The 55743-nt window shown below is 62.4% G+C and carries 53 protein-coding genes, 1 pseudogene and 1 riboswitch (2 of these 55 running past the window's edge); of the genes and pseudogenes, 29 read left to right on the top strand and 25 right to left on the bottom strand.

What is annotated here, in order from left to right:
• Positions 1-904: the 5' portion of a LacI family DNA-binding transcriptional regulator gene (locus CO676_RS10600; RefSeq protein WP_014764447.1), read on the bottom strand. 119 nt of this gene lie to the left of the window's left edge; the window shows 904 of its 1023 coding nt (coding positions 1-904); it begins with the start codon at positions 902-904; its stop codon lies beyond the left edge, outside the window.
• A 141-nt stretch (positions 905-1045) separates the two neighbouring features.
• Between CO676_RS10600 and CO676_RS10595 the strand changes: the two genes are divergently transcribed.
• A complete protein-coding gene (locus CO676_RS10595) occupies positions 1046-2335 on the top strand; it encodes an ABC transporter substrate-binding protein (RefSeq protein ID WP_014764448.1) in 1290 nt (429 codons plus the stop codon).
• Between the two features lie 66 nt (positions 2336-2401).
• On the opposite strand, the gene CO676_RS10590 is transcribed toward CO676_RS10595, so the two are convergent.
• On the bottom strand, positions 2402-3295 hold the full coding sequence (locus CO676_RS10590; RefSeq protein ID WP_014764449.1) for a LysR substrate-binding domain-containing protein: 894 nt from the start codon (positions 3293-3295) through the stop codon (positions 2402-2404).
• A 232-nt stretch (positions 3296-3527) separates the two neighbouring features.
• Here CO676_RS10590 and CO676_RS10585 point away from each other — a divergent pair, with 232 nt between their 5' ends.
• From CO676_RS10585 to CO676_RS10565, 6 genes are all read left to right on the top strand, one after another.
• Positions 3528-4517: an ABC transporter substrate-binding protein gene (locus CO676_RS10585; RefSeq protein WP_097520789.1), complete on the top strand. Its 990-nt coding sequence runs from the start codon at positions 3528-3530 to the stop codon at positions 4515-4517.
• A gap of 44 nt (positions 4518-4561) precedes the next feature.
• Entirely contained in the window at positions 4562-5092 is a 531-nt protein-coding gene (locus tag CO676_RS35995; protein ID WP_245424292.1) for an MATE family efflux transporter, read from the top strand.
• Between the two features lie 106 nt (positions 5093-5198).
• Positions 5199-5921: an MATE family efflux transporter gene (locus tag CO676_RS35990; protein WP_348628062.1), complete on the top strand. Its 723-nt coding sequence runs from the start codon at positions 5199-5201 to the stop codon at positions 5919-5921.
• Positions 5918-6928 carry an iron ABC transporter permease gene (locus tag CO676_RS10575; RefSeq protein ID WP_097520787.1) on the top strand — a complete coding sequence of 337 codons (1011 nt, stop codon included), beginning with the start codon at positions 5918-5920 and terminating at the stop codon, positions 6926-6928. Before CO676_RS35990 ends, CO676_RS10575 begins: the two co-directional genes overlap by 4 nt.
• A complete protein-coding gene (locus CO676_RS10570; RefSeq protein ID WP_097520785.1) occupies positions 6925-7962 on the top strand; it encodes an iron ABC transporter permease in 1038 nt (345 codons plus the stop codon). Before CO676_RS10575 ends, CO676_RS10570 begins: the two co-directional genes overlap by 4 nt.
• Before the next feature lie 8 nt (positions 7963-7970).
• On the top strand, positions 7971-8777 hold the full coding sequence (locus CO676_RS10565; RefSeq protein WP_097520783.1) for an ABC transporter ATP-binding protein: 807 nt from the start codon (positions 7971-7973) through the stop codon (positions 8775-8777).
• Positions 8778-8801: 24 nt separating this feature from the next.
• On the opposite strand, the gene CO676_RS10560 is transcribed toward CO676_RS10565, so the two are convergent.
• Positions 8802-9356 carry an alpha/beta hydrolase gene (locus CO676_RS10560; RefSeq protein WP_097520853.1) on the bottom strand — a complete coding sequence of 185 codons (555 nt, stop codon included), beginning with the start codon at positions 9354-9356 and terminating at the stop codon, positions 8802-8804.
• Between the two features lie 161 nt (positions 9357-9517).
• Here CO676_RS10560 and CO676_RS10555 point away from each other — a divergent pair, with 161 nt between their 5' ends.
• Complete coding sequence (locus tag CO676_RS10555; protein WP_014764456.1) at positions 9518-10327, top strand: DUF2189 domain-containing protein; 810 nt, start codon at positions 9518-9520, stop codon at positions 10325-10327.
• Positions 10328-10421: 94 nt separating this feature from the next.
• Here CO676_RS10555 and CO676_RS10550 read toward each other — a convergent pair whose 3' ends face one another.
• From CO676_RS10550 to CO676_RS10520, 7 genes are all read right to left on the bottom strand, one after another.
• The gene (locus CO676_RS10550; RefSeq protein ID WP_097520781.1) at positions 10422-10727 is read right to left on the bottom strand and encodes a PilZ domain-containing protein; all 306 of its coding nucleotides are present in this window, start codon (positions 10725-10727) and stop codon (positions 10422-10424) included.
• 146 nt (positions 10728-10873) lie between these two features.
• Positions 10874-12181, bottom strand: coding sequence for an adenylosuccinate lyase (gene purB, locus CO676_RS10545; protein ID WP_097520779.1), 1308 nt, complete (start codon positions 12179-12181; stop codon positions 10874-10876).
• Between the two features lie 67 nt (positions 12182-12248).
• Positions 12249-12779: a hypothetical protein gene (locus CO676_RS10540; protein WP_179875444.1), complete on the bottom strand. Its 531-nt coding sequence runs from the start codon at positions 12777-12779 to the stop codon at positions 12249-12251.
• Positions 12776-13519, bottom strand: a complete 744-nt coding sequence (locus tag CO676_RS10535) for a DUF2259 domain-containing protein (protein WP_097520775.1) — start codon at positions 13517-13519, stop codon at positions 12776-12778. The genes CO676_RS10540 and CO676_RS10535 overlap by 4 nt, the downstream gene beginning before the upstream one ends.
• Positions 13519-14193, bottom strand: a complete 675-nt coding sequence (gene rpe / locus CO676_RS10530) for a ribulose-phosphate 3-epimerase (RefSeq protein WP_097520773.1) — start codon at positions 14191-14193, stop codon at positions 13519-13521. The genes CO676_RS10535 and rpe overlap by 1 nt, the downstream gene beginning before the upstream one ends.
• A gap of 73 nt (positions 14194-14266) precedes the next feature.
• Complete coding sequence (locus tag CO676_RS10525) at positions 14267-15277, bottom strand: P1 family peptidase (protein WP_179875443.1); 1011 nt, start codon at positions 15275-15277, stop codon at positions 14267-14269.
• Complete coding sequence (locus CO676_RS10520) at positions 15274-16362, bottom strand: branched-chain amino acid ABC transporter substrate-binding protein (protein ID WP_097520771.1); 1089 nt, start codon at positions 16360-16362, stop codon at positions 15274-15276. Before CO676_RS10520 ends, CO676_RS10525 begins: the two co-directional genes overlap by 4 nt.
• Positions 16363-16520: 158 nt before the next feature.
• On the opposite strand from CO676_RS10520, the gene CO676_RS10515 reads away from it, so the two are divergent.
• From CO676_RS10515 to CO676_RS10485, 7 genes are all read left to right on the top strand, one after another.
• The gene (locus CO676_RS10515) at positions 16521-17048 is read left to right on the top strand and encodes a flavin reductase family protein (RefSeq protein WP_097520769.1); all 528 of its coding nucleotides are present in this window, start codon (positions 16521-16523) and stop codon (positions 17046-17048) included.
• A gap of 23 nt (positions 17049-17071) precedes the next feature.
• Positions 17072-18001, top strand: coding sequence for a MoxR family ATPase (locus CO676_RS10510; protein ID WP_097520767.1), 930 nt, complete (start codon positions 17072-17074; stop codon positions 17999-18001).
• A 4-nt stretch (positions 18002-18005) separates the two neighbouring features.
• Complete coding sequence (locus CO676_RS10505; protein ID WP_097520766.1) at positions 18006-19250, top strand: VWA domain-containing protein; 1245 nt, start codon at positions 18006-18008, stop codon at positions 19248-19250.
• A gap of 99 nt (positions 19251-19349) precedes the next feature.
• A complete protein-coding gene (locus CO676_RS10500; protein ID WP_097520764.1) occupies positions 19350-19682 on the top strand; it encodes an XdhC family protein in 333 nt (110 codons plus the stop codon).
• Between the two features lie 4 nt (positions 19683-19686).
• Positions 19687-20391 (top strand): XdhC family protein, encoded by a 705-nt coding sequence (locus tag CO676_RS10495; protein ID WP_014764468.1) that lies wholly within the window; start codon positions 19687-19689, stop codon positions 20389-20391.
• On the top strand, positions 20388-22004 hold the full coding sequence (locus CO676_RS10490; protein WP_097520762.1) for a molybdopterin-binding/glycosyltransferase family 2 protein: 1617 nt from the start codon (positions 20388-20390) through the stop codon (positions 22002-22004). Before CO676_RS10495 ends, CO676_RS10490 begins: the two co-directional genes overlap by 4 nt.
• Positions 22005-22007: 3 nt before the next feature.
• Positions 22008-22325 (top strand): TfoX/Sxy family protein, encoded by a 318-nt coding sequence (locus CO676_RS10485; protein ID WP_097520759.1) that lies wholly within the window; start codon positions 22008-22010, stop codon positions 22323-22325.
• 8 nt (positions 22326-22333) lie between these two features.
• Here CO676_RS10485 and CO676_RS10480 read toward each other — a convergent pair whose 3' ends face one another.
• The 5 genes from CO676_RS10480 to CO676_RS10460 all read right to left on the bottom strand — a co-directional run bounded on the left by CO676_RS10480 (position 22334) and on the right by CO676_RS10460 (position 27197).
• On the bottom strand, positions 22334-22741 hold the full coding sequence (locus tag CO676_RS10480) for an NUDIX domain-containing protein (protein WP_097520757.1): 408 nt from the start codon (positions 22739-22741) through the stop codon (positions 22334-22336).
• 10 nt (positions 22742-22751) lie between these two features.
• Positions 22752-24257, bottom strand: coding sequence for a DEAD/DEAH box helicase (locus tag CO676_RS10475; protein ID WP_097520755.1), 1506 nt, complete (start codon positions 24255-24257; stop codon positions 22752-22754).
• A gap of 199 nt (positions 24258-24456) precedes the next feature.
• Complete coding sequence (locus CO676_RS10470) at positions 24457-25794, bottom strand: M23 family metallopeptidase (protein WP_097520753.1); 1338 nt, start codon at positions 25792-25794, stop codon at positions 24457-24459.
• A gap of 91 nt (positions 25795-25885) precedes the next feature.
• Complete coding sequence (locus CO676_RS10465; protein ID WP_097520750.1) at positions 25886-26713, bottom strand: ferritin-like domain-containing protein; 828 nt, start codon at positions 26711-26713, stop codon at positions 25886-25888.
• Between the two features lie 7 nt (positions 26714-26720).
• On the bottom strand, positions 26721-27197 hold the full coding sequence (locus CO676_RS10460; RefSeq protein WP_097520748.1) for a peroxiredoxin: 477 nt from the start codon (positions 27195-27197) through the stop codon (positions 26721-26723).
• Between the two features lie 414 nt (positions 27198-27611).
• Between CO676_RS10460 and CO676_RS10455 the strand changes: the two genes are divergently transcribed.
• Positions 27612-30998, top strand: a complete 3387-nt coding sequence (locus CO676_RS10455; protein ID WP_097520746.1) for a DUF3971 domain-containing protein — start codon at positions 27612-27614, stop codon at positions 30996-30998.
• A 46-nt stretch (positions 30999-31044) separates the two neighbouring features.
• On the opposite strand, the gene tyrS is transcribed toward CO676_RS10455, so the two are convergent.
• On the bottom strand, positions 31045-32298 hold the full coding sequence (tyrS, locus tag CO676_RS10450; RefSeq protein ID WP_097520744.1) for a tyrosine--tRNA ligase: 1254 nt from the start codon (positions 32296-32298) through the stop codon (positions 31045-31047).
• 131 nt (positions 32299-32429) lie between these two features.
• Here tyrS and CO676_RS10445 point away from each other — a divergent pair, with 131 nt between their 5' ends.
• Positions 32430-33584, top strand: a complete 1155-nt coding sequence (locus CO676_RS10445) for an anhydro-N-acetylmuramic acid kinase (protein ID WP_097520742.1) — start codon at positions 32430-32432, stop codon at positions 33582-33584.
• A gap of 102 nt (positions 33585-33686) precedes the next feature.
• Positions 33687-34883: a GGDEF domain-containing protein gene (locus CO676_RS10440; RefSeq protein WP_097520849.1), complete on the top strand. Its 1197-nt coding sequence runs from the start codon at positions 33687-33689 to the stop codon at positions 34881-34883.
• 70 nt (positions 34884-34953) lie between these two features.
• Here CO676_RS10440 and CO676_RS10435 read toward each other — a convergent pair whose 3' ends face one another.
• Positions 34954-35631: an alpha/beta hydrolase gene (locus CO676_RS10435; protein ID WP_014764480.1), complete on the bottom strand. Its 678-nt coding sequence runs from the start codon at positions 35629-35631 to the stop codon at positions 34954-34956.
• Positions 35632-35855: 224 nt separating this feature from the next.
• On the opposite strand from CO676_RS10435, the gene CO676_RS10430 reads away from it, so the two are divergent.
• From CO676_RS10430 to sufA, 7 genes are all read left to right on the top strand, one after another.
• A complete protein-coding gene (locus tag CO676_RS10430; protein ID WP_097520740.1) occupies positions 35856-37022 on the top strand; it encodes a cysteine desulfurase family protein in 1167 nt (388 codons plus the stop codon).
• A 154-nt stretch (positions 37023-37176) separates the two neighbouring features.
• Entirely contained in the window at positions 37177-38646 is a 1470-nt protein-coding gene (gene sufB, locus CO676_RS10425; RefSeq protein WP_097520737.1) for a Fe-S cluster assembly protein SufB, read from the top strand.
• A 76-nt stretch (positions 38647-38722) separates the two neighbouring features.
• Complete coding sequence (gene sufC, locus CO676_RS10420; RefSeq protein WP_014764483.1) at positions 38723-39478, top strand: Fe-S cluster assembly ATPase SufC; 756 nt, start codon at positions 38723-38725, stop codon at positions 39476-39478.
• Between the two features lie 22 nt (positions 39479-39500).
• Positions 39501-40778 (top strand): Fe-S cluster assembly protein SufD, encoded by a 1278-nt coding sequence (gene sufD / locus CO676_RS10415; RefSeq protein ID WP_097520735.1) that lies wholly within the window; start codon positions 39501-39503, stop codon positions 40776-40778.
• A 12-nt stretch (positions 40779-40790) separates the two neighbouring features.
• Positions 40791-42032, top strand: coding sequence for a cysteine desulfurase (locus CO676_RS10410; protein WP_014764485.1), 1242 nt, complete (start codon positions 40791-40793; stop codon positions 42030-42032).
• 10 nt (positions 42033-42042) lie between these two features.
• Entirely contained in the window at positions 42043-42423 is a 381-nt protein-coding gene (locus CO676_RS10405; RefSeq protein ID WP_014764486.1) for an SUF system Fe-S cluster assembly protein, read from the top strand.
• Positions 42424-42521: 98 nt separating this feature from the next.
• Positions 42522-42914 (top strand): Fe-S cluster assembly scaffold SufA, encoded by a 393-nt coding sequence (gene sufA, locus CO676_RS10400; RefSeq protein WP_014764487.1) that lies wholly within the window; start codon positions 42522-42524, stop codon positions 42912-42914.
• 103 nt (positions 42915-43017) lie between these two features.
• On the opposite strand, the gene gcvP is transcribed toward sufA, so the two are convergent.
• Genes gcvP through gcvT form a run of 3 tightly spaced genes read right to left on the bottom strand, consistent with a single transcriptional unit; the run spans position 43018 to position 47424 of the window.
• Positions 43018-45882, bottom strand: coding sequence for an aminomethyl-transferring glycine dehydrogenase (gene gcvP, locus CO676_RS10395; protein ID WP_097520733.1), 2865 nt, complete (start codon positions 45880-45882; stop codon positions 43018-43020).
• Positions 45882-46244 carry a glycine cleavage system protein GcvH gene (gene gcvH / locus CO676_RS10390; RefSeq protein ID WP_097520731.1) on the bottom strand — a complete coding sequence of 121 codons (363 nt, stop codon included), beginning with the start codon at positions 46242-46244 and terminating at the stop codon, positions 45882-45884. Before gcvH ends, gcvP begins: the two co-directional genes overlap by 1 nt.
• Before the next feature lie 16 nt (positions 46245-46260).
• The gene (gene gcvT / locus CO676_RS10385; RefSeq protein ID WP_179875442.1) at positions 46261-47424 is read right to left on the bottom strand and encodes a glycine cleavage system aminomethyltransferase GcvT; all 1164 of its coding nucleotides are present in this window, start codon (positions 47422-47424) and stop codon (positions 46261-46263) included.
• A gap of 117 nt (positions 47425-47541) precedes the next feature.
• A riboswitch (glycine riboswitch) is annotated at positions 47542-47629 on the bottom strand.
• A 161-nt stretch (positions 47630-47790) separates the two neighbouring features.
• Here gcvT and CO676_RS10380 point away from each other — a divergent pair.
• The 3 genes and pseudogenes from CO676_RS10380 (at position 47791) to CO676_RS10365 (ending at position 50533) form a co-directional block, all read left to right on the top strand.
• Complete coding sequence (locus CO676_RS10380; protein ID WP_097520729.1) at positions 47791-48192, top strand: hypothetical protein; 402 nt, start codon at positions 47791-47793, stop codon at positions 48190-48192.
• Between the two features lie 78 nt (positions 48193-48270).
• On the top strand, positions 48271-49248 hold the full coding sequence (locus CO676_RS10375) for a DUF1775 domain-containing protein (RefSeq protein ID WP_097520727.1): 978 nt from the start codon (positions 48271-48273) through the stop codon (positions 49246-49248).
• 341 nt (positions 49249-49589) lie between these two features.
• Positions 49590-50533 (top strand): annotated as a pseudogene (locus CO676_RS10365) (alpha/beta hydrolase).
• A gap of 787 nt (positions 50534-51320) precedes the next feature.
• Here CO676_RS10365 and CO676_RS10360 read toward each other — a convergent pair.
• From CO676_RS10360 to otsB, 4 genes are all read right to left on the bottom strand, one after another.
• Complete coding sequence (locus tag CO676_RS10360; protein ID WP_245424291.1) at positions 51321-51755, bottom strand: GNAT family N-acetyltransferase; 435 nt, start codon at positions 51753-51755, stop codon at positions 51321-51323.
• Positions 51756-51833: 78 nt separating this feature from the next.
• Positions 51834-51995 (bottom strand): hypothetical protein, encoded by a 162-nt coding sequence (locus CO676_RS10355; RefSeq protein WP_014764496.1) that lies wholly within the window; start codon positions 51993-51995, stop codon positions 51834-51836.
• A gap of 309 nt (positions 51996-52304) precedes the next feature.
• Complete coding sequence (gene otsA, locus CO676_RS10350) at positions 52305-53678, bottom strand: alpha,alpha-trehalose-phosphate synthase (UDP-forming) (protein ID WP_097520843.1); 1374 nt, start codon at positions 53676-53678, stop codon at positions 52305-52307.
• 46 nt (positions 53679-53724) lie between these two features.
• Positions 53725-54522 carry a trehalose-phosphatase gene (gene otsB / locus CO676_RS10345; RefSeq protein ID WP_097520725.1) on the bottom strand — a complete coding sequence of 266 codons (798 nt, stop codon included), beginning with the start codon at positions 54520-54522 and terminating at the stop codon, positions 53725-53727.
• Positions 54523-54721: 199 nt separating this feature from the next.
• On the opposite strand from otsB, the gene CO676_RS35185 reads away from it, so the two are divergent.
• A complete protein-coding gene (locus tag CO676_RS35185) occupies positions 54722-54886 on the top strand; it encodes a hypothetical protein (protein ID WP_097520723.1) in 165 nt (54 codons plus the stop codon).
• Positions 54887-55132: 246 nt separating this feature from the next.
• Here the strand turns inward: CO676_RS35185 and CO676_RS10335 are convergent, their stop codons facing one another.
• Positions 55133-55743 carry the 3' portion of a vitamin B12-dependent ribonucleotide reductase gene (locus CO676_RS10335; RefSeq protein WP_097520841.1) on the bottom strand. 3181 nt of this gene lie beyond the right edge of the window, so only the last 611 of its 3792 coding nucleotides appear in the window; its start codon lies beyond the right edge, outside the window; its stop codon occupies positions 55133-55135.

The following is a 55743-nucleotide window of genomic DNA, read 5'->3' as shown; positions in this document are numbered from 1 at the left end:
GACCAAGGGCGACGCGGTCGACACGCATCGTCGCAAGCCGGGGATTGGCCATCTCGGCGCAAGGCAGGTCGTCGAAACCGATGACGGCGAAATCCTCGGGCACGCGCCGGCCGATCTCCGTGACCGCCTCGAGAACGCCAACGGCGATAAAGTCGTTCATGCAGAACGCGGCGGAAAATCCGCCGTCCTCCGCGAGCGCGGCGAGCGTTGCCGCATGCGCCTCGACGCTGGAATTGCTCTCGAACGGCAGGCGGATGACGCGCGCTTCGCCCCCATCAACCGCGGCGACTGCCGCCTCGAAGCCGCGAACGCGCTCGCGGATCGTGTGCCGATGCGATCCGGTCAGGTGCAGTATGCGGCGATGGCCTGCATCGATTAACCGCTGCGTCGCCGCGTAGGCGCCGAAGAAGTTCGCGGGCGAGACACCGTCGAAACGCATCTGCACATCGGTGCCATTGACCAGAATGACAGGGGTGCCACTGTCCTCGAGCCATTTGCAAAGGACATCGGCCGGATCGATCCCCACCAGGAAGAGCCCTTCTGCGCCGACGGCCTGGAGGTGCTCGCGCACAATTTCCGGCGTCGCTTTCGCCTCCCGGACAAGGCGAATATCGAACGGCATGCCCAATTTGGCCGCCTCGGAACGTAGGCCCTCGACGATGCCCTCATAGAAGACGCTGAGCCCTCCGGTCACGCCATTGCTCGCAATCAGAGCCAGTGCTCCCGGAACCGAAGGCGCCTTTATCGGATAGCCGAGGTCGCTCGCAACCTGGAGGATCTGCCGGCGAACGTCCTCGCTGATGCCCGGTTCGTTCGCAAGGACGCGCGAGACGGTAGAAATGGAGACCCCGGCGCGGGTTGCAATGTCCGCTTGCCGGAGCCGTTTGGAAGATGTGTCTGTCATATCGCAAACATCGCGCAATCTATGCAAATTTGCAAGATTAAAACAAATTCTTGCAAAAGGTAGTTTCTTGCATAAGCTTGCCCGACTTGGTTCCGCCCCGCGCTGGAGGAGAGCGCGAGGCAACGACAGGAGGAGAACGGCATGCTACTCAATCGACGCACATTCCTGCTCGGGTCGGCAGGCACGGCCGCCGCCGGCATCGCGCTCGGGGCAAACTCACCCTTCGCGGCCGAAAACGTGCAGCTACGCGCCATGTGGTGGGGATCCAATGATCGCTCGAAGCGAACGCTGAGCGTTGCCAAGCTGTTCCAGGAGAAGAACCCGGACATATCGGTTGTCGGCGAGAGCCTCAGCGGCGACGGATACTGGACCAAACTCGCCACCCAGATGGCCGGCCGCGCGATCGCCGACGTTTTCCAGCTCGAGCCGAGTACGATTTCCGACTATTCCAAGCGCGGCGCCTGCCTCGCCCTCGACCCGTTCATCCCATCGACATTGGACGTCGATGCCTTCGGCAAGGATGTGCTGAAGCTGACGACGGTGGATGGCAAACTCTGGGGCGTCGGGCTCGGCCTCAACTCCTTCGCATTGTTCTATGACGCCGACGCCTTCGCGAAAGCAGGAATCACGCCTCCCGGGGTTGATACGACCTGGTCCGAATATGCCGACATTGCGATCGAGATGACCAAAGCCGCCGGCAAGAAGAACGTGTGGGGCGGGCCATACGGAGCCCGCTATGCCTATGTCTTCGACGCATGGCTCAGGCAACGCGGAAGCAGCCTCTACACGGAGAGCGGCCTCGGTTTCGGCGTCGATGAAGCCAAGGAGTGGTATGCCTATTGGGAGGATCTGCGCAAGCGCGGCGGTACCGTCGGCGCCGATATCCAGACGCTCGATCAGAACACCATTGACACCAATTGCCTGTCGCTCGGCTACTCGGCCATGGGCATGGCCTATTCCAACCAGATGGTCGGCTATCAGCTCATCATGAAGAGCAAGCTCGGCATCGGCATGTTGCCGCGCGCCGAAAAGGGCGGACCTTCCGGCCACTATTATCGCCCGGCCTTGATCTGGAGCATCGGCGCGACGACCAAGCATGGCGAGGAAGCCGCGAAGTTCATCAATTTCTTCGTCAACGACCCGGAAGCCGGCAAGATCCTCGGCGTCGAGCGCGGCGTGCCGATGTCGCGCAAGGTGCGCGAGGCAATCCTGCCGTCGCTCAACCCGACGGAAACGGAAACAGTAAAATACATCAACGCGCTGAAGGACCAGGTGGGCAGCTATCCGGCGCCCGCACCGCTCGGCTCGACGGAGTTCGACCAGCGGGTGCTTCGCCCGATCGCCGACGAACTGGCCTTCGAACGCGTTTCGATCGCGGACGCGGCGACCCGCTTGGTCGAGGAGGGCAAGGCTACGGTTCGCGCCGGCTGACACCCAATTAGCAGATAGTCGCGGCGGATCGGGGCGGTCGCTCCGACCGCCACGCCTACAGCTCGCTCACTGTTCGCCGACAGTTTCCCTCCAGCCTGACAGCCACTCGTTGAAGGCAACCGATGCCGGGGTCCCCGCGGCGATCGAGATCTCGTAGGCTCCGACGATCGGATTAACGCCGGGGCACAAAGCGACCAGCTGTCCCTCCCGCAACGCTCGTTCGATCAGCGCGGGGCTCGCCTGGCCTATGCCGAGGCCGGATATGCAGGCGTCGATTGACGCTTCGTCGGTGTCGAAGGCGATGCTGCCCCCACGCGGTTTGAACGCCATCTGTGCTGCGCCGCACCAGCGTTGCCATGACCAGGCATCCGCCGTGTCGAGCAGGAGCGGCAGATCGAGGAGGTCCTGCGGCTGGACATGGGACCCCGATCCGCTGATCAGCAGCGGCGAACAGACGGCAATCGACCTGTCGAGCAAGAAGGCGGACGGGAAGTCGGCTTCCGCCGTACCGCGCCTATAGGTGATGACCACGTCGGGCACACCGGTCGCACCGAGTGCCAGCGACTCGATGATGAGATCGACGTTCGGATTTTCATGACGGTACGAGCCGAGCCGCGGGATCAGCCAGCGCCGTGCCAACGTTATCGGCGCCTGTATGACCAATCGCGCCCGATCGGGCTGCAGCGCGCGCGTACCGTTTTCGATCGTCGCGAGGGCGGCGCTGACATGGGTCAGGTATTGCCGCCCGATTTCCGTCAGCGAAATCGCATTGTGGCTCCGATGAAAGAGCAAGACACCGAGCGCGTCTTCCAGCGCCTTGATTTGTCGGCTGATCGCGCCCGGGGTGAGGTTCATCTCGCGTGCGGTGAGTGTCAGACTGCCAGTGCGCGCGGCGCTCGCGAAGGCCGGCAGGGTCGCAAGCGGAGGTAGTTTGAAGCGCTGCGTTTGAGAATTTCTCATGCCGGACTGAAAATCTTTCGCTTGCAATTAACTTGACCATGACTATCCAGATTCCGGCCTGACAGCAACGGATATCTGAAAGTCGCCAGCTTTGAAGACCGTACAGGAGATCGCGCAGCCTTCTCGCGCCGCATGTGAGCCGCAGGGGCCAGATTGCGCGTCACGCAAGCGCCGCCCCTTTGACCGAGTGTCCGTTTCTGAACCCAAGAATTTCTCATCCGGAGAGACCGTCATGTTTCCGAGCCTCACCACTTTCAAAAATTCGGCCGTACTCGGCCGCCTTTTTGCTGCAAGCCTCGCACTCTCCGCTTGTATCGCGGCCCCATCGCACGCCGACGACGCCTTCAACGTCATTGACGACCGCGGTGTCGCCGTCGCCGTCCCGGTACAACCGAAGCGAATCGCTTCGGTTTCTTATTTCGCCGCAGATGTTGCGCTGGCGCTCGGCATCAAGCCGGTCGCCGCCACCTATATGGTCGAGGGCAGGAGCCCTGATTTTCTCGGTGGCCATCTCGACGGGGTGAAGCAGATCGGTCAGCGAGCGACGCCCAATCTCGAGCTTCTCGCAGAGGCGAAGCCGGACGTCACGGTTGCCATCCGCCGCTATACGGAGGGCAACGCCGATCAGTACCAGAAGATCGCGCCTTATCTTGCCTACAGCCTCGAGCTCTTCGCCGATAGCGACCGGACCATCGGCCAACTCGCAACCATCCTAGGCGATACCAAGCGCGGGCAGGAGTTGAACGCCGAGTTCAAGGCCGATCTCGCGTCGTTCGGCGAAAAGGCGCCGAAGGACAAGCATCCGCGCTTCGTGGTGATGTGGGGCGGCGATACCCCATGGGTTTTCCGTTCGGAAAACATGACGGCAGCGATCCTCGTCGCCCTCGGCGCGGAAAACATTGCCGGACAAAACCCGACCCCGTCGGTACCGGACAACTGGGGCATGGAGATGAGCCTCGAAGCCATGCTGGAGAAGGACCCGGAAGCCATCTTCGTCTATGACTACGGTCCGGATCGTCCGCATGAAAACAACCCGATCTGGCAGCAGCTCTCGGCCGTCAGGAATGGACGGGTCCACTATGTCGGCGATCACTGGGTCGAGGCGCATGGGCCGATTGCTCGCGAGATGGTTCTGCGCGAGGCAGCCCATTTCCTCTATCCGGACGTTTTTCCGGCCATCGATGTCAAGGTCGAGGCCCGCAAGATCATCCCGCGACAGTGAATTGATCAGTCGATGGCCGCGAAAGCGGCCGGGCCAAACCGGATATGCCTGCCGTGCCGCTTTCCCGTCCCACCTTCCGCCAGGCGCGCCGCATCGGCGCGCTCGCTATGCCACTGTCCGCAGTGCAATTGGCCCAGGTCGCCATTTCCACCACGGACATGATCATGCTGGGCTGGGTGGGCGGCTCGGCGCTAGCCGCCGGGGCGCTCGGCTTTACGCTGTTCAATCTGCTGCGCACGATGGGGTTCGGGCTCATCGTCGGCACGTCGAACCTTGTTGCTGAAGAAAGTCGTGTCGGCATGTTCCGCGCGCATCTCCTCGCGGGACTTGCCATCGCCACCGGTGCGGCCGTCATCGGCGCGCTGGCTTTGATTGCAGGCGGCTTTCTTCTTCACGGGTTCGGACAGGACGAGAATGTCGCAGAACTTGCAGCGCGCTATCTGCTCTTCGTGGCCCCCGGGCCTGTTCCCCCTGTTCTGGTTCTACGCCTACCGTGGCGTGGTCGTTGGTGGCCGGCGCGCCACTCTGTTGCTCTCGATCACCCTGGGCACGGTTGTGGTAAACGCGGTGCTTGACTACGGCTTTCTGTTTGGCGCGTTCGGATTGCCCTTCCTCGGTGTCCCCGGCGTCGCCGCGTCGAGCTCCATTTCCTATTTGGTGCAGTTCCTCGCAATCGCTTCGATGACCCACGGAACGACCCGTTTCATCAGGGAAAAATCCGCAGCCGAGATCGGTTCGTCAGTAAGGCGAATTCTGAAGATCGGAATGCCCACCGCGGGATCCTATGCCTCCGAAGCGGGGTTCACGACGCTCATTGTCCTGATGGCAGGCACTTACGGGGCGGCGGCGCTTGCGGCGCACGCGGCCGTCAACCAGATCATCTATGTCGTCTTCATGCTGTCGATCGGCCTTTCGCACGCCACATCCATCGGCGTCAGCGAAGCGATCGGCGCGCGCGACGGCTTGTCTGCGCTCGCTGCCGGTCGCAGCGGCCTCTGTCTAGGGCTTTCGATCGTGTCGGCCTTTTCAGTCCTGTTGCTGCTTTTCCCATCCGAGGCCTTGGCTCTCTTTTCCATAACGCCGCAGGGCGACCCTCGTCTGCATCAAATCGCAACCGGGCTTCTGTTCGCAGCGGCGTTTTTTCAGGTTTTCGATTTCCTGCAGAACATCGCCATCGGAGCGGTCCGGGGTATCGGCCGCGCGGGGCAGGGGTTCTGGATCACGATCGGAAGCTACTGGATCGTTGGAGCTCCGACAGCATGGCTGGTGGGCTATCATGTCTACCCAGGCATCTTGGGAGTCTGGATCGGCATGGGCGTAGGACTGGCCGCGGCAGCGGCGGGCATGGTGTTCCTGTTCGAGCGGGGCGTTATTCCCACTACCGCCGCGGAACCAGCCCGATGAAAGACATTTCCCGCTCGGCTCTTTTGACAGTGATCATCTCGGCAATAACCTTTGCCGTCGCGATGCTCGGCCTGCTGATCGGCGCAAAGCCGATGACGCTTGCACAGGCCTTGACGGCGGTCGCTTCGCCCAATGATGGGACCGATGGCATCATCGTCTGGACCCTTCGCATGCCGCGCAGCATCGCCGCTTTTCTCGCTGGCGGCGCGCTCGCCGTTTCCGGATTTCTGCTCCAGTCGATCACCAGGAACCCGCTGGCGGCCCCCGACCTGACCGGCGTTTCATCGGGCGCCGTCGCCGCGATCGTCAGCACCTTCGTCTTCTTTCCGGCCATATCGTCGTTCTACTACCCGGCGATCGGCATGGCCGGCGGACTCGCGGCTGCCTCGATGACGATCTGGGTTGCGCGCGGCGCTCGGGCGTCGCCGCTCCATATGGCCCTCGGAGGCATCACCGTTGCCTTGTTCCTCAACGCGGTCACGACCTACGTGCTCCTCAGGGGCGGCCCGCAATCCCCCTCGGTGCTGTTTTGGCTGTCGGGAGGCTTGCAGGGCAGGTCCTGGCCGCAGATCGTCTACATGTTGCCTTGGATAGTTTCCAGTCTTGCGGTGGCGCTCGCCAGTCACCGGGTCATCGGCGTGTTGATGCTCGGAGACGAAGCCGCTGCCGGCTTGGGTGTCAATCTGTCGGTCTGGAAGCCGGTGCTGTTGCTCGCAGCGATCGGGCTCGTGGCCGGCGTCACGCCGGTCGCGGGACCAGTCGCCTTTGTGGGCCTTGCGGCGCCGCATCTCGTGCGGCTCCTGCGTCCGCAGGACAGCTTCTCGTCGATCCTGCTCAATATCGCCATCGGCGGCGGCCTGCTCCTGACAGCCGATGTGGTGGCACGCTCGGTTGCGGCGCCGCGCGAAATTCCGGTCAGCATACTCACTGCGCTGATCGGTGGTCCGATCTTCATCTATCTGGCGCAGCGTCGCGACATCTCGATCGGCAAGGGAGCAATCGAATGACTGTTGCTCCCGTCTCCGATGCAAATCGTTTCGGCAGCAGGGAGATCGCCGGCCTGATCGCGGGCGCTTTCGGCCTCATCATTCTTTCCGTCTTCTTGGGCGTCGTGGATCTGCCCGCTGCGGAGATCATGGCGGTCCTGACCGGGCAGGGGTCGGATCAAGGAAACCTCATCATTGCCACGATCCGTATCCCGAGGATCGTCACCGGCATTCTCGCGGGCATGCACTTCGCCGTTGCCGGCATGTTGCTGCAAACGATCACCCGCAATCCGCTTGCAGATCCGACGATCATGGGAATTTCACAAGGCGCGACGGTCGCGGTGACGATCTTCCTGTTCTTTGCCGTCTACCGCCTGAACTCGGATTCCAACACGCTTTACGCCTTGCCCGTCGGCTGGCTGCCACTCATAGGATGCGCAGGCGGGCTCCTCGGGGGCGCCCTGATCTATGCCCTGGCGCTCGGCAAAGGTTTGAGCGCCTTGAGGCTGACGCTCTGCGGCATTGCGATTGGGGCCTTCCTGCATGCGATCGCCATGGGCATCGTGGTTGGCTGGGGCAGCGCCCGCATCGAGATTGTCATGCAGTGGCTTTCCGGCAGTCTCTATGCCCGAGGCTGGGAGCATGTGCTGTTTCTCCTGCCGTTCACAATCGCGGGACTGTTGGCTCTTCCCTTTGTGCAGCGCCCACTCGCCATGCTCCAGTTCGAGGAGGATGCGGCCCGCTCCTTCGGTCTATCCTATCGCCTGTGGTTCAGCCTTGTTCTTGCGGTTGCCTGCATGCTGGCGGCAAGTGCGGTCGGTGCCGTCGGCCCGCTGATCTTCGTTGGACTTGTGGTGCCGCACATGGCGCGCTTCGTCGCTGGCCGGCATTTCCATCTCGTTCTGCCGCTCTCCGCGCTCGTCGGTGCGGTGCTGGTGACGGCTGCCGATCTCGCTGGACGCCTGGTCGGTGGCCCGGAGGAAATCCCCATCGGTGTCGTCACCGCCTTTGCCGGTGCGCCCATTCTCCTAACTCTGTTGCGACGTCACCAGTGAGGCCCGCCATGCTCCTGTCCGCCAGAAACATCACGGTTCGGTATGGCGAACTGACCGCTCTCAACGATTTTTCCATCGATGTTGCTCCCGGCGAAATCATCGCGCTCATCGGGCCGAACGGTTCCGGCAAAAGCACAGCCCTCCATGCCCTTGCCGGTCTCAACCGACCGTCATTGGGAAGCGCGATGATCGAGGGCCGTGGCGTAGGCCAGTGGAAGAGACGGGAGCTGGCGAAAAGATTGTCCTTCCTGCCGCAGGCGCCGCTGTCGCCGGAGAACATGACGGTCGAACAGCTCGTGCGGCAGGGGCGCTTCGCCCATCTGGGCCTCTTCGGAGGCTTCTCCTCCCGAGATCAGCAGGCGGTCTCGTGGGCATTGAAGCAGACGGGATTGGGCGAACTCGCTGAGCGGCGCCTCGATGCGATATCTGGCGGGGAAAGACAACGCGCCTGGATCGCTGCCGCCCTCGCGCAGGAAGCGAGGATACTCCTTCTCGATGAACCGACATCCTTCCTCGATATCGGTCATCAGGTCGAGGTTCTCGAGCTGGTTTGCCGGCTCGCGCGAGAACGCCAAGTGGCGGTCGTCCTCTCCATCCACGACCTCAATCATGCGATGGCGATCGCTGACAGGATCGTTCTCATGACGAGAGGCGAGGTGCGATTCACCGGCGATGCAACCGCACTTGCGCGAAGCGGACTGATCCAGGAGGCCTTCCAGGTCGAGGGTGAATTCATGCTTGCGCCCGCTGACGGTAGGCCACCCCATTTCCAGGTCCGAATCGCGGCCCGGAATGATTCAGCGGCTGCTGCGTGAGAACGGTCTCGGTCGTCCGGCCGCTCAGGCCTGGAGGCGGGTAAGGAATTGGGCGAATACCATCGTGCCTTCCGGCCATGGCCCGTGGCCGGATTCGGTATTGATGTGGCCCGCCTCGCCGGCGTCGATGAGCATCGATCCCCAGGCATTGGCGATGTCGCCCGCCTGCTCGTAGGAGCCGAAGGAATCGTTGCGGCTGGCGATCACAAGTGATGGAAAGGGCAGCGGGTCGCGCGGATAGGGCCCGAAGGTCATCAGATGCTTCGGGCGGATACTCGGATTGGCGACGTCGGGCGGGGCGACAAGAAAGGCGCCCGCAATCTTCTTCTTGCAATGCGGGAGCGCATGAACGGCAGTGGCGACGCCCAGCGAGTGGGCGATGATCACCACCGGCCTCGTTGCGGCATTGATTTCTTCGATCATCCGCGCCACCCAATCCTCGCGCACCGGCTTCGACCATTCCGCCTGCACGACTCGGCGCGCGGTCGACAGCTTCCGCTCCCAACGGCTTTGCCAATGGTCCGGTCCGGAATTGGTATAGCCCGGAACGATGAGGATATGCGCTTCTGAAACCTTCATGATCGCCGCGATTTGGCGACGAAAAGAGCCGAAGTCAAGGCACAGGCGACAAGGGTTGCATTTTCTGTATAATCCGAGATGGCGGTCGCGGTTCGCATCGGCCATCTTCTTGCCGCCGCTGCGGATCCATGGCTGCTCTGGTTCGTTGAGGAGTGTGAGCCATGACAACCTTCCATGTCCTCTCGGGGGCGAACGAAAGCGCCGTTCATCCCGAGATACGAAAGATTGGCATTGCAGATGTGTTCGACGCGCTGCGTCTCGGGTTCGATGATTTCCGCGAGAAGCCGTCGCATTATGTTTTTCTGTGTCTCATCTATCCTATCGCCGGCGTCGTGCTGATGACCTGGAGCGCGGGGGCGAACATGCTGCCGTTGCTCTATCCGCTCGCATCCGGCTTTGCCCTCATCGGGCCTGTCGCGGCCATCGGTCTTTATGAGATCAGCCGGCGCCGCGAACTCGGCATGGACGCGTCTTGGCCGCATGCGCTGCGGTTGCACCGCAATCCGGCAATTCCGTCGATCCTGGCGGTGGCGGCCCTGTTGTTCGTCATTTTTGTCGTCTGGCTCCTGGTCGCCCAGGGCCTCTATGTAACGATGTTCGGCGCAACGCCGCCGAACTCCATCGCCGAATTCTGGAATGGCATCATCGGCACGGAGCAGGGCTGGAACCTGATCCTCATCGGCAATGCGGTTGGGTTTGTTTTCGCGGTGATCGTGCTGTCGATCAGCGTCATCTCTTTCCCGCTGCTGCTAGACAGGGATGTCGGCGCCTTTACGGCGATCGAGACCTCGGTAAGAGCAACCCTCGCCAATCCGGTGCCGGTCGCCTTGTGGGGGCTGATCATCGCGGTCGGCCTGGTGATCGGGTCGATCCCGGTCTTTGTTGGTCTAGCAGTTATCATGCCGATCTTCGGCCACGCCACCTGGCATCTCTATCGGAAATTGGTGGAGCCGGCCCAGCCGATCCACTAGTGCATGTTGCCCAAAAGTGCGCAGCGGTTTTGGGGCTACGACATGCATAAACAAGAACCTAAAGCAGGACGGCCGGCCATTGCCGGCCGTCGGCTTACCGGAAAAATTTATAGTAGGACGAGATTTGCGCGGCCGTGTTCGATGACAGCTTGAGCTTGATGCCGATCCTGTCGCCGCGGCACCACCGCACCATGCCGGTGAGGAAGCCTAGCTCCTCGCTGCGGATCGTCACTTCCTGCCCCGTCCGGGCGCCGATATCGAACAGCAGCTGAAAGCAAATTCCTTCGTCGGAAAGATCCTTCACGACGCCCTTGCAAGAGCCGGTCTTGCAACTGACCGTCCCGGTTATTTTCGTGTCAGTGCGGGCGGATGCGCGCTGAACGCTCTCCTTATGCGCCATAGCTTCCTCGAAACCTGATTGTTAGAACGTTCAGATTCCATGCGAGCGCTGAAGGGTCCGCTAATAAAATCGCCCGCATTTGAAGCGAGCGATCAAATGCGGGTCGATTCCGCGCCTAGCTTTCGAGTGGCACTCGGAGAGTGCGGTCAGACCGCGCCGAACACCCGTCGGAAAATCGTGTCGACGTGCTTGGTGTGATAGCCGAGATCGAATTTCTCGCGGATGTCCTCTTCGGAGAGCGCCGCGCGGACTTCCTGGTCGGCCAGCAGTTCCTCCAGGAAATCCTTGCCTTCTTCCCACACCTTCATGGCATTCCGCTGCACGAGGCGGTAGGCGTCCTCGCGAGAAACGCCGGCCTGGGTGAGGGCGAGAAGCACCCGCTGCGAATGAACAAGCCCGCGGAACTTGTTCATGTTCTTCATCATGTTCTCGGGATAGACGAGGAGCTTGTCGACGACGCCGGTCAGCCGCGCCAGGGCGAAATCGAGCGTCACCGTCGCGTCCGGTCCGATCATCCGTTCGACCGAGGAATGCGAAATATCGCGCTCGTGCCAGAGAGCAACGTTTTCCATCGCCGGAACGACGAAGGCGCGAACCATGCGGGCCAGGCCCGTCAGATTTTCGGTCAGCACCGGATTGCGCTTGTGCGGCATGGCCGAGGAGCCCTTCTGTCCGGGCGAGAAATATTCCTCCGCCTCCAGCACCTCGGTGCGCTGCAGATGGCGGATTTCCGTCGCGAGACGCTCGATCGAGGACGCGATGACGCCGAGGGTGGCGAAGTACATGGCATGGCGGTCGCGCGGGATCACCTGCGTGGAGACTGGCTCCGGCTTCAGGCCTAGCGCCTTCGCGACATGTTCCTCGACGCGCGGATCAATGTTGGCGAAGGTCCCGACGGCACCGGAAATCGCGCAGGTCGCGATCTCCTCGCGGGCGGCGAGAAGGCGCTCTTTGCAGCGGTCGAATTCCGCATAGGCGAGCGCCAGTTTGACGCCGAAAGTGGTGGGCTCCGCATGGATGCCGTGCGAGCGGCCGATTGTCACCGTATCCTTGTGTTCGAAGGCGCGGCGCTTCAGCGCCTCGAGCAGCCTGTCGAGGTCGGCGAGCAGGAGATCCGTGGCACGGACGAGCTGCACGTTGAAGCAGGTGTCGAGCACGTCGGACGAGGTCATGCCCTGATGCACGAAGCGGCTGTCCGGGCCGACGAATTCGGCAAGATGGGTGAGGAAGGCGATGACGTCGTGCTTGGTGACCGCTTCGATTTCGTCGATGCGCGCCACATCGAACTCAGCCGCGCCGCCCTTTTCCCAGATGGTCTTGGCCGCTCCCTTGGGGATCACACCGATTTCGGCCAGCGCGTCGCAGGCGTGCGCCTCGATCTCGAACCAGATGCGGAACTTCGTTTCCGGCGACCAGATGGCCACCATTTCCGGCCGGGAGTAACGGGGGATCATAGGCTCTGTGCTTTCATTCAGTGGAGGATGGCGTGCCATCTATCAAAGATGCGACGGAAGCTCAACGTTATTGCGGACGCGCCAGCCCCAGGCTCGCCAACAGAAGAGCGACAGCCCCGAGGGGCAGGTATAGCCTGACGCCTAGCACCAGAAACTGGTAATAAGCGGAAAGCGACGTGAACAGTGCCTGGTACAACCAGACGCGCGAGCCGGTCGCCGCATGCCACTGCGAATAGAAGAGCCGATAATCGAGCGCGAAGAGCAGCGCCGTCACCCCGATGGTGCCGGCGATCAGGCACAGGAGATAGGCCGCGAATCGCGTTTCGATGGTGCGATCCTGCGCCAGGCAGCGGCCCGCGAAAAGCGAGAGCGGCCAGGCGATGAGGCCGCCCGAGGCGTAGAGCAGCAGGATGCTTTCGAGGTGGAATGTTGCGTCATGCTCGCGCAGCCAGAGCGCGTACCAGGCCGAAAACGCCATCGCCAGCCCCCAAGCGGGCGCACCGATGAATGTTTCCCGCCATGACGGAATGGCACGAAGCATGCGCGCCCGTGTCGGGCGATTGGCAGGAGCGAACCCGCTCGGGCGGGCCTCTTTCATCGTCCGGGCCAGGTCGGAACCGCGATCCAGCGCCCGTCGGTTGTGCCTTCGAAACCAAGGGATTTGACCAGAACCATAACGACATGCACTTGCGAGCCGTCATCATTGATGTGAGTCACCACCCCGCCGATGCGGTAGCCGGTCGGGCAGTGACGGCTTTCCGGAATGCGGGCATCGTCCTGCAGCACCTCGGACACGGGTTGCCCGGCATTCTCCGCCATAACGAGACGAAAGCCTTTGATCGCTTTCTGGAGATCCTTGCAGATGCCCTGAGCCTCGAAGGTCTTTTCTTCGAGTTTGAGCTCAAAAGTCTTTCGAAAAGGCGGGTCGGCCGCAAAAGCATCGTATCTCAGCCTGTGCTCCGCCGCATCTGCCTCGGTCACCGGGTTGTAGGCGGCAAGCAATCCAGGCGTATCGAGAAGACGGTAGGCGTCGATCAGCGGCGCCGCCCGCTGACGTGCGTTGCGGCGAGCCTCGGGCAGGGCACCGCCATCCTCCTCGACGCGGGCGCGCACGGGGGCGCCTGGGAGAAAAGTGTCGGTCTGCGTGTCGAGGACGTATATCGTCGAATACGGAAAGCCGGAGCCGTCCTGAATGCCATATTCCTCGAAGCCGAAGACCTTGCCGTCCGAAGAAAAGCCGATCGGCTGAAAACTGGCATAGTCGCCGGCGAGCGCGGGCGGCGCGGCAAGCGCCGTCGCGATCAGGGCTGCAGTCGCGATTGCCGCCCGCAAGCTCATCAGCGGCCCTTCTCGGCCGGCGTGCGGATCGCTTCGATGGCGGTGCGGTAGGCCTCGACGGAGCCGCCCTTGAAAATGGCCGAGCCGGCCACCAGCACGTTGGCGCCCGCCCGAGTGACGACGCCAGCGGTTTCGGGCGTGATGCCGCCGTCCACCTCGATCTCGATCGGCCGGTCGCCGACCATTGCCTTGATGCGGCGGATTTTTTCTTCCATCGCGTAGATGAATTTCTGCCCGCCGAAGCCGGGATTGACCGTCATCACCAGGATGAGATCGACGCTGTCCAGGACATATTCGAGTGCGCTTTCGGGCGTAGCCGGATTGAGCGAGACGCCGGCCTTTTTGCCGAGCGCCTTCACGGTCTGCAAGGAACGGTGCAAATGCGGGCCCGCTTCGGCATGGACGGTGAGGATATCGCAGCCGGCCTTGGCGAAGGCTTCGAGAAAGGGGTCGGCCGGCGCGATCATCAGGTGGCAATCGAACGTCGCGTCCGTGTAGGGGCGCAGCGACTTGATCACATCGGGGCCGAAGGTGATGTTCGGCACGAAATGGCCGTCCATGACGTCGAGGTGGATCCAATCGGCGCCGGCATCCACGACATCGCGGACCTCCTGGCCGAGTTTGGAGAAGTTGGCCGCCAGAATTGATGGGGCAATGCGAGTGGGGTGGGTCATGAACAGCCTCCGGTCTTTCCCGCGCCCATAGCATTCCGCGACCGGGCGAACAACATGCGAGGGCGGGCCTCGGTTATTCTGGCGGTGCCGACCAGGCCGGCTTGAAATCGCCCGCGGCCGCCGTCGCATCGTGGACGCCACGCGCGATCGCCCGTGCCATTGTTGCCGCCGCCGCGGCGCTGAGATCGATGAAATCCTCCAGAAGGGGTTGCTTGCCGCTCGCACCCGTCGCGAGCGCAAACACAAGATCGCCGTCGAGCGGTGTGTGGGATGGCCACAGCGCGCGGGAGAAGCCGTCATGGGCGGCAATCGCCAGGCGCTTCGCCTCGGCCTTCGAGAGAACCGCGTCGGTGGCGATGACCGCAATGGTCGTGTTGGCGGTTGCCGCCTTCGGCTCGCGGAACTTGAGCCGCGGCTGCGCCGCATCTTGCGGCCAGGGCGAAGGCATCCCGATCCCGCCGAACTCGCCATCCATTTCAAAGGGTGCGGCCCAGAAATGCCGCGTGTCGCCGATCGTGGCCGAGCCGAGCGCGTTGACGGCGACGAGTGCGCCGACGGTGATGCCGTTTGCAAGGATCGTCGAGGCGGAACCGAGGCCGCCCTTGAGGGTTGCCGTCAGTGCCCCTGTCCCGGCTCCGGCGCTGCCGGTCGTGAAGGTCTCGGCCGCAGCGCGTGCAGCCTCATAGCCGAGTTCGCGATAGGGCGAAAATTGCCCCCAATCCTTCTCGCCGCCGTTCGTCAGATCGAAGAGGATTGCCGCCGGAACGATCGGAATCCGATGGGGGCCGACGGGAAAGCCGCGGCCCAGTTCGCGAAGTGCCGCCTGCACGCCCGAGGCCGCATCTAAGCCAAAGGCCGAGCCGCCCGATAGCACGATCGCGTCTACGGTCTGGACCGTATTGTGCGGAGCGAGGAGGTCGGTTTCGCGCGTTCCCGGTGCGCCCCCCAGAACCTGGACCGCAGCCGTGGCGGGCGGATCGCAAAGCACCGCCGTCACGCCGGATTTCAGGCGGTGATCCTCGGCATTGCCGACTAGGACCCCCGCCACATCGGTGATCAGGTTGTTCCGTCCCTTGCGCATCATTGCGCCTTGCCTGCATCCGGGGCGGCCACGAAGCGGCCGTCCTGCCATCGCATCAGCCTATAGGAACTCTCGGCCCGTTCATGTGTGCTGTTGAAGTGGATCGGCCCGAGGACAGTTGCATAGGGCCCTTTCAGCAGAGCATCCAGGACAACTTTGTCATCGTTCTCCGCTTGATCTTTCGCCTGCTCGAGAAGCGACATCGCCGCGAAGGCGGGGAGGACGTAACCGTCTGGTTCAATGCCGGCGGCGCGCATTGCCGCGACGACCGGTGCGGCTTCGCTCGACCGGGCCGGATCGGCAATGGTGACGGCCAGCACGCCATTCTCGAGCGGCACGTCAAGATCCGCGGCATTCAGCGTATCGCCGCCAAGCAATGTTATCGGAATATTCTCCGACTTGGCGTCGCGGGCGATTACCGCGGTGTCGTTGCGGTCGCCGCCGGTGAACACATGCGTTGCGCCGCTTTTCGCCAAGCGTCGAACGAGGCTCACCTGCTGTTCCTGCGACGGGCGGTAGGTGTCGGTGAAAACCGGGGTGATGCCGATCTCGGCAAGAGCGTTGCGCACGCTTTCGACAAGTTCGCGGCTGTGGATCGTTCCGTCGTCGATGAGCGCGAGCGGCCTGTCTCTCCAGTTCGTGACGATAGCATCGGTGATCGCCGCGGCTTCCGCTTTGCCGTTCGGCGCCAGGCGAAAGAGCGGCCACTTCTTCTTGAGAGCGTCCTCCATGAGAATATCCGAGCGCACGCTGAGCGTGATTGCGGGAATGCCAGCCTCGGCGAGGGCCGGCAGCGCCGCTTCCAGGCTCTCGGTGCAGAGAAAGCCGATTGCAGCCTCAGCACCGCTGGCAAGCAGCGCCTTCGTCAGGGCCTCGCCGCCTGCCGGATCGCAGCTTTCCGCGATGGGGACGATTTCGCTCCCCCGATCACCTGCCTGGAAGGCGGCGCCATCGGTAATCTGTTTCCCGAGGGCGGCGAACGGGCCGTCGGCAGGAGCGACGACGGCAACCTTCAGTCCGGCGCCAAGCGCCGGGGAGGTCAGCGTCAGTCCGGCGACAAAAAGGGTCGTACCAATTGATTTCAGCATGTTTTTTCCCGTACCGCACGCCATGTTTTAAGGAAGTGGCACAACTCGTCAAAGGAAAAGATCGGGCTGAGACCCACGATCACCCTGTCTGCGTCATCCGCGTGCGCGCATCGGCAAGAATCTCGGGCGCCCTAGTTTCATATTTTCGGCGACAGTCTATGTATGTGCGAAATACCGATCCGGAGCGTGATGTGTTGGAGAAGACCCGGCTGGACCCGATAAGCTATCGCGATACGATGAGCCGCCTGTCTCATCACGTGCAGTTGATCACCGCTGCGGATGATATCGAGCGGCGCGGGGTCACCATCACCGCCTCTTGTTCGGTGTCGGACGATCCTCCGACAATTCTCGCTTGCCTCAATGCTGCAAATCCTCGCAACGATATCTTCTCCCGCAGCGGCGGCTTTGCACTGAACATCCTCGGTGGGCAGCATGTCGCCCTCGCGCACGCCTTCTCCGGACGCGACCAGCTCGATATGGACCGCCGGTTTGCGCTCGGCCGCTGGACGCGGCTTGCTACCGGAGCGCCGATTCTCGCCGACGCCATTGCCGCCTTCGATTGCCGTCTGATCGAAGTGAAGATCATGGCCACCCACGCGATCCTCTTCGGCGAAGTGGTCGATGTGCACATCGGCGAAAAGACACCACCGCTCATTTATGTGGACCGGGGATATCGCACGCTATAATTTTCCTCGACCGAGGAGGGAACATGGCGACACTTGAGACAGGCAGGATGCCCCAGTCCATCGACGAGACGATGGCGCTGCTGGAGGCTGAGAACTACCTCGCCGGGACTGCCCTCGCGACGGTTCTCTTTCTTGCACTCAGAATGAAGCGCCCACTGTTCCTCGAAGGAGAGGCGGGTGTCGGCAAGACCGAGATCGCCAAGGTGCTCGCCCGTTCGCTCGATCGACCGCTGATCCGGCTGCAGTGCTACGAGGGGCTCGACGTCGCATCCGCCGTCTATGAATGGAACTACCCGGCGCAAATGCTGGAAATCCGCCTCGCGGAGGCCGCCGGCATGGTCGACCGGCAAAGGGTGGAAAGCGACATCTTCTCGGAACGGTTCCTCATCCGCCGCCCCGTGCTTCAGGCGATTTCGGCGAGTGTCGGCCGTGCGCCGGTGTTTCTCATCGACGAGCTCGACCGTACCGACGAGGCTTTCGAGGCCTTTCTGCTGGAGGTGCTTTCCGACTTCCAGGTGACAATTCCCGAGCTTGGAACGATCCGGGCGGACGAGCCGCCGATCGTCATCATCACCACCAACCGTACGCGCGAAATTCACGACGCCTTGAAGCGCCGCTGCCTCTATCATTGGGTCGACTACCCCAATGCGGCGCAGGAGCTAGAGATTATCCGGCGCAAGGTGCCGGGCTGCAACGCGGCCCTTTCCCGGGAGATCGTCGCCTATGTCCAGAGACTCCGGACGGTCGATCTCTTCAAGAACCCGGGCGTCGCGGAGACGATCGATTGGGCGACGGCGCTGACCGAGCTCGATACGCTGGCGCTCGATCCGGAGAGGCTGGCCGGTACGCTCGGCACCCTCCTCAAATATCAGGATGACATTGCCCGGATAGACGGCGCGGAGGGGCGTAGGTTGCTTGAAGAGGTCAAGCGCGAACTCACGGCACAGGGCTGACACCATGACCGGCGAGCCTGATGCCGCGAGAGACGACCGGCGCCCGGAGGAGAGCGGGCAGTTTGCCGACAACATCGTCTTCTTCGCCCGGGCGCTGCGACGAGCCGGCATGAGGATCGGTCCAACCGCGATTGCGGATGCCATCGAGGCGGTCGGCGCAATCGGCATCGGATCGCGCCGCCAGTTCTACGCCGCGCTTCAATGCACGCTGGTGAAGAGGCATGAGGACCAGCCGCTCTTTGATGAAGCGTTCCGGCTGTTCTGGCGCAAGCGCGATCTCGTCCGGAAGATGATCGCGCTGTTGTCGCCCGTCGCTCCGGCAGGTGGGAGAGAAGATCGACGGCGGCGCGCCGGCGAGGCACGCCTCAGCGAAGCGCTCCTCAGCGGACGGGACGACGCCCGGCCGCCCCGTGAGGAACAGGAGATCGAAATCGACGCGCGCTATACCGCGTCGGGTCGGGAGATCTTTCGCAAGGCGGATTTTGCGCAGATGACTGCAGCAGAGATCGCTGAGGCACGAAGGGCGATGTCATCGCTGCTCTTGCCGTTCGATCGGGTGAAGACGCGGCGCTTCCGTTCTTCCCGTCGGCCGGCCCGGATCGACCCGCGGGCCACCATGCGCGATGCCATGCGGTACGGTGGCGAGTTCATCATGCCACGTTTCCGGGAATCTCGCCTCAGGCACCCGCCGCTCGTCGTTCTTGCGGATATTTCAGGTTCGATGACACAGTACACGCGGGTGTTCCTGCATTTTCTGCATGCCCTGACAGAGCAGCGGCACCGCGTGCAGACCTTTCTCTTCGGCACGAGGCTGACGAATGTCACCCGCCAAATGCGCAACCGCGATCCCGACGAGGCACTCGACGAATGCGTGGCGGCGGTCAGGGACTGGTCGGGCGGCACGCGCATCGGCGAAACGCTGCACGAGTTCAATCGTCGATGGTCTCGGCGCGTCCTTGGGCAGGGAGCCATTGTCCTGTTGATCACCGATGGCCTCGAGCGCGACGACACGGCGCAGCTCGAGGTCGAGATGGACCGCCTGCATCGCTCCTGCCGCCGGTTGATCTGGCTCAATCCGTTGCTCCGCTTCGAGGGCTTCGAGGCACGGGCGCGCGGTGTCAGGGCGATGCTGCCGCATGTCGATGAATTTCGCACTGTGCACAATCTGAAATCCGTCGCCGAACTGGTGAAGTCCCTGTCGGGCGAAAAGAGCCGCGATGCGGACCCAAGACGCTTTCTTTTGGCGTGAGCGCGCGCCGGCGCACGCCACTTGAAGCAGCACGACGATGTGGGTTGAATCACGCCTTGATCGTCATGATCTAAGAAGGACGAGCGGGAGTGCCCCAATATGACGAACGAAGCGAACATCCGCGATCCGCTGGAGATTGCGGAGGCATGGCATGGGCAAGGCCGCGCCGTGGCACTGGCAACGGTCATAGAGACCTGGGGTTCGGCGCCACGCCCGGTCGGCAGCCATCTGGTGATTGACGGCGAAGGGAACTTCGAAGGATCTGTTTCGGGGGGCTGCGTCGAAGGTGCCGTCGTCGGCGAAGCGGCCGATGTAATCGTGTCGGGTGTCCCCAGGATCCTCGAATTCGGGGTCGCTGACGAAACAGCATGGCGTGTCGGCCTTTCCTGCGGCGGGCGAATCCGTGTCTATCTCGAGCGAATTGACGGCTAAGATCATGCAACTGTCTACCCTTGAGAAGCTGAATGAGGCGCGCACGGCGCGGCGGGCAGCCGTGGTCGTCAACGATCTTTCGAGTGGCCGCGCGGAGGCATTCATCGAAGGAGAACCCTTCCCGGCAGAATGGGATGCCGCAATCTCTGAAACGCTGCGCTCGGCTCGACCCGCTCTTGCGACTGTCAACGAGCGATCGCTGTTCCTCAACGTCTATCTGCCGCCGCCGCGCATTGTCGTCGTCGGCGCCGTTCATATCTCACAGGCGCTTGCGCGACTCGCGCCGATCGCAGGGTTCGATCTAACCATCATAGACCCGCGCACCGCCTTCGCGACGGTGGAGCGCTTTCAAGGCATCGAGCTCCTTGCGGATTGGGCCGAAGATGTTTTGCCCACGCGGCCGCTCGACCGCTACACGGCCTTGGCTGCGGTCACCCACGACCCGAAGATTGACGACTATCCGATCCGGGCCGCCCTGGACGCGGGCTGCTTTTATGTCGGCGCGCTTGGCAGCCGCAAGACGCATGCGGCTCGCGTAGAGAGACTGCGGGCCGCAGGCGTGCCGGAAGAGGCGATCGGCCGCATCAGGGCGCCGATCGGGCTCAATATCGGCGCTGCGAGCCCGGCAGAGATCGCCGTTGCCGTCTTGGCCGAAATCATCGGCGCGTTCCGTCACCGCGATCGCGGGGAACAGGAGCGTGTAGCATGAGGTTCGGTCCTGTGCCGCTCGCCGAAGCGGAAGGTGCGATTCTGGCGCATTCGGTGAAGTCTGCGGAACGCAAGCTGGCAAAAGGCCATCGCCTGAGCGCGGATGACCTCGCGATGCTTGCCGAGGCCGATATCCGGGAGGTCATTGTCGCCCGGCTCGACCCGAAGGATCTGCCGGAGGACGAAGCCGCGGCTCGGGTCGCGGCCGCCATTGCCCCGGATCATCTCCGCCTCTCGCTAGCCGCTACCGGCCGGGTCAATGTCTACGCCACGGCGACGGGTCTCTTCGTCGCTGACCGCTCGATCATCGACAGGGTGAACCGCATCGATCCGGCGATTACGCTCGCCTGCCTTGCAGACCATGTCGCCGTCGAGGCCGGCGACATGGTTGCGACGATCAAGATCATCCCTTTGGCAGTACCAGAAAAATTCGTTGAGCAAGCGGCGGCAGCACTCCGCGCCAAACCCGCCTTCGAAGTGAAGCCCTTCGCGCCGCGGCGCGCCGCCTTGATTGCAACCGAGTTGCCGTCGCTGAAGCCCCAGGTGATGAACAAGACGCATGCGGTGCTGGCGGCGCGGCTGGCGCGATCCGGCAGCCGCCTTGATACGGAGCGTCGCGTCGCTCACAGCGAGACCGCCGTCGCCGGGGCGATTGCCGAACTGAGGGCTTCGCATGAGCTGCTGATCGTTTTCGGGGCCTCCGCCGTCGCTGACCCTGACGACGTCGTGCCGGCCGCCATCCGACGCGCCGGTGGGACCGTCGAGCATGTCGGCATGCCGGTTGACCCCGGCAACCTGCTCGTCCTTGGCCGCTTGGGGGACATCCCCGTCGTCGGCGCGCCCGGATGTGCCCGCAGCCCAAGGGAAAATGGCTTCGACTGGATCCTCGACCGGCTGCTTGCCGGCGAGTGGCCAAGTCCAGCCGACATTACCGGCCTTGGCGTCGGCGGTCTGCTCAAGGAAATCCCGTCGCGGCCGCAGCCGCGGGAAGTGGCAGTCGGGCCGCAGCCCGGCCCGGTCGCGATCGTTGTGCTCGCGGCCGGCCGGGCAAGCCGGATGGGACCGGCTGGAAAACACAAGCTTCTTGCCGAGTTCGATGGCGTCCCGCTGGTTCGCCGTTCCGTCGAGACGGCCCTTGCCGCCGGCCAAGGCAAGGTCGTCGTGGTTACCGGATATCGCGAGGATGAGATCCGGGCCGCATTAGGCGGCCTGCCGGTGACGTTTGTTTCGAATGCCGATTATGAGAGCGGCATGGCGTCGTCGCTCGTCGCAGGGCTGACCGCTATGGAAGAAGAGGCGGGCGGCATGCTGGTGATGCTGGCGGACATGCCGGGTGTCACGTCCGGGCATCTGTCGAAGATGTTAGCGGCTTTCGATGCTGAAAATGGCCGCGCCGTCGTGCGGGCGGTCACGGAGGGCCAGCGCGGAAACCCGGTCATCCTGCCGCGGTCCACCTTTGCAGCGGTCCGGCAGCTCTTGGGCGACGTGGGGGCGAGACATATTGTCGAGCGCAGCGGTCTTCCGGTGATCGATGTCGAACTCGGAGCCGCCGCGCGCCTCGACGTCGATACACCCGAGGCAGTCCTGGCCGCCGGCGGCATATTGAAGGATTGAGCGATGGACAATGCTGCGATCGAGGAAATGTTCGAGACACTGGGGCCGATCAGCATTCGCCGCATGTTCGGCGGCAAGGGCATTTATTGCGACGGCGTCATTCTCGCGGTCGAGGTTGACGGGGAGATCCTTTTGAAAGGCGACGCCGAAACGGCTCCGGAATTCGAGGGGGCCGGCGGCCGGCAATGGGCTTACGACGGCAAGGGCAAGCCGGTGAAAATGCCCTATTGGAGTATACCTGAGGCGGCCTATGACGAGCCGGAGGAAATGGCCCGCTGGGTGAAGCTAGCCTACGCGGCCGCGCGCAGGGCGAAGAAGTAGCGGCACTGCTAACCGAGCGCGCGCACCGCATCGGCGGCGAAGCGGGACAATGGCTGGGGCAGGGCGGAAAGGTCGAACCAGCCTATATCGGAAAGCTTGTCCGGTTCGGTGAGGCGCGCTTCGCCTGAAAAATCATCGGTCGCATAGATCAGCGAGATCCAGTGCTGGCGATCGGCTTCGATCATCTGCTCGCTGATGCAAAGAAAGCGCGTCGAACGGACCGAGAGGCCGCTTTCCTCTTCTGCTTCCCGTCGCGCGGCATCCTCCGCGCGCTCCATGTGGTCGACCTTGCCGCCGACGATGCTCCAGTGGCCGGCCTCCGGTGCCTTCAGGCGTCGGCAGAGAAGGATCTTGCCGTCCCGCAGGATCGCAAGGCCGCAGCCCAGGCCCGGAAAGTCGATGCCGGGGAAAGCCATGGGCCGGCTATCAAGCCTTGCCGATGATCAGCATGAAGGCCGGGATCTCGTCGCCGAAGCCGACCGGCGTCGGGCCATCGTCATAATCGCGGCGATTGCGGTTGCGACGGTCGCGATTGTCGTCATTGGCGGCGTTCTGCGCCCGGCCGGGACGCTCATTGCGGCTTGCATGGACCTGCTTGTTGTCGGCGCTACGTTCCGGTTTCACGGCTTCCGCCCTTTCTGCGACTGGTTCGAATTCGGTCACGTTATCGACACGGGCAGTATCGGTTTTATGATCGCCGCGTGCCCGACCGGAGCGTTCCACATCTTTTTTGCGATCCCTGCGGCCGTCGCGGCCGCGCTCGCGCCGGCCGTCATGGCTTTCCATCGGCTCGGGCAGTTGCGAAAGGTCGCCGCTCAGCCACTCGACCTTCTGGCCGATCAGCTTCTCGATGGCGTCGGAGAACTTCGTGTCGCGCTTCGTCACGATCGTGAAGGAAGCGCCGGAGCGTCCGGCCCGGCCGGTACGGCCGATGCGGTGCACATAGTCTTCCGCGTGGATCGGCACATCGAAATTGAAGACGTGGCTGACGTCCGGAATGTCGAGCCCGCGCGCCGCGACGTCCGAAGCAACGAGCAACTGGATATTGCCGTCCTTGAAGCTGGCCAGCATCGCCGTGCGAGAGCGCTGGTCCATGTCGCCGTGCAGGGCACCAACCGAGAAGCCATGGCGGTCGAGCGAGCGGAAGAGCTCGGCGACGTCCTTCTTGCGGTTGCAGAAGATGATCGCGTTCTTGAGTTCGCCCTGAGCGCGGATGAGATCCCGCAGCACGGCGCGCTTTTCGTAATCCTTTCCGTGCGCGGCGACGAAGCGCTGCGTCACGGTGATTGCCGCCGAGGCGGGGCGGGCGACTTCCACCCGCTCAGGGTTCTGCAGGAACCGGTCGGCGAGCTTCTGAATTTCCGGCGGCATGGTTGCTGAGAAGAACAGCGTCTGGCGGGTGAAGGGAATAAGCTTCGCGATCCGCTCGATATCCGGGATGAAGCCCATGTCGAGCATACGGTCGGCTTCGTCGATGACGAGGATCTCCACGCCGGACATCAGGAGCTTGCCGCGCTCGAAATGATCGAGCAGGCGGCCGGGCGTGCAGATCAGAACGTCGGCGCCGCGCTCGAGCTTGCGGTCCTGCTCGTCGAAGGAGACGCCGCCGATCAAGAGCGCAATATTGAGCTTGTGATTCTTGCCGTACTTGTCGAAGTTCTCTGTAACCTGCGCCGCAAGCTCGCGGGTGGGCTCCAGGATCAAGGTGCGCGGCATACGTGCACGCGCGCGGCCCTTTTCCAGGAGCGTCAACATCGGCAGCACGAAGGACGCCGTCTTGCCCGTGCCGGTCTGCGCGATGCCAAGGATGTCGCGACGCTGAAGGGCCGGCGGAATGGCGCCCACTTGGATCGGTGTCGGCGTTGTGTAGCCCGCGTCAGTAACTGCGGAGAGAACTTTTTGGCTCAGGCCAAGGTCAGCAAAATTGGTCAAAGGGGAATCTGTTTCCGTTCCGGTTCAATAGAACTCTGGTCGATCGATGGAAATACACCATCCTATGGCGGCGCTCTTAGGACGAAAGGCGCCGAAAGTCAAGAAATCCAGCACCTTGACGCTTCGGACGGTAAATAGATGCGAATCTATTGCTTTTCTTGTCAAATTGCCGGCGTGGGCTGCGGACGACTTTGACGCGTCAATTCAGATAGCCGGCAAGCTTTGTACCGGCGCGCAGGAAGCGCATCGGATCCGCCGCCTGACCGTTCAGGCGAACTTCATAATGCAGATGCGGACCCGTCGAGCGGCCCGTGCTGCCTGACTGGGCGATCACCTGGTCGGCATCGATGCGATCACCGACATTCACGAGGATCACGGCCAGATGCGCATAGCGTGTCGAGACACCGTTTCCGTGGTCGATCTCGATCATGTTGCCGTATCCGCCCGCCGGCCCCGCCGCCGTTACCGTTCCCTCTGCGGTCGAGCGAATGCGTGTGCCGGTCGCGGCGCGGAAGTCGATGCCGGCGTGGAGCGCCAACCGTCCCAAGAAGGGATCCAGCCGATTTCCGAAACTGCTCGTTACGTCGCTTGTCGGCGCGGGACTTTCGAGCGGGAGCTTTCGTGCAGCGTCGCGGGTCTCTTCCAAGTCGACAAGCGCGCTGTCCAGTGTGGCGAGTGAATGTTCGAAGTCGTCCTGGCTCTGCGGCTCGATGAAAGGTCCACCGATCGCCGATCCGTCGGTCGAAACGGGAGTGGCGGAAGCGTCTGCGGTCTTCGGACCCGGAAGGGCATACCCTGTGCGCTCGACGATCGTCCGGATCGCTTCGGAGGTCCTCTGCGCACTGCTCGTCAACTGCCGAACATGCGCCACCTGGTCACGTTCAATATCTTTCAGCGAGAGCGTGACTTTTGAAAAGAGGCGATCCGTACGATCTGAAATGGTCTCGCTTGGACCGCTCGACCGCGCTTGCCGCACGTAGCCAAGCGCAGATGCATGAGCCGGCGCGCCGGCGTTCTCTCCCGCGATGCCCATGATCTCCTCGATCGCCTGGATGCCGCCCTGGGCATCGCCGCGTTTCCCGTAGGCGAGGGGTTCGGCGTCCGACAGCGCGGCCGGTTGTCCGTCACTCGCGAGCGGCTCGGCATTCCCGGCCAGCGTGCCGAGCCTGCCGCTGCGTGAGGAAAGCTCCAATTGCTGCTGCAGGAGCTTGTCGACTTTTTCCTCGACGATCTGTTGGTCCAGCAGTTGTCGGCTTGTCACTCGATCGACCTGAGCGCGGAGTGCCGTGATTCGGTCCTCGTATTCATGCTGCATGCGCGCCTGGCGGGCGATCGTGCCGCCGATCAGGTCATCGCGAAGCACGAGATAGGTGGTTGCGGCGAGATAGCCGATGCCGAAGACGCCGATGAGCGAGGTGGTGACGGCTGCCATCCACGGACGGACAGTCATGTGACGCACCCTGTCTCCGCTTGCGAGGATCAGGACGTGACTTTGCCGGCGCTTGACGAAGCCCCGGTTTTCCGGACGAACAGACACCCCATCACCCCCGCCAGATGCGACCCAACTCGCGTTTGCCCCGAGGGTAATTACACTTTATTAGGGTTAACAAAGCGTGTGGTGCGGCCCGTTAGATGTTGGTGGAGGCCGTCATTGATCGGTAGAAGGACGGTGTCAAACCGGCCTCGGCCCGCGCGACGTCGTTGAAAGGCGCCTTCAGCGGCCCGCGAAAGTTCGCCCGCACCAGTGCCTGGAAGGTTGCGGCCGGGTTCTTCTTCTGCCGGGCGCACAGGAAGCGGAACCATTTCGCGCCGACGGCAACGTGGCCTTTCTCGTCTTCATAGATGACATCGAGAACGGCCGCACTTTCATGATCGCCAGTCTCTCTCATCTTCGCCTGCAGTGCCGGTGTGACGTCCAGGCCGCGCGCCTCCAGGATGAGCGGCACCACGGCCAGCCGCGCGGTCAGATCGTTGCGCGTGTCGTGGGCCGCCTGCCACAGACCATCGTGGGCCGGCAGGTCGCCATAGTCGGCGCCTAGATCGTTAAGCCTTTGCCGCACCAGCCGAAAATGCTTGGCCTCCTCGAAGGCAACCTGCATCCATCCATCGAAGAAGGATTGCGGGACGGACTCCTTGGCGAAGCGAGCGACGATGTCGAGCGCGAGATCGACGGCATTCAATTCGATATGCGCAATCGCATGGAGCAGTGCGATTCGGCCCTTCGGCGAGCCGAGGGAACGCCGCTTGACCTGAGTCGGCGGCGTCAGGATGGGCTTTTCCGGCCTGCCGGGCCGTGCCGGAACGGGACGATCGAGCGGCGATCGCAAGGAGAGCGTCCGCGCTTGCCAGCGCCGTGCGGCCTCCTGCGCGAGCTCGGTTTTGACGGTCAGGTCACTTGCGCGGAGCGCTTCGACGGCAGCGCCGCGCAGACTGTGGAATTGCGGGAGCACGGCCATCGATCGCTCAGCCGGTACGCAGAATTTTCGCCGCGGCGAGAACTTCCTCGGCGTGCCCGGCCACCCGGACCTTTTCCCAGACGTGATTGATGATGCCCGCCGCGTCGATCAGAAAAGTCGTCCGTTCGACCCCCATATATTTGCGGCCGTACAGGCTCTTTTCCGCCCAGACGCCATAGGCGTTGACGACAGTTTTCTCCTCGTCCGCCGCAAGCGCGACGGCGAGGTCGTGCTTCTTGGCAAATCGGTCGTGGCTTTTGACCGAATCGGGCGAGATTCCGATCAGCGCCACACCGGCCGACGCGAACGCTTCCGAGAGGCCGGAGAAGGAAATCGCTTCCACGGTGCAGGTCTTGGTGTCGTCCTTGGGATAGAAGAACAACACAACCGGCTTGCCGCGAAGAGCAGACAATGAAATCGAGCCGCCGCCGTCGCGAGCAAGTTCGAATTCCGGGGCGGGATCGCCGGGCCGCAAAGGTGCCATGATTAAGCCTTTCTTACGCCAAGTTTTATCGACATTTCGCAAATAGGGGATACCCAAGATCGTCGCGGTCCGTCCAGCAGGTTTGCGACTGCATTGACAGCCGCCCGACGGCTTTTATGGCTACGAGCCGTAAAGAATGCCACGTCGCGGGACAAAGGGCACTCCAGCGCCGCGTCCCTTCAGACGCACACGGATCGCTGTAGCGCTTTGAATTGCTGCATGTTTTATCCTTGTTCGGCTTCGACCTGGGAAACCTGCGGTAGGCTGTCGCGCGCTTTCCACAGCAACCGCAGCGAAGCGTGGTGACTTGGTTCGGCGACTTATGATCTACAGGATACAACGATCCGGCGCGCATGATGGCGATCCGGACAGGAAGAATGCAATGCAGCAAGCAGGTGGAGGAATCCCGCGCCGATGAGTGATATCCGCGGCGAAAGGGTTTGCTTTCGCAAGGAAGACATCGTCGCGCTGGACGCGCTGCCCTCGGCCCAGGCCCGTGACCCGGTCATTGTGCACGCGCCCCTGTCCGATGGCATGCTGCGTCGTTTCGGCAAGATTCTGCTCTGCTTTTCGCTTGTGGCCTTCGTCGTCATCGCGTCGTTGGTCGCGGTTATCGAAAGCGGACTCGTCGACGGTCCCTTGAACGCTCGTGCGCGCACTGCGCTCAACACTGCCCTTGGCGCCAACTACAATGCCGACGTCGAAAGCACAGTTATCCGTGTCACTGGCCAGGGCGCGCTTGCGCTCAAGGCGCGCGGGGTGACACTGAACGACCGCGCCTCCGGCCGGCCGGTCGCCAAGCTGGCGGCCGTCTCGATCGCACTTGATCCTTTGGCCCTGATGACCGGCCGCATAGCCGTGTCGCGGCTGGAGGCGGAAGGAGGGGAGCTCGATACAGGGTTGTTGCCGCGTGGCGAGCCCATAGACCTGACGGCGATTCGTATCGCGGACACCGGCACGGCGCTCGAAAAGCTGTTCGCGCATATCGATGCGATGTCGCGGCTGACGGCGCGGAGTGCGACACGGACCGTTCAGCTTTCGGATCTGACGCTGTCTGTGACCGGGTCCCGCGGGCGGATCGTTCCGGTCGATGTAAGGATGCTTGCATTCAGCCGCGACGCCGATGGCGCCATCCGCGTCGACGGCTCCATTGCCATCGACGGCAAGGAAGCACAGCTCGAGGCGAGGGCCTTCGGCCAGGACGAACACATCGCCGGCATCGAGGCGGTCTTTAGATCCCTGCCGCTCTCGCCTTTTCTGTACCACGACAAATCCGGCAGCGAGGATGCCTTCGGGATCGACGCTGCCGCCGAGGTCAGCCTCAGGGCGACGCGCGCCGCGGACAGCGCGAAGCCGGCCTTGGAGGTCGGCATCAGGACTTCTCAGGGATCATTTCACGCCGGAGGACTCGTCTCCGCGCTCAAGCCGTCGGAACTGAACGCTTCCTACGATTTCGAACGCGCTTCGGTCGAGATATTGCCGTCAGCGGTCAAGATCGGACGCTCGGTCTTTCCCTTCACCGGTGCCTTGATTGACCTAGACAAAGTCTCCGATGGAAGCCAGACGGGCTTTGCCGTCGATCTGCTGCTGAAAGACGCGAGCTCCGAGCCGGAAGACATGCAGGAGCGTCCGCTATCCTTCGACGCGAAGGCGAATGGCCGATTCGAAACTGGTAGCCACCGGCTGATCTTCGACCAGCTGGCCATATCGAGCCCGCTCGGATCCATGGCGGGCTCGCTCGCGGTCGCCTTCGGCAAGACGTCGCCTCAGATCGATTTCGCTGCGGTGAGCGACCACATGCAGCCAACGGCGATCAAGCAATTGTGGCCCTGGTGGGTAGCCAAGGGCGCCCGACGATGGGCGATCGGCAATCTCTTCGGCGGTACGGTGACGGATGCGCGCATAGAGGTGTCGATCCCGGAGGGACGAATTGCGAACAGTGATGGCGAACTGAAGCTCAACGAGGACGAGCTCAATATCAACTTCTCTATAGATAACACGCGCGTCAACATCGCCGGCGAAATTCCGCCGCTGCGCGATACCGCCGGGCATTTCAAACTGAGTGGTGAACGCATGACGGTCGACGTTCGGCGCGGCGCGGCGTTTTTCCCGTCCGGACGCTCCGTGGCTCTGAACGGCGGCGACTTCGTCATTCCGGATGTCTACAGCAAGCCGCTGATGGCGGAGATGAAGATCGAGGTCGGCGGCGAGGCCGACTCCATTGCCGAGCTTGTCAGTTACAAGCCGATCCGGGCCCTGCAGAAGACCCCCTTCGTGCCCGAGGATTTTACCGGCCCGATGAGCGCATTGGTCGGTGCCCGCTTCGGCCTGATCTCAAATCAGAATCCGCCGCCGCCCTTATGGCAAGCGGAAATGCAGTTACAGAAGGTGTCGATAAACCGGCCGGTTTCCGGCCGCGAGATCGCCGATCTGTCGGGAGCGATGCGGATCGACAACACCCGAGCGGTTCTCGACGCCGATGCTCTGATCGACGGTGCAGAAATGCGCATCGCCCTGACCGAGCCGGTGGATCCGAAGGCGAATGTCAAGCGGACGCGCGCGATCTCCGGAACTCTCGACGATGCGGCGCGCCGCAAGATCGCCCCTGCCTTGTCCGGCATCGTCAGCGGGCCAGTCGGCGTGGAGGTGGCGCTTTCGGATAACGGCAGTCAGTCCGTCAAGGCGGATCTCGGAAAAGCGGCCCTGTCGCTGCCGTGGATCGGCTGGAACAAGGGTGCCGGCATTGCCGCCAATGCCGAATTCACTGTGAAGGAAAGCGAGACTCTGACGGAGATAGCTGATTTCCGCATCCAGGGCGATGGATTCGGTGCAGCCGGAGATCTCCGCGTCGACGACAGCGGCCTCGCATCGGCCCGATTGTACGACGTGCGCCTGACCAACGGCGACGATTTTGCCGTGACAGTCGAGCGAGCAAGGGGCGGTCATGTGGTGACACTCACCGGCGCGTCGGCAGATATCAGGCTGCCGCTGGCGCGAGCGAAGGGCGAGTCCGGCTCCGGTGCCGACGGCAATGTGAAGATCAGCGCCCGGCTCGACCGTGTCGTCGGCTTCAACGGCGAGGTCCTTTCCAATGTGAGCTTTGCTCACTCGAGCCGCGGGCAAGAGATCGACGATATCGACCTGTCGGCGGTAACCACAAGCGGGCAGGCGGTGGTCGCCAGGATGGTGAAGACGGGGCCGGACAACACGCTGGAACTGACCACGAGTGACGCAGGCGCTCTGGCCCGCTTTACCGACATCTATCGCAACATGCGCGGCGGTCTCTTGAACCTGCGGCTCCGAGATCGCGGCGCCAGATCCTGGCGTGGTACAGTAGATCTGCGCAAATTTTCCCTTATCGGCGAGCAGAAGTTGCAGTCGATGGTTTCGACGCCGGCCGGTCAGGACGGCCGCAGCCTCAATCAGGCGGTGCGGAGGGATATCGACGTGAGCACGGCCCGTTTCGAGCGGGGCTTCGCCCAGCTTCTATTGGATCGTGGCGTCATCCGGGTCGACAGCGGCGTGTTGCGCGGCCTCGACGTCGGCGCCACCTTCCAGGGCACTGTCCGAGACAGGAACGGTCGCATGGACATGACCGGTACCTTCATGCCAGCCTATGGCATCAACCGCTTGTTCGGCGAGCTGCCGCTGATCGGCGTCCTGCTCGGTAACGGTCGCGATCGTGGCCTGCTCGGCATTACCTTCAAGCTGACCGGACCATTCAACCAGCCGCATCTGACGATCAACCCGCTATCGCTCATCGCCCCGGGCGTTTTCCGCAACATTTTCGAGTTTCAATGAAGGGCCGGCGTAGCGGCCGGCCCCTGGATCGTCACTTCATGGCCGGTCAGACCGGCCGCACCAGTATGTGCTTCTTCTTGCCGAGCGACAGCTTGAAGACGCCATCGGCGGTGACGTCGCCGCTTCCGACGACACGGCGCTCATCATTGATCTGCTCGTCATTGATGCGAACGCCGCCGCCCTGAACGTGGCGGCGAGCCTCGCCGTTCGATCCGGCGAGGCCGGCACGGACCAGCAGTGTCAGTAGGCCCAGGCCCAATTCGAGCTCGTGGGCGGAAACGTCGATCGACGGCAGGTTTTCTGCAAGCGCACCTTCTTCAAAGGTCTTGCGTGCCGTTTCTGCCGCCTGCTCGGCTGCTGCCCGACCGTGCAGCATCGCAGTGATTTCGGTCGCCAGGATCTTTTTCACCTCGTTGATCTCGGAGCCGCCGAGGTTGGACAGTCGCTCGATTTCCGCCATCGGCAACGTCGTATAGAGCTTCAGGAAGCGCGTGACGTCGGCATCCTCGGTGTTGCGCCAGTACTGCCAGAAATCATAGGACCCCAGCATGTCCGGGTTGAGCCAGATGGCGCCGTTTACCGACTTGCCCATCTTGGCGCCGGAAGCCGTCGTCAGCAGCGGTGACGTCAGCGCATAGAGTTGCGGCGTTCCCATGCGGTGGCCGAGATCGATGCCGTTGACGATGTTTCCCCACTGATCCGAGCCGCCCATCTGCAGGCGGCATCCGGTGCGCTTGTAAAGCTCCACGAAGTCGTAGGCCTGTAGGATCATGTAGTTGAACTCGAGGAACGACAGCGATTGCTCGCGGTCGAGGCGCGTCTTGACGCTGTCGAAGGAAAGCATGCGGTTGACGGAGAAGTGGCGGCCGACATCGCGCAGGAACTCGAGGTAGTTGATGCCCAGCAACCAATCGGCGTTGTTGATCATCAATGCATCGGTAGGGCCTTCGCCATAGCGTAGATAATTCGAGAAAACCGTCTTGATGCTCGCGATGTTGGCGGCGATCGTTTCCGACGTCATCAACTGCCGTGCCTCATCCTTGAAGGACGGATCGCCAACCATGCCGGTTCCTCCGCCCATCAGCGAGATGGGCCGGTGGCCCGTCGCCTGAAGCCAGTGCAGCATCATGATCTGGATAAGTCCGCCCGCATGCAGGCTCGGCGCCGTCGGGTCGAATCCGATATAGGCAGTCACGGTTTCCTTGCGGAACAGCTCATCGAGGCCGGTATCATCCGATGTGGTATGGATGAAACCGCGTTCTTTGAGAGTGTGGAGGAAATCGGACTTGAACTCGGACATAAGCTGTCTCTTTCGGCTTGTTGGGACGTCTGCGGCGGGCGTTTATCACTGTTTTGTCGAAAGTGCACGTTTTTGCTCGGGCAGCGTTTTGCTATGACCGGTGGATAAAGAAAAATGGGCGGAGGGCATCCATGGGCAAGGTGTTGACGGCGATCGGCCTGATGAGCGGCACGAGCATGGATGGTATCGACGTCGCCCTCGTCGAAACCGACGGCGACACGATCGTTCGAAGAGGGCCGTCAGCCGGATATGCCTATGATGCTGCCTTCCGAGATCGTCTGAAGCAGGGGCTCGACGATGCCAAGTCGATCCGCAAGAGAGACGAGCGGCCCGGAACGCTGGCGGACCTCGAGCGGGACCTGTCGCTGAGGCACGCGGATGCGGTGAAGATATTTCTTCTCGAAAACAATCTTTTGCAAGACACTGTTGACGTAATAGGTTTCCATGGGCAGACGGTCCTACACCGCCCCGACGAGGCCCTGACCGTTCAGATCGGCGATGGACACCTGCTGGCGAGGGAAACCCTGATCGACGTGGTCTACGACATGCGGGCGAACGACATGGCGCATGGCGGCCAAGGGGCGCCGCTCATCCCGGCCTATCACGCCGCATTGGCCCGCGACTTATCCGAGAGCTCGGAGATCGAAGCGCCTGTCGCCTTCGTGAACATCGGCGGCATTTCCAATATCACCTTCATCGGGACCGGCGAGGCAATCATCGCCTATGACAGTGGGCCGGGAAACACGTTGATCGACCAGTGGGTGGAAGCCCATGCCGGCATTCCCTATGACCAGGGCGGCATGATTGCGAGCGAAGGCTCGGTGCTGCCGGAGCTTGCCGAACGCTACCTCGCTCATCCCTTCTTCTCGTCGGACAAGCGCCGCTCGCTCGACCGCAACGACTTTGCGCCGCCCGCAGCTGCTGACGCGAGCCTCGAAGACGGCGCCCGCACATTGGCGCATGTGACGGCGGCCGCCATATTGCGGTCGGCACGGCATCTTCCTAAAATGCCGGGAACTTACATCATCTGCGGCGGCGGCCGCCTCAATCCCATCATCATGCGGGACCTGGCCTCACTTGCGGAGGCAGCAGGCGGACGGGTGCTTGCCGCTGAGGCGCTGGGCCTGAACGGCGATTCAATGGAAGCCGAAGCCTGGGCCTACCTGGCCGTCCGGTCATTGCGCGGACTGCCGTTGAGCTATCCCGGCACCACGGGCGTCACCCAGCCGGTGAGCGGCGGCCGGCGGGCGGCAAGGCCGAAAGATGCACTGAAGGCACAGGGCTGAGGCATTATTTAATGAATTCTTCGTGCGCGATGGCTACATTGCCCGCCGCGAGGCGCAATTTCGCGGCTCGTTGATTTGGGCTGGGACTTTCGGATTCTATCGATGGGTGGTGCGATTTCCCTGCTGGCGGTGAATTTCATCATTGCCCAGATATTCGTGGTGGCCTTTCTCATCATTGCCGCAAAAAGTCGTGCAAAAGGTCCGGCGATCTGGTGCGCGGCCGGCTTCGCCGTCGCCTCGCTCGCGGCCGTCTTCGAGACCGTGCTGCCCTTCACGCCTGTGCCGAAGTTCTTTGCCGTCGGGGCATTTGCCAACGTTCTTGCCGGCTTCATCCTCCTTCGCCTTTCGTTAGGGCTCTTCTATCAGGTGCCGGCGCGCCTGCTTGTCCTTACAGTCTTATTCCTGGGTTCGGTGCTGCTCGATCTGCTGATCTACGACTTGCCGCGCGGAACGCTTCGGCACGCCTTCTTCTACCAGCTGCCGTTCTTCGTCATCCAGGCATGGTCGGCATCGACCGTGCTGAGGTCCAAGCGTCGGTCCCCCGCGGATTGGATCCTGTTCGGCCTATTGGTTCTGACATCGATCTACTACCTTGTGAAAATCTACGCCGCCATTGCAGCCGGATCGGGCACCACGGCGGCGGATTACCTCGCAAGTCCGTTCGCTCTCATTTCGCAAGCGCTTGGCGCGATGCTGATCGTCGCGACAGGCATCGCGATCCTCGGGGTGATGGTCAAGGATATCATCGACGAGGCCCGCGCCAGCTCCGAGCTCGACGCGCTCTCCGGCCTCTGCAATCGCCGCGGCTTCGTCGATCGCGTCACACCGCTGTTGGAGACCGGTGGGGGCGAGGGGCCCGGGACGCTGATTCTCGCCGACCTCGACCGCTTCAAGCTGGTCAACGATACTTACGGCCATCATGCCGGCGACGGCGTGATCCGGCAGTTCTCCCGTGTTCTTGTGGAGCTCATGCCGATGAGGGCCGTGGCAGCGCGGCTCGGCGGGGAGGAGTTCGCGGTATTTCTGCCTCGTGTCGGGCTGGTGGAAGCGCGCGTGCTCGCTCAGGGTATGCGCGCGGCAATGGCGTCGACGCGGGTCGAGGGATTGCCTGAAAGCGTCAGGATCACGGCGAGCTTCGGGGTTGCGGCCATTGTTCCGGGAGAGCCGATGGAAGCGGCCATGCAGCGCGCCGACAAGGCGCTCTATGCCGCCAAGGCCGGGGGCAGGAACCGCGTGGAATGCGCCGAACCGCCGGTGCTCGTGCTGCCCGCCACGTCCCGGCGGGTGGGGCGGTCATAGATTAGAAACAAAACGGCCCGGAAATCGAATGCGATCTCCGTGCCGGCTCGTGTATGGAAATGGAACTTCCTCAGCGAATGCGCTTCGCCGCGGGCTCCGGCACCAGCTCTCCGTTGAGGCGACGGTCGAGATAGTCCTCGCATTCCCCCATCAGGGTCTCGATCTGGCCGTTGAAGAAGTGGTTCGCGCCGGAAACCGTCTTGTGCGTGATCAGGATGCCCTTCTGCGCCTTCAACTTTTCGACGAGACCGTTCACGTCCTTCTCCGGCGCGACCTTGTCGCTGTCGCCGTTGATGATGAGGCCCGACGACGGGCAGGGCGCCAGGAACGAGAAGTCATAGATGTTCGGCTGCGGTGCAACCGCCATGAAGCCCTCGATCTCGGGACGGCGCATCAGAAGCTGCATGCCGATCCAGGCGCCGAACGAATAGCCGGCCACCCAACAGCTCTTCGAATCGGGATGCAGGCTCTGCACCCAATCGAGCGCCGAGGCCGCATCGGAAAGTTCGCCCGCACCATGGTCGAATTCGCCCTGGCTGCGGCCGATGCCGCGGAAATTGAACCGCAGGGTCGTAAAGCCGCGCTTCTGGAACATGTAGAAGAGCTGGTAGACGATCTGGTTGTTCATCGTCCCGCCGAACTGCGGATGCGGATGCAGGATGATGGCGATCGGTGCACTCTTCTGCTTCGAAGGCTGATAGCGGCCTTCGAGGCGACCGGCCGGTCCGTTGAAGATGATTTCGGGCATAGGTTCTCCGGGAACGTTTCTGGTTCAAATCGTCGTTGTTGATGCCGTTCTGTCTTGACGAAAGCAGTCAGCTTTTCTAGAACGCACTTTAGAACCGTTCAAAACTTCGATGCGGGCACTCCGCCGCGTTCGTCGTCTCATAGGACAAGCGGCGCGGAAAATTCAAGAAAAATGCAACGGCATCGATTGCAGGGATTGAACCGTCGGCTCTAGCGAAGGAAGCAATGCCGGGACCGCGCATATACATGGATTGGAATGCGACAGCGCCGCTTCTGCCCGAAGCGCGCGATGCTTTCCTGTCCGCGCTCGATGCGGTCGGCAATCCCTCGTCCGTTCACGGCGAGGGTCGGGCGCTTCGAGGCCTGATCGAAAGCGCGCGCCGTGATGTTGCCGCGCTTTGCGGCGCCAAGGCCTCCTCGGTGATATTCACCAGCGGCGCCACGGAAGCGGCCAACATGGTGCTGACGCCGGATTTTCGTATGGGCCGCACGCCGCTCAAGCTCGGCAAGCTCTATGTCTCTGCGATCGAGCATCCGGCGGTGCGCGAGGGCGGACGTTTCGCGCGAGAGAATATTTGCGAAGTGCCTGTCACAAGCGACGGCGTTATCGATTGTATCGCGCTCGAGACGTTGCTTGCGGCGCATGATCGCCAGTCGGGCCTGCCGATGGTGGCCGTGATGTTCGCCAATAACGAGACGGGCATTGTCCAGCCGATCGGCGAAGTTTCTGCAATCGTGCGTGCCCACGGGGGACTGTTAGTCGTCGACGCCGTGCAGGCCGCCGGCCGCCTGCCCCTGTCGATCGAGAGCTTGGGCGCCGACTTCCTCATCATCTCGTCGCACAAGCTCGGCGGGCCGAAAGGGGGCGGCGCACTCGTCGCCCGCGGCGAGGTCATGATGCCTGCGCCCCTGATCCGCGGCGGCGGTCAGGAGAAGGGCCATCGCTCGGGCACCGAGAACGCGCCGGCGCTGGCGGGCTTCGGGGCAGCTGCCCGGGCGGCTGCCGACAACCTGGGCGCCCGCGCGGCCGCGATTGCCGCTCTGCGCGATCGGCTTGAGGCGCAGATGCTGGAAAGCGCACCGGACGTGGTGATCCATGGTCGAAACGCGCCGCGAATCGCCAATACGTCTTTCTTCACGCTTCCGGGCCTGAAGGCGGAGACCGGCCAGATTGCCTTCGATCTTGAAGGCGTGGCCCTCTCGGCAGGCTCTGCGTGCTCTTCCGGCAAGGTTGGACAGAGTCATGTGCTGACGGCGATGGGTTATGATCCGCGACAGGGCGCCTTGCGCCTTTCGATCGGTGCATCGACGACGCAAGCGGAGATCGAACGCTGTGCGGCAGTATTCGCTAAAGTGGCGGCGCGGCGCCGCTCGACCGGGCAGGCCGCGTGAATGCAGAAAGCCTTGAACGAAATTGCGGAAAAGCAATTTTCCGCTTGGCAAATGGGGTGAAAACCGCCTTTTAGCCATTACATAAGCGGTGCGCACATATTGCACCGCATTGACAAGCCGCCGGACCTTGGATCCGACGAGATTGGAGAGCGACATGCCTGCCGTGCAGGAAACCATTGATCAGGTCCGCCAGATCGACGTGGACCAGTACAAATACGGCTTCGAGACGAAGATCGAGATGGACAAGGCGCCGAAGGGCCTGTCCGAGGATATCATCCGCTTGATCTCCGAGAAGAAGAACGAACCGGAATGGATGCTCGAATGGCGCCTCGAGGCCTATCGCCGCTGGCTCACCATGGACGAGCCCAGCTGGGCGCGTGTCCGCTATCCGAAGATCGACTTCAACGAGATTCACTATTACGCCGCGCCGAAGGGCACGACCGGCCCGAAATCACTCGACGAGGTCGATCCGGAGCTGCTCAAGGTCTATGAGAAGCTCGGCATCCCACTGAAGGAGCAGGAGATTCTGGCCGGCGTCGAGAAGACGAGGATCGCCGTCGATGCGGTATTCGACTCCGTTTCCGTCGTTACCACCTTCAAGGAAGAACTGAAGAAGGCTGGCGTCATCTTCATGTCGATCTCGGAGGCGATGCGGGAGCACCCGGATCTCGTAAAGAAGTATCTCGGTACGGTGGTACCTCAGTCCGATAACTTCTATGCAACGCTGAACTCCGCCGTCTTCACCGATGGTTCCTTCGTCTATGTGCCGAAGGGCGTCCGTTGCCCGATGGAGCTTTCGACCTATTTCCGCATCAACGAGAAGAACACGGGCCAGTTCGAGCGCACGCTGATCATTGCCGAGGAAGGCGCCTATGTCTCCTACCTCGAAGGCTGCACGGCGCCGCAGCGCGACGAGAACCAGCTTCACGCCGCGGTCGTCGAGCTGATCGCGCTGGATGACGCCGAAATCAAGTATTCGACGGTTCAGAACTGGTACCCGGGCGACAAGCATGGCAAGGGCGGCATCTACAACTTCGTGACCAAGCGTGGCGATTGCCGCGGCAAGAACTCGAAGATCTCCTGGACGCAGGTTGAGACCGGCTCGGCGATCACCTGGAAATATCCGTCCTGCATCCTGCGCGGCGATGGTTCGCGCGGCGAATTCTACTCGATCGCCGTTTCCAACGGCCACCAGCAGGTCGACTCCGGCACGAAGATGATCCACCTCGGCAAGAACACGTCGAGCCGTATCATCTCCAAGGGCATCGCCGCCGGCGTTTCGGACAACACCTATCGCGGCCAGGTCTCGGCCCACCGCAGGGCGGAGAACGCCCGCAACTTCACCCAGTGCGACTCGCTGCTGATCGGCGACAAGTGCGGCGCCCACACGGTGCCCTATATCGAGGCGAAGAACTCGACCGCACAGTTCGAGCACGAGGCGACGACTTCGAAGATCTCCGAGGATCAGCTGTTCTACTGCCTGCAGCGCGGCATCCCGGCAGAACAGGCGATCGCGCTGATCGTCAACGGCTTCGTCAAGGAAGTCATCCAGGAACTGCCGATGGAGTTCGCCGTCGAGGCGCAGAAGCTGATCGGCATCTCGCTAGAAGGCTCCGTTGGCTGAGGCCCGGGACTGATTATTGAACCGGCGCGCTGGATCTGCGCGCGAGAACTATTCGTTTCCCAGAGGACGATTTGAAATGCTTGAAATCAAGAACCTGCACGCACGCATCGCCGAGGACGGCACCGAGATCATCCGCGGCCTGAACCTGACCGTGAAGGCCGGTGAAGTCGCCGCTATCATGGGCCCCAACGGCTCCGGCAAGTCGACGCTCTCCTATATCCTTTCCGGGCGCGAAGACTATGAAGTGACCGAGGGCGACATCCTCTACAACGGCGAGAGCATCCTGGAACTCGACGCTTCGGAGCGTGCAGCCAAGGGCATCTTTCTCGCATTCCAGTATCCGGTCGAGATCCCGGGCGTTGCCACCATGCAGTTCCTGAAGGTGGCAATGAACGAACAGCGCAAGTATCGCGGCGAAGATGAGCTGACGACGCCGGAATTCATGCGCCGCGTCAAGGAAGCCGCCGCTGAGCTGAAGATTGCGCCGGAAATGCTGCGTCGGCCGCTCAATGTCGGCTTCTCCGGCGGTGAAAAGAAGCGCGCGGAAATCCTGCAGATGGCGCTTCTCGAGCCGAAGCTCTGCGTGCTCGACGAGACCGACTCGGGCCTCGACATCGACGCGCTGAAGGTCGTCGCCGACGGCGTCAATGCGCTGCGTTCGCCGGATCGCGCCGTCGTCGTCATCACGCACTACCAGCGCCTGCTCGACTACATCGTCCCGGATACGGTCCACGTTCTCTACAAGGGCCAGGTCGTCAAGTCGGGCGACAAGACGCTGGCGCATGAGCTCGAAGCCAAGGGCTATGCCGACATCATCGAGGCGGCAGCCTGACGCCTGTTGAAGGAGTGTTCGAATGAATATGCAACAGGCCATCAAGATGACGGCAGCCGAAACGGCGCTCGTCGATGCCTATACCGCCCAGATCGGCGACCTGCCCGGCGACGGGGCCGTGCTGTCGCTGCGCGACACGCTCGTCCACGAATTGAGGACGGCGGGGCTGCCGACGCGGCGCGTCGAGTCCTGGCACTATACGGACCTCAGAACCTTGCTGCGCGCGGTGCCCTCCGCTGATCCGTCCGCCTTTGCCGACCGAGTCGAACCGATCATCGCGGGCGCCACCGTGCTTTCGGTGCGCAACGGTGAGGCCGATCTCAAGAGCCTTCCCGAGGGGATCACTGCGCGCTCCTACACGGAGAGCCTGCTCGACGGTTCGGCAGTCGCCGGTCTTGCCGTCCTCGGCTTCGATGACGCCATTGGCCGCATCAATGGCGGTCTGGTTCGCGGCGGCCTGGAAATCGCAGTCGCGGAAGGCGTCGAGTTGGAAGCGCCGCTGGAAATCCAGGTCGCACAAAGTCACGGCCAGGCCCATACGCGCTTCCCGGTTTCTTTCGGTGCCGGATCCAAGGCAACGGTGCTCGAGCGGCATCTGTCGACCAACGGGGATGCGAGCTTCGTTTCCTCGGTGAGCGACGTGACGCTTGCCGAAGGCGCCGACGTGATCTGGATCATCCTGCAGCAGCAGGGGCCGGCCGACACCCATCTCGGCCAGATTCGTTTCGACCTCGGCAAGAACGCGAAACTGCACCTCTTCGTCATCAATGCTGGTGGCAAGCTGGTACGCCAGGAACTGCATGGCAGGGCGAGCGGCGAGGGTGCGGATCTGACGCTGCGCGGCATCAACCTGCTCGGCGGCGAGAGCCACACGGACGTGACCTTCACGCTGAGCCATGACGTGCCGCACACGACCTCGAGCGAAATCATCCGCAACGTCGTTTTCGACCGCGCGAAGGGTGTGCTTCAGGGCAAGATCCTTGTCGCGAAGCATGCGCAGAAGACCGACGCGAAGATGTCGTGCAATACGCTGCTCTTGTCCGACGATGCGGACTTCTCGGCAAAGCCTGAACTCGAGATCTTCGCCGACGACGTGCAGTGCGGTCACGGTGCAACGGTAATCGATATCGATCATACCCAGCTGTTCTACCTGCTCTCTCGCGGCATTCCGGAGAACAAGGCACGCGCGATGCTCGTCAACGCCTTCGTTGCCGAGATCGTCGAGGAGTTGGAAGATGATGAGGCGCTGGTCGAGGCGCTCGAAGGCGTCATCTCGGCCTGGCTCGTAAAACACGCCTGATTGGACAGGACCATGGAACACACTGTGCCGGTGCCAGCCTATGACGTCGAGGCCGTAAGAAAGGATTTCCCGATCCTTTCCCGGACGGTCTATGGCAAGCCGCTTGTTTATCTCGACAACGGCGCATCGGCGCAGAAGCCGCAGCTCGTCATCGACGCCGTTGCCCATGCCTATGCCAACGAATATGCCAACGTCCATCGCGGCTTGCATTTCCTCTCGAATGCCGCGACGGATGCCTACGAGGGCGCCCGTGAAAAGGTGCGCCGCTTCCTGAATGCACCATCGGTCGAAAACATCGTCTTCACCAAGTCCTCGACCGAGGCGATCAATACCGTTGCCTACGGCTACGGTATGCCGCATCTTGGCGAGGGCGACGAGATCGTCATCTCCATCATGGAGCACCACTCCAACATCGTTCCCTGGCACTTCATCCGTGAACGTCAGGGCGCCAAGCTCGTCTGGGCACCGGTCGATGACGACGGCGCCTTCCATGTCGAGGATTTCGTCAAGTGCCTGACCGAGCGGACGAAACTCATCGCAATCACCCATATGTCGAATGCGCTGGGCACGGTCGTTCCCGTCAAAGAAATCTGCCGTATCGCCCGCGAGCGCGGCATTCCAGTGCTGGTCGATGGCAGCCAGGGCGCGGTGCACATGCCGGTCGATGTCCAGGACATCGACTGCGACTGGTACGTGATGACCGGCCACAAGCTCTACGGTCCGTCCGGCGTCGGCGTGCTTTACGGCAAGACGGAGCGGCTCAAGGAGATGCGGCCGTTCATGGGCGGCGGCGAGATGATCGAGGAAGTGACCGAGGACCGCGTCACCTATAATGATCCTCCGCACCGTTTCGAGGCCGGCACGCCGCCGATCGTCCAGGCGATCGGGCTCGGCTATGCGCTGGACTACATGGAAAAGGTCGGCCGCGAGGCGATCAGGGCGCACGAGGCGGACCTGACGGCCTATGCCCGGGAACGCCTGTCCACCGTGAATTCGCTCCGTGTCTTCGGCGATGCGCCTGGCAAGGGCAGCATCTTCGCCTTCGAGATCGCCGGCATTCATGCCCATGACGTTTCTATGGTGATCGATCGTGCCGGCATCGCCGTCAGGGCGGGAACCCATTGTGCCCAGCCGCTCTTGAAACGCTTCGGCGTCACCTCCACATGCCGTGCGTCCTTCGGTCTCTACAATACCCGGGCCGAGGTCGACGCTCTGGCGGACGCGCTCGAACACGCACGCAAGTTCTTTGCTTAAGGAGGCAATCATGAGTCTCGAGGAAACCGGAGCGAAGGTCGATGTCCGCGAAGGCATCGTGCACTCGGCCATTCCGGCCGAGGAACTGGCTCGCCTTAGCGACGACGTCATCGCCGCGCTGAAGACGGTCTATGACCCCGAGATTCCGGCCGACATCTTCGAACTCGGTCTTATCTACAAGATCGACATCGAAGACGACCGCATGGTGAAGATCGATATGACGCTCACCGCTCCGGGCTGCCCCGTTGCCGGCGAGATGCCGGGCTGGGTCGAAAACGCCGTTGGCGCAGTAGAGGGCGTTTCCGGTGTCGAGGTGACCATGACCTTCGATCCGCCATGGACGCCGGACCGCATGTCGGAAGAGGCGCAGGTGGCGCTCGGCTGGTATTGAGCCGGCGCCCCTATATTGATCCGTTAACATACGGGCACTACATTTGATTCTGGAAAGCGCCGGGCCTTTAACCCGGTGATATGAAGGAGAGAAAGCCGATGGGCTTTGCCGTAATGAGTCTGACCGATGCGGCCGCCGGCCGCGTGAGGTCGATCGTCGAGAACGCCGGCGGCGATGCCAAGGGCATTCGCCTGAGCATCAAGAAGGGCGGATGCGCCGGCATGGAATATGCCGTTGATCTCGTCAGCGAGGCGAATGCCAAGGACGATCTGATCGAACACGACGGTGCCAAGGTCTGGGTTGCACCTGAGGCCGTGCTTTATTTGCTCGGCACTCAGATGGATTTCGAAGTAAGCGCCTTGCGCTCCGGCTTCACCTTCAAGAATCCGAACCAGACATCCGCCTGTGGTTGTGGCGAATCGGTCGAGTTGAAGCCCGCTGATCTCGCGGCACTTGCCGCAGAGGGCAATCCGGTGGTGCGCGCGAACTGACCGGTTACCTATTCAGTGAGAGGTAGACGCAACAAAGGCCCGGTTATTGCCGGGCCTTTGCTTTTGAACAGTGGGGCCGATCCATGACTCGGCCCCCCGTGGTTCATTCGGCCGCTTCCGCGTAGCTTTCGATCGGCGGGCAGGTGCAGATGAGATTGCGGTCGCCATAGACATTGTCGACACGGTTGACCGGCGACCAGTATTTGTCGACTCGGAAGGCGCCGGGCGGGAAGCAGGCCTGCTCGCGCGAATAGGGCCGGTCCCAGTCGCCGACGAGGTCTTCCACCGTGTGCGGCGCGTTCTTCAGCGGATTGTTGACTTTGTCCATCCGGCCCTCCTCGATGGCGCGGGCTTCCTCGCGGATCGCCAGCATTGCATCGCAGAAGCGGTCGAGCTCGGCCTTGGTTTCGGATTCCGTCGGCTCAATCATCAGCGTGCCGGCGACCGGCCAGCTCATCGTCGGCGCGTGGAAGCCGCAGTCGATCAGCCGCTTGGCGACGTCGTCGACTGTGACGCCGGCGCTTTCGGCGAGCGGCCGCGTATCGATGATGCACTCATGCGCGACGCGTCCCTTGGCCGACTTGTAGAGCACGTCATAGGCACCCTTCAGGCGGGCGGCGATATAGTTGGCGTTGAGGATCGCCACCTTGGTCGCCTGCGTCAGGCCTTCACCGCCCATCATCAGGCAGTAGCTCCAGGAGATCGGCAGGATCGAGGCCGAGCCGAAAGGAGCGGCGGAAACCGCACCCTCATGACCGTCCGTCTCCGGATGGCCCGGAAGGAACGGCGCAAGATGCGCCTTGACGCCGATCGGCCCCATGCCGGGTCCGCCGCCGCCGTGCGGAATGCAGAAGGTCTTGTGCAGGTTCAGATGGCTCACATCCGAGCCGATGTCGCCGGGGCGGGCAAGGCCGACCATGGCGTTCATGTTGGCGCCGTCCAGGTATACCTGGCCGCCATGCTTGTGGACGATGTCGCAGACCTCGCGCACGTTCTCCTCGAACACTCCGTGCGTCGAGGGATAGGTGATCATGCAGCAGGAGAGGGTGTCGGCATATTGCTCGGCCTTGGCGCGAAAATCGTCCATGTCGATCTCGCCGATATCGCTGACCTTGACGACGACCACCCTCATCCCGGCCATGTGCGCCGAGGCTGGATTGGTTCCATGTGCAGAGGTCGGGATCAGGCAGACGTCGCGATGGGCGTTGCGATTGGCGATGTGATAGGCGCGGATGACCAACAGCCCGGCATATTCGCCCTGCGCACCGGAGTTCGGCTGCATCGAGATCGCATCATAGCCGGTAATCGCGCAGAGTTTGTCCGACAAGTCTTGGATCAGGTGTTGATAGCCGCGCGCCTGATCGGCCGGCACGAAGGGATGAATCTCCGAAAATTCCGGCCAGGTGATCGGCAGCATTTCCGCTGTCGCATTGAGCTTCATCGTGCAGGAGCCGAGCGGGATCATGGCGCGATCGAGCGCCAGGTCGCGGTCGGCGAGGCGGCGGATGTAGCGCGTCATCTCGCTTTCAGCGCGGTTCATATGGAAGATCGGATGGGTGAGATAGCCGCTGGTCCGCAACAGCGGCTGCGGCAGCCGATAGCCGGGCTCGAACTCTTCCACCTTGAAGTCGCCGCCGAAGGCACGCCAGACGGCCTCGAGCGTAACCGGCCGCGAACGCTCGTCGAGGCTGATGCCGATCTTGGTATTACCAATCCTGCGAAGGTTCACTTCCTCGGCCACCGCAGTCTTCAGGATGATTCCCTGCAGCTTGCCGACATCGACGGTTATCGTATCGAAGAACACATCCGGCTCGACCGTATAGCCAAGCTTCTCGAGCCCCATGGCAAGGCGCACCGTCTTCTGGTGGACGCTCTGGGCGATCGCCTTGATGCCCTCCGGGCCGTGGAAGACGGCATACATCGACGCCATCACGGCGAGCAGCACCTGCGCGGTGCAGATGTTCGACGTGGCCTTCTCGCGGCGGATGTGCTGCTCGCGCGTCTGCAGCGAAAGCCGGAATGCCCGGTTGCCGCGCGCGTCGACGGACACGCCGACCAGGCGGCCGGGCATCGAACGCTTGTGGGCATCCTTGACGGCCATATAGGCGGCGTGCGGGCCGCCATAGCCGACCGGAACGCCGAAGCGCTGCGTCGAACCGACGGCAATGTCGGCGCCCATTTCTCCCGGTGATTTCAACAGAGCAAGCGCCAGCGGATCGGCGGCAACGGCCACGATCGCCCCCTGTTCGTGCAGCTTGGCAATCAGCTCGGAGAAATCGCGGACATGGCCGTAGGTGCCCGGATACTGGAAGATCGCCCCGAACACGCCGGCCGCATCGAGATCGGAAAAGGGATCGCCGATGACGATCTGCCAGCCGAGCGGCTCGGCGCGGGTCTTCAAGAGAGCGATGGTCTGGGGATGGCAGTTCTCGTCGACGAAGAAGGCCGTGGCCTTGGACTTCGCCACGCGCTCGGCCATCGCCATGGCTTCGGCCGCCGCCGTCGCCTCGTCGAGCAGGGAGGCGTTCGCGATGTCGAGGCCGGTCAGATCGCAGACCATCGTCTGGTAGTTGAGCAGTGCTTCGAGGCGGCCCTGGCTGATCTCCGGCTGGTAGGGCGTATAGGCGGTGTACCAGGCCGGATTTTCCAGGATGTTGCGCTGGATCACCGGCGGCGTGATCGTGCCGTAGTAGCCCTGGCCGATCAGCGAAACGAGTTTCTCGTTGCGATTGGCCGTCTCGCGCAGCTTGTCGAGCGCCTCCCGTTCGGTCATCGGTACGCCCCAGGAAAGCGGGGACTTCTGGCGGATGGAAGCTGGAACGGTGTCGTTGATGAGCGCATCGAGGCTCGGATAACCGACGGTCTTCAGCATCTCTTCCATTTCGGCCGGCGAGGGGCCGATATGACGTCGATTGGCGAAATCGTACGGCTTGTAGTCGGTAAAGGTGAAATCCTTGGGCATGCTCATCAGCCGACGAGCTCCTTGTAGGCTGCTTCGTCGAGAAGACCATCGGCGGAGCGCGGATCGGCAAGCTTCAGCTTGAAGAACCAGGCGGCCCCCTGCGGATCGCTGTTGACGAGCGACGGGTCGTCGACAATCGCCTGATTGACCTCGATGATCTCTCCATCGAGCGGACAATAGACGTCGGAGGCGGCCTTCACCGATTCAACGGTGGCAGCCGTGTCTCCCTTGGAGAAGGTCACGCCGGATTCCGGCAGTTCCACGAAGACGAGATCGCCAAGCTGGCCGGCGGCGTGTTCGGTGATGCCGACGGTCGCAACGCCGCCCTCGACCTTCAGCCACTCGTGTTCTTCGGTAAATTTCAGCATGCGCGCTCTCTCCTGATCAGCGTTTGTAGGTTTGTTTGACGAAGGGCAGGGCGGAAACCGTGATGGGCAGATACTTGCCGCGCACCTCCGCAAAAAGCTTTGTGCCGTTCCCGGCATGGGCGGTTTCGACGTAACCCATGGCGACCGGGCAATCGACGCTCGGTCCGAAGCCGCCCGAGGTAACGGAGCCGACAAGCACCGTGCCGTCCGGATCGGTAAAAAGCTTGGCGCCGCCACGGACCGGAGCCCGTCCTTCGGGCTTCAGGCCGACGCGCCGCCGGTCGGTTCCGCCTGCAAGTTCTGCAAGGATGCGATCGGCGCCGGGAAAGCCGCCGGCGCGCTCGCCGCCGGCCCGGCGACTCTTCTGGATTGCCCATTCGAGCGCCGCCTCGATCGGCGTCGTGCCGGTGTCGATATCGTTGCCGTAAAGACAGAGGCCGGCCTCAAGGCGAAGCGAATCGCGGGCGCCGAGACCGATTGCCAACACGTCCGGATGTTCGAGCAGGCGCTGCGTCACGTCGACCGCCGACGCGGTCGGAACTGAAATTTCGAAACCGTCCTCGCCCGTATAACCGGAGCGGGAAATGATGCAGGCGACGTCGTGGAGATCAGCCTCCGCCAGGTCCATGAAGCGCATCGAGGCGACATCCGCCCAAAGCTCGCAAAGCACCGCCTCCGCACGGGGACCCTGAAGCGCGATGAGGGCGCGGTCGTCGAGCAGCGTGACGTCGCAGGCATCGCCGAGCCCGTCTTTCAGATGCGCGTAGTCGGCGTCCTTGCAGGCCGCGTTGACGACGAGGAAGAGATGGTCGCCGCGATTGGCAATCATCAGGTCGTCGAGAATTCCGCCTTCCGGATTGGTGAAAAGCCCGTAGCGCTGGCGACCTTCGGCAAGGCCCAGCACATCCACCGGCACGAGCTTTTCGAGCGCCAGCGCCGCATCGGCGATCCGGCCGGACTTCGGGCGAATGGCGATCTGGCCCATGTGCGACACATCGAACAGGCCGGCGGCGGCACGGGTGTGCAGATGTTCCTTGAGCACGCCCTCGGGATATTGCACCGGCATCTCATAGCCGGCGAAAGGCACCATGCGCGCACCGAGCGACAGATGCAGGGCATGCAATGGCGTATGATTCAAGCGGGAGATAGGTTCCAAATCCGGCCTCCAGGTCTGGCGCATGGCGCGCCGGCTCACACTACCGGCGTCAAACGCCGACAAATTCGAGCCCCCTCTGTCCGTTTGCCTGAGATTGTTATCCCTTCGGCGAGCGTAACCGCTTCTCTCCAGAGTCCTACCGGCACCTTGCTGGTCCTTTGGCCTGAGAGTTTCCGGGGCGGTTGCTCCTTCGGCACCGGGTTGAACCGGTTTCTCCCAACAAGATCGTCTCCAGATAACGGCGAAGTCCGGATGTTGGCAAGGGTGAATGTCGCGATGGAACATATTTTTGTCGTCCTGGCTTCATCGGCGCCGGCGGCCACCTGCGGCAAATCGGCCTTTGCATTTGCCGCAGGTTGTGGCTAACGAAGAGACGACAGAGAGGCGACGATGATCGGGCAACGGGACAGATGGCGAATTGCCGTGCGGCTGCTTGCCGCTGTCGCGCTCGTTTTCCTGTCTTTCGCCCACAAGCCCGCACTCGCAACCGGCCAAAACGCGGCACTCGCAGCCGAATATCGTCTGCCGGACGGCTCTTTCGCGGAGATCTGCTTCGGCACAGAGGGTGTCGATCACAGGGGCAGCAAATCGGTTCCGATCGCTCCGAGTTGCGAAGCCTGCCGGCTCGCGGCGTCGGTGCTTGTGCCCGAGCCGCCGCAGGCAAGCGTGCGGGCCTACAAAGGCAACTGGCTGGCGGAGCCACCTGTTGCCGAAATTCGAGTCGCACTGTCGCCCTTGCGCCTCCTGCCGCCCCCACGCGGACCCCCATCCTGTCGTAACGCTCTCCCGTAGACTTAAAGTTCATCACGCCGCTTGGCGGCATTGTCCACGAAGCCCGTGTTTTAGGGTGCGTGGTCCGGAGATTACGACATGACCAAGACCAGATTTACCCTTCTTGCCGCCGGCCTGACGCTCGCTGCCGCGGGCATGGCCCATGCACACGCAAGCTTCGAAGTCGATAACACGCCGACCGAAGAGACCTTCAAGACGGTGCTGCAGGTGCCGCATGGCTGCGACGGCAAACCGACGACCGAGGTGCAGGTGAAGCTGCCGGAGGGTTTCGTCTTCGCCAAGCCGCAGCCGAAGCCCGGTTGGGAGCTCGAGATCATCAAGGGCGACTACCAGAAGACCTATGACAACCACGGAACGAAGGTTTCCTCCGGTCCCGTCGAAATCCGCTGGAAGGGCGGAAATCTGCCGGACGAATTCTACGATACCTTCGTCATCCGCGGCAAAGTCTCGGGCTTCGACAAGGAAACCGTGCTCGCCTTCCCGACAACGCAGCTTTGCGGCTCCGAGGCAAAGGTCGTCTGGGACCAGGTGCCGGCCGCGGGAGAGGACGCGCACGCGCTCGAATATCCGGCACCGACGATAACCGTGACGCTTGCCAGCGAGGAGCAGGCTCAGGGCGGGCATGGCGCGCATCCGGCCGGGTTCGGCCGGGTCGGAGTCGGCGATCTCGAAATTTCGGGCGGTTCAGTCAAGGCGATGCTGCCGGGTGCCAAGGTCGGCGGCGGCGGCTTTGTCATCAAGAATACAGGAAGTACCGACGACCGGCTGATTGCTGTCGAAAGCCCGGCGGCCGGCCGCGTCGAACTGCATGAAATGGCGATGGAAAACGACGTCATGAAGATGCGCAATCTCGGCGACGGAATCGCCATTCCGCCGGGTGAGACCGTAGACCTGAAGAGCGGCGGTTTGCACCTGATGTTCATGGAGCTGCAGAAGCCGTTCGCCGAGGGAGACACTGTGCCCGTCACGCTCACGTTCGAGAAGGCCGGAAAGGTAGACTATGTGCTGCCGGTGGGGGCGGCCGGCGGCGAAGCGGCTGGCCACAAGCACAAGTAAGTCCTGCCGTTTGCGACTTCGGGAGCGGGTCTGCAGGACCCGCTCCCACCATCAAGACCCTTGGATGAGCTGGTCGAGCATGGCGGCGATTTCGTCCGCCTGCTCCTCCTCATCGGCAGCTGGTTCGTCCTGCTTGTCTTCACGGCGATCCTCCTTCCTCTCTGGCAGATTTCATTTGCGAGCCGGTGAAACCCGGCGCTCGGATTTTATTTGAATCCGAGCGGTTTCCGGGATCGGCGATCGGGCTTGGGCGTTATTTTTGCTGGTCTGTCGGCTCGCGGTTCTCAGGGTCGTCCTTGAGGCATGAACCCGCTTCACCGGACAGACTGGAGGACCATCAGATGCTGAAAATGACACTCACGATCTTTGCGACGGTTTTGAGCCTCGTATGCGCCCCGGCGACAAACGGCGCGGAACCGGCGGAAAAGGCGGCGGGACAACAATCCATGCCGACGCCGAAGAAGACCGGCCATCTCGCCGTCAATGGCATAAACTACTACTATCAGGTCTATGGCGAGGGTGAGCCGGTGCTGCTTCTCCACGGCGGTCTCGGCATCATCGAGATGCTGGGGCCGAATCTCGCGAAATTGGCCGAGGGCCGTGAAGTGATCGGCGTCGATCTCCAGGGACATGGACGCACGCCTCTCGGCAATCGGCCGATCGACCTCGCAGCGATAGGCGCCGACATGGGCATCCTCGTCAGGCAGCTCGGCTACGACCAGATCGACGTGCTCGGCTATTCGATGGGAGGTGGCTCGGCCTGCACATGGCGGCGCAGGTACCGGAAACGGTGCGTCGCCTGGCGCTCGTCTCCACCCCGTTTGCGAAGAATGGCTTCTATCCCGAGATGATCGAGGCTCAGGCCAAGGTCGGATCCGGCATGGCGGAGATGATGAAGGAGACGCCGATGTACAATTCCTATGCCGCCGTCGCGCCCGATGTGACTGCGTTCCCGAAACTGCTGGATGCGATGGGCGATCTGATGCGGCGCGACTACGACGCGTCCGCTGCCGTCGCCAAGCTCACTATGCCGGTCATGCTCGTCTATGGTGACGGCGACATGATCCGCCTCGAGCATATCGTCGATTTCTACCACAGGCTCGGCGGCGGGCTGAAAGACGCCGGCTGGATGCGCGAGAACATGTCGAATAACCGCCTGGCGATCCTTCCTGATCTGACGCACTACGACATCTTCGTCTCTCCGAAGCTTCTCGAAACTGTACTGCCCTTCCTCAATGGCGAGAGCGGCGCGAAAAGCTGGGCAGAGGCGGTGGATGGGAAGTAGGTCGAGGCGCGCGCGGGCATTCCTCGACAAGAGAACCGTCCTCTTTCGGTCGTCTATGCCGACGGTTGAGCGAGTTGTACAATCACAGCTCAATGAAGAGAACCAGCGCAGATGCTGCGCCAATGAAGGAGCATCGGGGAACTCGGTCAGGAAGGACGGGCCATGCGTGCTTTGCTGCTGCTAGTAACGCTTTTTACTCTCGCTGCATGTTCTCAAACGGGAAGAACCACCGTTCACAACCCCTATTCGCCCGAGTCGGGAGACTACTATCCGGGCATCGTGCCGCCGACGCAGTTCTAGAAGGCTATCCGGAGCCTGCCACAGGTAGCGTAAGCAGGCGGCTTACGCCGGCAAATTTCTGCCGGTCGCATCTACGGGATGAGAGCACCGAATAAGGGAATTGATCCTTCGAGATGGGCGGAATATCAATGGCCGTCAATCCTTTAGGAAAGGGGCCGAGATTCATGCGCACGATTCTATTGTTGCTCGCGCTCGCAACGCTCACGGCATGCTCGCAAACCGTCCACGTCGGCGGTGAAGGCGAGTACTACCAGGGCATCGTTCCGCCGCGGTGATCGGGGGATCATCTTCGGGTTTGGCCGAATGGCGCACGAGAACACATGAAGGGCGCTCGACCCTTTCGGGGAGCGCCCTTCAAACCCGGAAGACGCGACGGCGCGCGACAAAACTGTCGGCAGGCGGTCCTCGATACGGGTGGTGAGCGATAGATGGGGACGCTCAGCCGGATTTCAAGAGATCATACCGGCAAGCGTCTGCTGCTAACTGGTCAGAAACGCTTCTTCAGGAAATAGCGTGGAATGGCGCCCGGTCCACCCTCGAGTTCGCCGAAGAGTTGGAAGCCGAGTTTTTCGTAGAAGGGCCGTGCCTGGAATTCAAACGTGTCCAGCCACATGCCGATATAGCCACGCGACCGGGCGATCTTTTCCGCCTCCTCCATCAGCCGTCGTCCGAGGCCCTGGCCGCGATACTCGTCCGGGACGGCGAGATACCTGACGAACGCCCAGCCGTAGCCGTCGCTCGCATAAAGCCCGCCGGTGGCGGCGCGCGTTTGCGGGTCGCGGATGATGACGGCAAAGCCCGCCTGGTCGACCATGCCGCTATAGGCATTGTTGTAGGCGTCGAGTGTCGCGATGATGGCGCGGATGTCGTCCGGGTTGGGGTTGTCGGGAACGATGTCGAGGAGGGGAGCGGACAGATTCAATCTCGACTGTCTGGAGGAGGGGTGACTGATCCGGCGATCACCAGACACCACGCGGGTGTCCGATGACAAGCTCAGCCGTTAGTAGGCCATACGCACGCCGCCGGGCGTTGCGGCGCTGAAATCGGGAACGGGGTTTGGCCCGTACCATTGCGCATAAGTCGTATTGCCGGCGCCGGTGCTTGCGCAACCCGAGAGGGACGCAAGTGCCAATGCAGCGGCGATCAGATATTTCAGGGGCATGGAATCTCCAATTCTGATTCGTCTAGCGAGGAACAACTTGCGGTATCCGCAAATGTCAGTCCATCGGTTTCACATCGGCCCACCGGTGCCAAGCTCCGCAAGGTTCCGATATCAGGTTGATGGATTCCGAGCGCCGAAGCAGGCCGGCTGTAGCAGGAGGCCCTCGGGCGGGACCGGCACCGACATCAGCGGGCAGGGGCTTGCCTGGCGCGGTTCTGCAATGGGCAACCTCTCACGTAGCCGGAGGTCGCTGGCATGAAGGGTCGACGACATCGCTTGGGTAGGAGCGCTCCAAGCAGACTGATCCGATCATGCCGTGAGATCATCGAGAAAATCCCGGCACCAGCGCGAAACGTCGTGTTTCAGCAAGTGATCCATCATCCTCTTCCATCGCTCCTTCCGCTCTTCGAGCGGCATGCTGAGCGCGCGCGCCATGGCGTTTGCGGTACCCTCTATGTCGTATGGGTTGACGAGCAGCGCTCCCTTTAGTTCGCGGGCAGCTCCCGCGAAACGAGAAAGCACAAGCACGCCCGGATCGTCCGGATCCTGCGCGGCCACGTACTCCTTTGCGACCAGATTCATTCCGTCTCGAAGCGGGGTCACGAGGCCGACTTTGCCGAGCCGATAAAGCCCCGCAAGAATGTGGCGGCCTACGGAGCGGTTGATATATCGTATGGGCACCCAATCGACGGCGCTGAGCGCGCCGTTCACCCTGCCGGCCTGTTCGGCGACAGTGCGTTGCATGGCTTCATATTCCGGTACTTCGGAGCGGGACTTCGGCGTGATCTGCAGATAGGTGACACGCCCCCGCTGTGCCGGATTGGCAAGGATGAAGCGCTCAAACGCTTCGATGCGCTGCGTGATTCCCTTGGAATAATCGAGGCGATCGACGCCGATGATCAGGCTCCGGCGTTCGATGCTTTCACGCACTTTTTGGACCGTGTTGCTGGTCGATGCCTTCTTGGCGAATTCGGCAAAGGCCGCGGTCTCGATACCGATTGGATAAGCGCCGCCCTTGAAGATGCGGCCATAGGCGCTGAAGCGGCCGCCGCCAAGTTCGTCGCCGATGCCTTCCCGCCTAAGACAGCCGGCGAAGTTCTCGAGGTCATGGTCTGTCTGAAAGCCGACGACATCGTAGTGCGACAGGCCACGCATGATTTCCTCATGAACCGGCATGGTGAAGAGCACGTCCGCAGGTGGCCAGGGAATGTGAAGGAAGAAGCCGATGCGGTTCTTCAAGCCCATTTGACGCAGTTCCGCGGCGAGAGGGATCAAGTGGTAGTCGTGCACCCAGATGACGTCATCGGGCTTGACAAGCGGCGCCAGCCGATGAGCGAAGAAGCGGTTGACGCGGAAGTATCCGGCCATTTCCTTGCGTCCGTATTCGGCGAGATCAAGCCGGTAGTGGCAGATCGGCCAGAGAACGCGGTTGGCGAAGCCGTGGTAGTATTCCTCTACATCAGTATCGGTCAGATCCGATAGCGCATAGGTGATATTGCCCTGCTGCAGTTCCGCAAGCGGCTGCGCCTCGTGCTCGCCACTCGATTTTCCCGACCAGCCCATCCAAATGCCGCCATGCTCTTCGAGGGCGACTTTCAGCGCGACCGCTAGGCCACCGGCGGGCGCAATGCCGCCCTTGTCCGGAACGGGTACGCGATTGGAAACAATGACGAGACGGCCCATGCCGAATTCCTTTCGTGCAAGCAAATATATCAGGTGCTCAAAATATTCAGGAGACCAACGCGGCGATGATGCCCCGCAAGACCTCTGCAGAGGGGATGGTGCCGAGCGCTTCGCTCGCCGGTAAACGCGATCCGATGCGGATCGAATGACCGCCGAGCCCATTGACCGTGCGAAACATCGTTTCGTCGGTCACATCATCCCCGATCGCGATCGCGCGTCTGCCGGCAAACGGCGGCTGGGCGAGAAATGCCGCAACGGCGTCGCCCTTGTTGGCTCGGGCCGGACGGATTTCGATGACCATCTTGCCGTGCTGGATTGCCCAGTCTGGTCCTGCTCGATACAACGCCCGTTCCATCAGGGGTTCAAGGTCGAGTCGTCTGTCCGGCGCAAGCCGGTAGTGGGCGGCGACCGCCGCTCCCTTGTCCTCGATCAGAACGCCCGGCCAGCTCGCAGTAGCGGCGACAAGCTCGGCCTTCAGCCGCTCAAAATCCGCGGTCTCTGCGGCTTTGTGCACGCGGCCATCCGGGTCGCGGCGCTCGGCACCATGAAGCCCCGCAATGGGAAAATGGGCCGGCGAAAAAAGCTGGTCGGCATAAGCAAGGCCGCGACCGGTCACAAGTGCCAGGGTGCCGCCGAGCTTTCTCGACAGTGCATCGAGATTTTCAGGCAGCGACGGCGGAACGGCTACGGCGTCCGGCGTTTCAGCAAGATCAAGCAACGTACCATCGATATCGAGGAACAGGGCCCAGCATTCGGGATTGGTCGAGAGAGCGGTGAGAATGAAGTCTTTTCCTGAAACCGGATTCGGCTTTGAGGCGTTGAGTAACTGTTTGCGGTATGACATGAGGTCCTATTTATGTCGGACTCCGCCATCGGCAACCGTGCTTTTCCATTTTGAAGCGATGTGCCGGGCTTGCAACGGTCCACATCGATAGCGCATCGCAAAGCAGGGCGATGTCAAAGCGAGAGCCATATGATCGGAACCGGTGCATTTCGCACCGGCTCCGTGCTATGAAGTCCACCGCCGTCCAACGAGGGGTCATATGAGCGACGACAACATCATTAAGTTTGACCGACGGAAACCAAATCAGAAGCCAAGGTCAGTCAATCAATGGCAGCGCAAGGCCCTTACCTGGCTCGCGGTAATCGCGGCATTGATCCTGGTGTGGGCGTATTACCAGTTCATCGCGCCGCCGAGCCTAACATGAGAACGGGTGGAATTGCTTTCTCCAGCCAACGCGGATTGCCATCTCCGGTGATTTATCCGGGCGAGCACTCCAGGCGCTCCCTCGTCATCAGTAAATAGCTGCGTTCCTCCGCAGCCCGCGCAAGAGCATTCAGGCGTACTCAGTTAAGCAATTCCGGGCACCGCGGAGGTGCCCGGAAGAAAATCGCCTTGTTTCACCAGCAGTTGCTGCGTGGTGGTGATGGCTGCTGCTGTTGCTGACCGATAATCAGCTGCAGCCACTCGTGGCGCCGCACGTGTCGCACTTCTCGCAGGTGCCGTTCCTGACCATCGTGAAGTTCTGGCACTCGGAGCACATGTTGCCGGTGTAGCCCTGCATGATCGAGCGGGCGCGGCGTTCCGCTTCGACCTTCTTGGCTTCCGACTTGGCAGCGGCGGCCTCCGCGGCGGCCTTGTCGGAGAAGAGGGCGGTGACTTCCTGCTCGACTTCTTCGGCGGTCTCCTCGGCGAGCTCGGCGGCGCGCTCCTCATAGTCGCGCTTGAAGGCGACGACCTCCGAGCTGGCAATGGCCGTTGTGGGCTCCAGCTTGCGGGCGGCATTGCCGGCAATCGAGGTCACCGTGGCGCCGCCGGCGGCGCGGGCCGGAGCGCCGGTCGAGGCACCCTTCGGCTCCGAGCGGTCGCCCGTGCCGCCGACGATCGTCGGCTTGTAGCCGCGCGTCCAGCCGGTCGAGACGAGGTTGGTCTTGCCTTCCTGAATGCCGCGGCCGAGCGCCGTGTTGCTGAAGTCGGAGGTGTCGACATGGGCGAGGTCGTGACGGCCGAGATAGGAGACGGCGAGTTCGCGGAACACGTAGTCGAGGATCGACGTTGCGTTCT

The organism is Sinorhizobium sp. BJ1, from assembly GCF_002531555.1.
GTDB lineage: Bacteria > Pseudomonadota > Alphaproteobacteria > Rhizobiales > Rhizobiaceae > Sinorhizobium > Sinorhizobium fredii_B.
This window is presented reverse-complemented; position numbering and strand designations above follow the sequence as displayed.

Excerpts from the sequence above, each read along its gene's own strand:
- CO676_RS10595 (WP_014764448.1), top strand. The coding sequence starts at position 1,046 with ATGCTACTCAATCGACGCACATTCCTGCTCGGGTCGGCAGGCACGGCC.
- CO676_RS10590 (WP_014764449.1), bottom strand. The coding sequence starts at position 3,295 with ATGAGAAATTCTCAAACGCAGCGCTTCAAACTACCTCCGCTTGCGACC.
- CO676_RS10585 (WP_097520789.1), top strand. The coding sequence starts at position 3,528 with ATGTTTCCGAGCCTCACCACTTTCAAAAATTCGGCCGTACTCGGCCGC.
- CO676_RS35995 (WP_245424292.1), top strand. The coding sequence starts at position 4,562 with ATGCCTGCCGTGCCGCTTTCCCGTCCCACCTTCCGCCAGGCGCGCCGC.
- CO676_RS35990 (WP_348628062.1), top strand. The coding sequence starts at position 5,199 with ATGACCCACGGAACGACCCGTTTCATCAGGGAAAAATCCGCAGCCGAG.
- CO676_RS10575 (WP_097520787.1), top strand. The coding sequence starts at position 5,918 with ATGAAAGACATTTCCCGCTCGGCTCTTTTGACAGTGATCATCTCGGCA.
- CO676_RS10570 (WP_097520785.1), top strand. The coding sequence starts at position 6,925 with ATGACTGTTGCTCCCGTCTCCGATGCAAATCGTTTCGGCAGCAGGGAG.
- CO676_RS10565 (WP_097520783.1), top strand. The coding sequence starts at position 7,971 with ATGCTCCTGTCCGCCAGAAACATCACGGTTCGGTATGGCGAACTGACC.
- CO676_RS10560 (WP_097520853.1), bottom strand. The coding sequence starts at position 9,356 with ATGAAGGTTTCAGAAGCGCATATCCTCATCGTTCCGGGCTATACCAAT.
- CO676_RS10555 (WP_014764456.1), top strand. The coding sequence starts at position 9,518 with ATGACAACCTTCCATGTCCTCTCGGGGGCGAACGAAAGCGCCGTTCAT.
- CO676_RS10550 (WP_097520781.1), bottom strand. The coding sequence starts at position 10,727 with ATGGCGCATAAGGAGAGCGTTCAGCGCGCATCCGCCCGCACTGACACG.
- purB (WP_097520779.1), bottom strand. The coding sequence starts at position 12,181 with ATGATCCCCCGTTACTCCCGGCCGGAAATGGTGGCCATCTGGTCGCCG.
- CO676_RS10540 (WP_179875444.1), bottom strand. The coding sequence starts at position 12,779 with ATGAAAGAGGCCCGCCCGAGCGGGTTCGCTCCTGCCAATCGCCCGACA.
- CO676_RS10535 (WP_097520775.1), bottom strand. The coding sequence starts at position 13,519 with ATGAGCTTGCGGGCGGCAATCGCGACTGCAGCCCTGATCGCGACGGCG.
- rpe (WP_097520773.1), bottom strand. The coding sequence starts at position 14,193 with ATGACCCACCCCACTCGCATTGCCCCATCAATTCTGGCGGCCAACTTC.
- CO676_RS10525 (WP_179875443.1), bottom strand. The coding sequence starts at position 15,277 with ATGATGCGCAAGGGACGGAACAACCTGATCACCGATGTGGCGGGGGTC.
- CO676_RS10520 (WP_097520771.1), bottom strand. The coding sequence starts at position 16,362 with ATGCTGAAATCAATTGGTACGACCCTTTTTGTCGCCGGACTGACGCTG.
- CO676_RS10515 (WP_097520769.1), top strand. The coding sequence starts at position 16,521 with ATGTATGTGCGAAATACCGATCCGGAGCGTGATGTGTTGGAGAAGACC.
- CO676_RS10510 (WP_097520767.1), top strand. The coding sequence starts at position 17,072 with ATGGCGACACTTGAGACAGGCAGGATGCCCCAGTCCATCGACGAGACG.
- CO676_RS10505 (WP_097520766.1), top strand. The coding sequence starts at position 18,006 with ATGACCGGCGAGCCTGATGCCGCGAGAGACGACCGGCGCCCGGAGGAG.
- CO676_RS10500 (WP_097520764.1), top strand. The coding sequence starts at position 19,350 with ATGACGAACGAAGCGAACATCCGCGATCCGCTGGAGATTGCGGAGGCA.
- CO676_RS10495 (WP_014764468.1), top strand. The coding sequence starts at position 19,687 with ATGCAACTGTCTACCCTTGAGAAGCTGAATGAGGCGCGCACGGCGCGG.
- CO676_RS10490 (WP_097520762.1), top strand. The coding sequence starts at position 20,388 with ATGAGGTTCGGTCCTGTGCCGCTCGCCGAAGCGGAAGGTGCGATTCTG.
- CO676_RS10485 (WP_097520759.1), top strand. The coding sequence starts at position 22,008 with ATGGACAATGCTGCGATCGAGGAAATGTTCGAGACACTGGGGCCGATC.
- CO676_RS10480 (WP_097520757.1), bottom strand. The coding sequence starts at position 22,741 with ATGGCTTTCCCCGGCATCGACTTTCCGGGCCTGGGCTGCGGCCTTGCG.
- CO676_RS10465 (WP_097520750.1), bottom strand. The coding sequence starts at position 26,713 with ATGGCCGTGCTCCCGCAATTCCACAGTCTGCGCGGCGCTGCCGTCGAA.
- CO676_RS10460 (WP_097520748.1), bottom strand. The coding sequence starts at position 27,197 with ATGGCACCTTTGCGGCCCGGCGATCCCGCCCCGGAATTCGAACTTGCT.
- CO676_RS10455 (WP_097520746.1), top strand. The coding sequence starts at position 27,612 with ATGAGTGATATCCGCGGCGAAAGGGTTTGCTTTCGCAAGGAAGACATC.
- tyrS (WP_097520744.1), bottom strand. The coding sequence starts at position 32,298 with ATGTCCGAGTTCAAGTCCGATTTCCTCCACACTCTCAAAGAACGCGGT.
- CO676_RS10445 (WP_097520742.1), top strand. The coding sequence starts at position 32,430 with ATGGGCAAGGTGTTGACGGCGATCGGCCTGATGAGCGGCACGAGCATG.
- CO676_RS10440 (WP_097520849.1), top strand. The coding sequence starts at position 33,687 with ATGGGTGGTGCGATTTCCCTGCTGGCGGTGAATTTCATCATTGCCCAG.
- CO676_RS10435 (WP_014764480.1), bottom strand. The coding sequence starts at position 35,631 with ATGCCCGAAATCATCTTCAACGGACCGGCCGGTCGCCTCGAAGGCCGC.
- CO676_RS10430 (WP_097520740.1), top strand. The coding sequence starts at position 35,856 with ATGCCGGGACCGCGCATATACATGGATTGGAATGCGACAGCGCCGCTT.
- sufB (WP_097520737.1), top strand. The coding sequence starts at position 37,177 with ATGCCTGCCGTGCAGGAAACCATTGATCAGGTCCGCCAGATCGACGTG.
- sufC (WP_014764483.1), top strand. The coding sequence starts at position 38,723 with ATGCTTGAAATCAAGAACCTGCACGCACGCATCGCCGAGGACGGCACC.
- sufD (WP_097520735.1), top strand. The coding sequence starts at position 39,501 with ATGAATATGCAACAGGCCATCAAGATGACGGCAGCCGAAACGGCGCTC.
- CO676_RS10410 (WP_014764485.1), top strand. The coding sequence starts at position 40,791 with ATGGAACACACTGTGCCGGTGCCAGCCTATGACGTCGAGGCCGTAAGA.
- CO676_RS10405 (WP_014764486.1), top strand. The coding sequence starts at position 42,043 with ATGAGTCTCGAGGAAACCGGAGCGAAGGTCGATGTCCGCGAAGGCATC.
- sufA (WP_014764487.1), top strand. The coding sequence starts at position 42,522 with ATGGGCTTTGCCGTAATGAGTCTGACCGATGCGGCCGCCGGCCGCGTG.
- gcvP (WP_097520733.1), bottom strand. The coding sequence starts at position 45,882 with ATGAGCATGCCCAAGGATTTCACCTTTACCGACTACAAGCCGTACGAT.
- gcvH (WP_097520731.1), bottom strand. The coding sequence starts at position 46,244 with ATGCTGAAATTTACCGAAGAACACGAGTGGCTGAAGGTCGAGGGCGGC.
- gcvT (WP_179875442.1), bottom strand. The coding sequence starts at position 47,424 with ATGCGCCAGACCTGGAGGCCGGATTTGGAACCTATCTCCCGCTTGAAT.
- CO676_RS10380 (WP_097520729.1), top strand. The coding sequence starts at position 47,791 with ATGATCGGGCAACGGGACAGATGGCGAATTGCCGTGCGGCTGCTTGCC.
- CO676_RS10375 (WP_097520727.1), top strand. The coding sequence starts at position 48,271 with ATGACCAAGACCAGATTTACCCTTCTTGCCGCCGGCCTGACGCTCGCT.
- CO676_RS10355 (WP_014764496.1), bottom strand. The coding sequence starts at position 51,995 with ATGCCCCTGAAATATCTGATCGCCGCTGCATTGGCACTTGCGTCCCTC.
- otsA (WP_097520843.1), bottom strand. The coding sequence starts at position 53,678 with ATGGGCCGTCTCGTCATTGTTTCCAATCGCGTACCCGTTCCGGACAAG.
- otsB (WP_097520725.1), bottom strand. The coding sequence starts at position 54,522 with ATGTCATACCGCAAACAGTTACTCAACGCCTCAAAGCCGAATCCGGTT.
- CO676_RS35185 (WP_097520723.1), top strand. The coding sequence starts at position 54,722 with ATGAGCGACGACAACATCATTAAGTTTGACCGACGGAAACCAAATCAG.